The sequence below is a fragment of the Amnibacterium endophyticum genome (assembly GCF_042680685.1).
GTDB classification, from domain to species: Bacteria; Actinomycetota; Actinomycetes; order Actinomycetales; family Microbacteriaceae; genus Amnibacterium; species Amnibacterium endophyticum.
In genome coordinates this window covers 1-56,085 of record NZ_JBHUEA010000001.1, presented here as the reverse complement: position 1 = coordinate 56,085, position 56,085 = coordinate 1, and the positions used below count along the sequence as shown (strand labels likewise).

At 74.1% G+C, this 56,085-nt stretch carries 54 protein-coding genes (1 of these 54 only partly in view); 24 read left to right on the top strand and 30 right to left on the bottom strand.

The window, feature by feature from the left end:
• A protein-coding gene (locus ACFSBI_RS00270) for a response regulator (protein ID WP_377931178.1) crosses the window boundary here: on the top strand, positions 1-529 show its 3' portion. It extends 146 nt beyond the left edge of the window; 529 of the gene's 675 nt are visible here — the last part of the coding sequence; its start codon lies off the left edge, out of view; its stop codon occupies positions 527-529.
• 28 nt (positions 530-557) lie between these two features.
• Here the strand turns inward: ACFSBI_RS00270 and ACFSBI_RS00265 are convergent, their stop codons facing one another.
• Entirely contained in the window at positions 558-1,463 is a 906-nt protein-coding gene (locus ACFSBI_RS00265) for a LysR substrate-binding domain-containing protein (protein WP_377931177.1), read from the bottom strand.
• A gap of 70 nt (positions 1,464-1,533) precedes the next feature.
• On the opposite strand from ACFSBI_RS00265, the gene ACFSBI_RS00260 reads away from it, so the two are divergent.
• Positions 1,534-2,718 (top strand): TDT family transporter, encoded by a 1,185-nt coding sequence (locus ACFSBI_RS00260; RefSeq protein WP_377931176.1) that lies wholly within the window; start codon positions 1,534-1,536, stop codon positions 2,716-2,718.
• 33 nt (positions 2,719-2,751) lie between these two features.
• Here ACFSBI_RS00260 and ACFSBI_RS00255 read toward each other — a convergent pair whose 3' ends face one another.
• Together ACFSBI_RS00255 and ACFSBI_RS00250 are read right to left on the bottom strand one after the other, a co-directional pair.
• Positions 2,752-3,939, bottom strand: coding sequence for an AI-2E family transporter (locus ACFSBI_RS00255; RefSeq protein WP_377931175.1), 1,188 nt, complete (start codon positions 3,937-3,939; stop codon positions 2,752-2,754).
• Positions 3,940-4,028: 89 nt separating this feature from the next.
• Positions 4,029-4,709, bottom strand: coding sequence for an SDR family NAD(P)-dependent oxidoreductase (locus tag ACFSBI_RS00250; protein WP_377931174.1), 681 nt, complete (start codon positions 4,707-4,709; stop codon positions 4,029-4,031).
• Positions 4,710-4,795: 86 nt separating this feature from the next.
• Between ACFSBI_RS00250 and ACFSBI_RS00245 the strand changes: the two genes are divergently transcribed.
• Together ACFSBI_RS00245 and ACFSBI_RS00240 are read left to right on the top strand one after the other, a co-directional pair.
• Positions 4,796-5,626 carry a helix-turn-helix domain-containing protein gene (locus ACFSBI_RS00245; protein WP_377931173.1) on the top strand — a complete coding sequence of 277 codons (831 nt, stop codon included), beginning with the start codon at positions 4,796-4,798 and terminating at the stop codon, positions 5,624-5,626.
• A 93-nt stretch (positions 5,627-5,719) separates the two neighbouring features.
• The gene (locus ACFSBI_RS00240) at positions 5,720-5,902 is read left to right on the top strand and encodes a hypothetical protein (protein ID WP_377931172.1); all 183 of its coding nucleotides are present in this window, start codon (positions 5,720-5,722) and stop codon (positions 5,900-5,902) included.
• Positions 5,903-5,946: 44 nt separating this feature from the next.
• Here the strand turns inward: ACFSBI_RS00240 and ACFSBI_RS00235 are convergent, their stop codons facing one another.
• From ACFSBI_RS00235 to ACFSBI_RS00215, 5 genes are all read right to left on the bottom strand, one after another.
• Positions 5,947-6,969 (bottom strand): LacI family DNA-binding transcriptional regulator, encoded by a 1,023-nt coding sequence (locus ACFSBI_RS00235; protein WP_377931171.1) that lies wholly within the window; start codon positions 6,967-6,969, stop codon positions 5,947-5,949.
• A 51-nt stretch (positions 6,970-7,020) separates the two neighbouring features.
• Positions 7,021-8,043: a formylglycine-generating enzyme family protein gene (locus ACFSBI_RS00230; protein WP_377931170.1), complete on the bottom strand. Its 1,023-nt coding sequence runs from the start codon at positions 8,041-8,043 to the stop codon at positions 7,021-7,023.
• On the bottom strand, positions 8,040-9,410 hold the full coding sequence (locus ACFSBI_RS00225; RefSeq protein WP_377931169.1) for a sugar porter family MFS transporter: 1,371 nt from the start codon (positions 9,408-9,410) through the stop codon (positions 8,040-8,042). Before ACFSBI_RS00225 ends, ACFSBI_RS00230 begins: the two co-directional genes overlap by 4 nt.
• A 42-nt stretch (positions 9,411-9,452) precedes the next feature.
• A complete protein-coding gene (locus ACFSBI_RS00220; RefSeq protein ID WP_377931168.1) occupies positions 9,453-10,901 on the bottom strand; it encodes a sulfatase family protein in 1,449 nt (482 codons plus the stop codon).
• A 68-nt stretch (positions 10,902-10,969) separates the two neighbouring features.
• On the bottom strand, positions 10,970-12,955 hold the full coding sequence (locus ACFSBI_RS00215; protein WP_377931167.1) for a glycoside hydrolase family 2 protein: 1,986 nt from the start codon (positions 12,953-12,955) through the stop codon (positions 10,970-10,972).
• Positions 12,956-13,120: 165 nt separating this feature from the next.
• Here ACFSBI_RS00215 and ACFSBI_RS00210 point away from each other — a divergent pair, with 165 nt between their 5' ends.
• Positions 13,121-14,305 (top strand): mandelate racemase/muconate lactonizing enzyme family protein, encoded by a 1,185-nt coding sequence (locus ACFSBI_RS00210; protein WP_377931166.1) that lies wholly within the window; start codon positions 13,121-13,123, stop codon positions 14,303-14,305.
• A gap of 339 nt (positions 14,306-14,644) precedes the next feature.
• On the opposite strand, the gene lgt is transcribed toward ACFSBI_RS00210, so the two are convergent.
• The gene (gene lgt, locus ACFSBI_RS00205) at positions 14,645-15,547 is read right to left on the bottom strand and encodes a prolipoprotein diacylglyceryl transferase (protein WP_377931165.1); all 903 of its coding nucleotides are present in this window, start codon (positions 15,545-15,547) and stop codon (positions 14,645-14,647) included.
• Between the two features lie 186 nt (positions 15,548-15,733).
• On the opposite strand from lgt, the gene ACFSBI_RS00200 reads away from it, so the two are divergent.
• From ACFSBI_RS00200 to ACFSBI_RS00185, 4 genes are all read left to right on the top strand, one after another.
• On the top strand, positions 15,734-16,162 hold the full coding sequence (locus ACFSBI_RS00200; protein WP_377931164.1) for a DUF6069 family protein: 429 nt from the start codon (positions 15,734-15,736) through the stop codon (positions 16,160-16,162).
• Between the two features lie 210 nt (positions 16,163-16,372).
• Positions 16,373-16,636, top strand: coding sequence for a hypothetical protein (locus tag ACFSBI_RS00195; protein WP_377931163.1), 264 nt, complete (start codon positions 16,373-16,375; stop codon positions 16,634-16,636).
• Positions 16,637-16,841: 205 nt separating this feature from the next.
• Positions 16,842-18,446, top strand: coding sequence for an alkaline phosphatase family protein (locus ACFSBI_RS00190; RefSeq protein ID WP_377931162.1), 1,605 nt, complete (start codon positions 16,842-16,844; stop codon positions 18,444-18,446).
• On the top strand, positions 18,446-18,994 hold the full coding sequence (locus ACFSBI_RS00185; protein WP_377931161.1) for a hypothetical protein: 549 nt from the start codon (positions 18,446-18,448) through the stop codon (positions 18,992-18,994). Before ACFSBI_RS00190 ends, ACFSBI_RS00185 begins: the two co-directional genes overlap by 1 nt.
• A gap of 81 nt (positions 18,995-19,075) precedes the next feature.
• On the opposite strand, the gene ACFSBI_RS00180 is transcribed toward ACFSBI_RS00185, so the two are convergent.
• Positions 19,076-21,127, bottom strand: a complete 2,052-nt coding sequence (locus ACFSBI_RS00180) for a potassium transporter Kup (RefSeq protein WP_377931160.1) — start codon at positions 21,125-21,127, stop codon at positions 19,076-19,078.
• A gap of 108 nt (positions 21,128-21,235) precedes the next feature.
• On the bottom strand, positions 21,236-22,546 hold the full coding sequence (locus ACFSBI_RS00175) for an ABC transporter substrate-binding protein (protein WP_377931159.1): 1,311 nt from the start codon (positions 22,544-22,546) through the stop codon (positions 21,236-21,238).
• A gap of 171 nt (positions 22,547-22,717) precedes the next feature.
• Here ACFSBI_RS00175 and ACFSBI_RS00170 point away from each other — a divergent pair, with 171 nt between their 5' ends.
• A complete protein-coding gene (locus ACFSBI_RS00170) occupies positions 22,718-23,725 on the top strand; it encodes a LacI family DNA-binding transcriptional regulator (RefSeq protein ID WP_377931158.1) in 1,008 nt (335 codons plus the stop codon).
• Positions 23,726-23,740: 15 nt separating this feature from the next.
• Here the strand turns inward: ACFSBI_RS00170 and ACFSBI_RS00165 are convergent, their stop codons facing one another.
• Complete coding sequence (locus ACFSBI_RS00165; RefSeq protein WP_377931157.1) at positions 23,741-24,145, bottom strand: MerR family transcriptional regulator; 405 nt, start codon at positions 24,143-24,145, stop codon at positions 23,741-23,743.
• Positions 24,146-24,310: 165 nt separating this feature from the next.
• Between ACFSBI_RS00165 and ACFSBI_RS00160 the strand changes: the two genes are divergently transcribed.
• Positions 24,311-25,804, top strand: a complete 1,494-nt coding sequence (locus ACFSBI_RS00160; RefSeq protein ID WP_377931392.1) for a SulP family inorganic anion transporter — start codon at positions 24,311-24,313, stop codon at positions 25,802-25,804.
• A gap of 34 nt (positions 25,805-25,838) precedes the next feature.
• A complete protein-coding gene (locus ACFSBI_RS00155; RefSeq protein WP_377931156.1) occupies positions 25,839-26,918 on the top strand; it encodes a glycerate kinase in 1,080 nt (359 codons plus the stop codon).
• 124 nt (positions 26,919-27,042) lie between these two features.
• Here ACFSBI_RS00155 and ACFSBI_RS00150 read toward each other — a convergent pair whose 3' ends face one another.
• Both ACFSBI_RS00150 and ACFSBI_RS00145 read right to left on the bottom strand, forming a co-directional pair.
• Positions 27,043-27,600 carry a uridine kinase family protein gene (locus tag ACFSBI_RS00150; protein WP_377931155.1) on the bottom strand — a complete coding sequence of 186 codons (558 nt, stop codon included), beginning with the start codon at positions 27,598-27,600 and terminating at the stop codon, positions 27,043-27,045.
• 45 nt (positions 27,601-27,645) lie between these two features.
• Complete coding sequence (locus ACFSBI_RS00145) at positions 27,646-27,807, bottom strand: hypothetical protein (RefSeq protein WP_377931154.1); 162 nt, start codon at positions 27,805-27,807, stop codon at positions 27,646-27,648.
• Positions 27,808-27,957: 150 nt separating this feature from the next.
• On the opposite strand from ACFSBI_RS00145, the gene ACFSBI_RS00140 reads away from it, so the two are divergent.
• Entirely contained in the window at positions 27,958-28,503 is a 546-nt protein-coding gene (locus ACFSBI_RS00140) for a GNAT family N-acetyltransferase (RefSeq protein ID WP_377931153.1), read from the top strand.
• Between the two features lie 116 nt (positions 28,504-28,619).
• Here ACFSBI_RS00140 and ACFSBI_RS00135 read toward each other — a convergent pair whose 3' ends face one another.
• On the bottom strand, positions 28,620-29,657 hold the full coding sequence (locus ACFSBI_RS00135; RefSeq protein WP_377931391.1) for a methionine synthase: 1,038 nt from the start codon (positions 29,655-29,657) through the stop codon (positions 28,620-28,622).
• Positions 29,658-29,674: 17 nt separating this feature from the next.
• Entirely contained in the window at positions 29,675-30,667 is a 993-nt protein-coding gene (locus ACFSBI_RS00130) for a putative oxygenase MesX (RefSeq protein ID WP_377931152.1), read from the bottom strand.
• A 120-nt stretch (positions 30,668-30,787) separates the two neighbouring features.
• Between ACFSBI_RS00130 and ACFSBI_RS00125 the strand changes: the two genes are divergently transcribed.
• Complete coding sequence (locus ACFSBI_RS00125) at positions 30,788-31,729, top strand: LysR family transcriptional regulator (RefSeq protein WP_377931151.1); 942 nt, start codon at positions 30,788-30,790, stop codon at positions 31,727-31,729.
• A 3-nt stretch (positions 31,730-31,732) separates the two neighbouring features.
• Here ACFSBI_RS00125 and ACFSBI_RS00120 read toward each other — a convergent pair whose 3' ends face one another.
• Complete coding sequence (locus tag ACFSBI_RS00120) at positions 31,733-32,275, bottom strand: GIY-YIG nuclease family protein (protein ID WP_377931150.1); 543 nt, start codon at positions 32,273-32,275, stop codon at positions 31,733-31,735.
• Between the two features lie 131 nt (positions 32,276-32,406).
• Here ACFSBI_RS00120 and treS point away from each other — a divergent pair, with 131 nt between their 5' ends.
• On the top strand, positions 32,407-34,683 hold the full coding sequence (treS, locus tag ACFSBI_RS00115) for a maltose alpha-D-glucosyltransferase (RefSeq protein ID WP_377931149.1): 2,277 nt from the start codon (positions 32,407-32,409) through the stop codon (positions 34,681-34,683).
• 71 nt (positions 34,684-34,754) lie between these two features.
• Here the strand turns inward: treS and gndA are convergent, their stop codons facing one another.
• Positions 34,755-36,209: an NADP-dependent phosphogluconate dehydrogenase gene (gene gndA, locus ACFSBI_RS00110; RefSeq protein ID WP_377931148.1), complete on the bottom strand. Its 1,455-nt coding sequence runs from the start codon at positions 36,207-36,209 to the stop codon at positions 34,755-34,757.
• Between the two features lie 110 nt (positions 36,210-36,319).
• Between gndA and ACFSBI_RS00105 the strand changes: the two genes are divergently transcribed.
• Both ACFSBI_RS00105 and ACFSBI_RS00100 read left to right on the top strand, forming a co-directional pair.
• Positions 36,320-36,637 (top strand): putative quinol monooxygenase, encoded by a 318-nt coding sequence (locus tag ACFSBI_RS00105; protein ID WP_377931147.1) that lies wholly within the window; start codon positions 36,320-36,322, stop codon positions 36,635-36,637.
• Positions 36,634-37,689, top strand: a complete 1,056-nt coding sequence (locus tag ACFSBI_RS00100) for a D-2-hydroxyacid dehydrogenase (RefSeq protein WP_377931146.1) — start codon at positions 36,634-36,636, stop codon at positions 37,687-37,689. The genes ACFSBI_RS00105 and ACFSBI_RS00100 overlap by 4 nt, the downstream gene beginning before the upstream one ends.
• 33 nt (positions 37,690-37,722) lie before the next feature.
• Here ACFSBI_RS00100 and ACFSBI_RS00095 read toward each other — a convergent pair whose 3' ends face one another.
• From ACFSBI_RS00095 to ACFSBI_RS00050, 10 genes are all read right to left on the bottom strand, one after another.
• On the bottom strand, positions 37,723-38,556 hold the full coding sequence (locus tag ACFSBI_RS00095; protein WP_377931145.1) for a type II secretion system F family protein: 834 nt from the start codon (positions 38,554-38,556) through the stop codon (positions 37,723-37,725).
• Positions 38,556-39,503, bottom strand: a complete 948-nt coding sequence (locus ACFSBI_RS00090; protein ID WP_377931144.1) for a type II secretion system F family protein — start codon at positions 39,501-39,503, stop codon at positions 38,556-38,558. Before ACFSBI_RS00090 ends, ACFSBI_RS00095 begins: the two co-directional genes overlap by 1 nt.
• Entirely contained in the window at positions 39,500-40,915 is a 1,416-nt protein-coding gene (locus ACFSBI_RS00085; RefSeq protein WP_377931143.1) for a CpaF family protein, read from the bottom strand. The genes ACFSBI_RS00090 and ACFSBI_RS00085 overlap by 4 nt, the downstream gene beginning before the upstream one ends.
• The gene (locus tag ACFSBI_RS00080) at positions 40,912-41,730 is read right to left on the bottom strand and encodes an AAA family ATPase (protein WP_377931142.1); all 819 of its coding nucleotides are present in this window, start codon (positions 41,728-41,730) and stop codon (positions 40,912-40,914) included. Before ACFSBI_RS00080 ends, ACFSBI_RS00085 begins: the two co-directional genes overlap by 4 nt.
• Complete coding sequence (gene cpaB / locus ACFSBI_RS00075; protein WP_377931141.1) at positions 41,727-42,464, bottom strand: Flp pilus assembly protein CpaB; 738 nt, start codon at positions 42,462-42,464, stop codon at positions 41,727-41,729. The genes ACFSBI_RS00080 and cpaB overlap by 4 nt, the downstream gene beginning before the upstream one ends.
• Before the next feature lie 7 nt (positions 42,465-42,471).
• The gene (locus ACFSBI_RS00070; protein ID WP_377931140.1) at positions 42,472-43,518 is read right to left on the bottom strand and encodes a TadE/TadG family type IV pilus assembly protein; all 1,047 of its coding nucleotides are present in this window, start codon (positions 43,516-43,518) and stop codon (positions 42,472-42,474) included.
• On the bottom strand, positions 43,506-43,892 hold the full coding sequence (locus ACFSBI_RS00065) for a TadE/TadG family type IV pilus assembly protein (RefSeq protein ID WP_377931139.1): 387 nt from the start codon (positions 43,890-43,892) through the stop codon (positions 43,506-43,508). Before ACFSBI_RS00065 ends, ACFSBI_RS00070 begins: the two co-directional genes overlap by 13 nt.
• A 61-nt stretch (positions 43,893-43,953) precedes the next feature.
• Positions 43,954-44,136, bottom strand: coding sequence for a Flp family type IVb pilin (locus ACFSBI_RS00060; protein ID WP_377931138.1), 183 nt, complete (start codon positions 44,134-44,136; stop codon positions 43,954-43,956).
• A 336-nt stretch (positions 44,137-44,472) separates the two neighbouring features.
• Entirely contained in the window at positions 44,473-45,132 is a 660-nt protein-coding gene (locus ACFSBI_RS00055; RefSeq protein ID WP_377931137.1) for a response regulator, read from the bottom strand.
• Positions 45,129-46,535, bottom strand: coding sequence for a sensor histidine kinase (locus ACFSBI_RS00050; protein WP_377931136.1), 1,407 nt, complete (start codon positions 46,533-46,535; stop codon positions 45,129-45,131). The genes ACFSBI_RS00055 and ACFSBI_RS00050 overlap by 4 nt, the downstream gene beginning before the upstream one ends.
• 151 nt (positions 46,536-46,686) lie before the next feature.
• On the opposite strand from ACFSBI_RS00050, the gene ACFSBI_RS00045 reads away from it, so the two are divergent.
• From ACFSBI_RS00045 to pth, 3 genes are all read left to right on the top strand, one after another.
• A complete protein-coding gene (locus ACFSBI_RS00045) occupies positions 46,687-47,199 on the top strand; it encodes a gluconokinase (RefSeq protein ID WP_377931135.1) in 513 nt (170 codons plus the stop codon).
• Between the two features lie 184 nt (positions 47,200-47,383).
• Complete coding sequence (locus tag ACFSBI_RS00040) at positions 47,384-48,007, top strand: 50S ribosomal protein L25/general stress protein Ctc (protein WP_377931134.1); 624 nt, start codon at positions 47,384-47,386, stop codon at positions 48,005-48,007.
• A gap of 6 nt (positions 48,008-48,013) precedes the next feature.
• Positions 48,014-48,607 carry an aminoacyl-tRNA hydrolase gene (gene pth / locus ACFSBI_RS00035; RefSeq protein ID WP_377931133.1) on the top strand — a complete coding sequence of 198 codons (594 nt, stop codon included), beginning with the start codon at positions 48,014-48,016 and terminating at the stop codon, positions 48,605-48,607.
• A 292-nt stretch (positions 48,608-48,899) separates the two neighbouring features.
• Here pth and ACFSBI_RS00030 read toward each other — a convergent pair whose 3' ends face one another.
• Positions 48,900-50,030, bottom strand: a complete 1,131-nt coding sequence (locus ACFSBI_RS00030; protein WP_377931132.1) for a peptidoglycan DD-metalloendopeptidase family protein — start codon at positions 50,028-50,030, stop codon at positions 48,900-48,902.
• A gap of 219 nt (positions 50,031-50,249) precedes the next feature.
• Between ACFSBI_RS00030 and ACFSBI_RS00025 the strand changes: the two genes are divergently transcribed.
• Positions 50,250-50,990, top strand: coding sequence for a class I SAM-dependent methyltransferase (locus tag ACFSBI_RS00025; protein ID WP_377931131.1), 741 nt, complete (start codon positions 50,250-50,252; stop codon positions 50,988-50,990).
• Positions 50,991-51,159: 169 nt separating this feature from the next.
• Positions 51,160-52,191, top strand: coding sequence for an isopenicillin N synthase family dioxygenase (locus ACFSBI_RS00020; RefSeq protein ID WP_377931130.1), 1,032 nt, complete (start codon positions 51,160-51,162; stop codon positions 52,189-52,191).
• 340 nt (positions 52,192-52,531) lie between these two features.
• On the opposite strand, the gene ACFSBI_RS00015 is transcribed toward ACFSBI_RS00020, so the two are convergent.
• On the bottom strand, positions 52,532-54,616 hold the full coding sequence (locus ACFSBI_RS00015) for a S53 family peptidase (RefSeq protein ID WP_377931129.1): 2,085 nt from the start codon (positions 54,614-54,616) through the stop codon (positions 52,532-52,534).
• A gap of 273 nt (positions 54,617-54,889) precedes the next feature.
• Here ACFSBI_RS00015 and ACFSBI_RS00010 point away from each other — a divergent pair, with 273 nt between their 5' ends.
• Positions 54,890-55,669 carry an alpha/beta hydrolase gene (locus ACFSBI_RS00010; RefSeq protein WP_377931128.1) on the top strand — a complete coding sequence of 260 codons (780 nt, stop codon included), beginning with the start codon at positions 54,890-54,892 and terminating at the stop codon, positions 55,667-55,669.
• A 142-nt stretch (positions 55,670-55,811) separates the two neighbouring features.
• Positions 55,812-56,085: putative immunity protein (locus ACFSBI_RS00005; RefSeq protein ID WP_377931127.1), on the top strand; the 274-nt coding region annotated here is incomplete at its 3' end.

The following is a 56,085-nucleotide window of genomic DNA, read 5'->3' as shown; positions in this document are numbered from 1 at the left end:
GCTGCGCCCGGACGTCGTCCTCATGGACGTCCGCATGCCCGGGACGGACGGCATCGAGGCGACGCGGGCCATCACGGCCGCGTCCGACAGCGTGCACGTCGTGCTGCTCACGACCTTCGACCTCGACGAGTACGCGTTCGGCGGGCTGAACGCCGGCGCGAGCGGCTTCCTGCTGAAGGACGTCGCGGGGGACGAGCTCGTCCGCGCCGTGCGCACGGTCGCCGCGGGCGACGCGATCATCTCCCCGCGCGTCACCCGCCGCGTGATCGAGGCGACCCGCGGCAGCCTGCCGGCCGCCCCGAGCGGCGACGACGGGACGGCGTCGCTGACGGAGCGCGAGCGCGAGGTGCTGCGCGCGATCGCGGCGGGGGCGTCGAACCAGGAGATCGCCGAGCAGCTGTTCCTGTCCGAGTCGACCGTGAAGACCCACGTCGGGCGGGTGCTCGCGAAGCTGCAGCTGCGCGATCGGGTGCACGCCGTGATCTACGCGTACGAGCACGGCCTCGCGCGCCCGACCGGCCGGGCCTGAGCCGGTCGGCCGCGTCACGTCCCCGCCGTCACCTCGTCCGGCCGACGACCTCGAGGAAGGCGTTCGCCGACGGCTGCGGCCGGCCGACCCAGACCGCCCGGAGCGGGCGGACGAGCGGCGGCCCCGACAGCGCCACCCGCACCAGGGCGCCGGCGGCGAGGTCCGCCTCGACGGTCCTGATGCTCATGACGGCGGGCGCGATGCCGGCGCGCGCGTTCGCGCGCACGATGCCGGTCGTCTCGAGCACCGCGGCGGGTGCGAGCGGCCTGAGCCCGGCGTCCTCGAGCCACTGCTCCACCGTCGCCCGGGTGCCGGAGCCCTCCTCGCGCATCAGGAGCGCCGTGCCCGCGAGCGCTGCGGCGTCGACCGTCCCCGCCCGCGCCCACGGGTGGGAGGGTGCGACGACGACGGCCAGCTCGTCCTCGTCCAGGACGGCGGAGGACAGGTCCGGCAGCGCCGCCGGCGTCTCGATGAAGCCGAGGTCCGCGTCGCCGGCGCGGACCTGGTCGACGACCGCGGCGGAGTTGCCGGCGACGAGCCGGACCGGCACGGCGGGGGAGCGCGTGCGGAACGCGAGCAGCCAGGCCGGCACCAGCAGCTCCGCGATCGTCTGCGAGGCGGCGACGACGAGGGAGCCGGTCGGCTGCCGCAGCGCCGCGAGCCCCGCCTCGAGCCGACGCGACGCCTCGAGGACCGGGCCGCCGAGCCCGAGGAGGAGCCGGCCGGTCTCCGTCATCGCCGAGCCCGCGGCCGAGCGGCGCACGAGCGGCTGGCCGACCGCGCGCTCGGCCGCCCGGACCCGCGCGGATACCGCCTGCTGCGTGACGCCGAGTGAGTCGGCTGCCCGCGAGAGCGAGCCGGTCTCCGCGACGCGCTGCAGCACCTCGAGCGTGTCAAGGTCGAGGCTGCGGTCCGTCAGGCGGCGCGTGGTCACAAGCGCACATTGTGCCCCGACAGGAGGATCGCCGTAGCGGCGGCGTCGAGCGAGGTCGACGGTGGAGGTCGTGACCAGCGCTCCGACCGCCCCTCCTGCACGCAGCACCCCTCCCGCTCCCGCGTCCGAGAGCGGGCCGGCGCCGGCCCGCCGGCTGCTGCTCCGCGACCTCGAGCGGCCCGGGCTGGTCGTGTCGAACCTGACGCCGAACTGGTTCGCCTCGGTGATGGGGACCGGCATCGTCGCCGTCGCGGCGGCCTCGCTGCCGGTGTCGTTCCCGGGTCTGCGTGCGGCGGCGACCGTCGTCTGGGCGCTCGCCGCCCTGCTGCTCGTCGTGCTCACGATCGCGACCGGGCTGCACTGGGCCCGCTTCCGCAGCACCGCGGCGCAGCACCACCTGCACCCGGTGATGGCCCACTTCTACGGCGCCCCGCCGATGGCGTTCCTCACCGTCGGCGCCGGTGCGCTGCTGCTCGGCCGGGACTGGATCGGGCTGCCCGCTGCCGTGACCGCCGACTGGATCCTCTGGGCGCTCGGGACCGCCGGCGGGCTCGCGTCGGCGGTCGTGGTGCCCTGCCTCGTCTTCACGCGGCACCGGAACGCGCCGGACGCCGCGTTCGGCGGCTGGCTGATGCCGATCGTGCCGCCCATGGTGTCCGCCTCGACCGGTGCCCTGCTCGTGCCGTACGTCCCTGCGGGGCAGGCGAGGCAGACGCTGCTCTGGGCCTGCTACGGCTTCTTCGGGCTCAGCCTCATCGCCTCGCTGGTCGTCATCACCCTGATCTGGGGCCGGCTCGCGCAGCACCGCATCGGCCCGGCCGCGATGGTGCCGACGCTGTGGATCGTCCTCGGCCCGGTCGGACAGTCGATCACCGCCGTGAACCTGCTCGCCGGCAACGCGGAGGTCGCTGTCGGCGCGGGCACGGCGCACGCGCTGCTGGTCGTGGCGCTGGTCTTCGGCTTCGCGATGCTCGGCTTCGCGCTGCTCTGGACCGCGATCGCGCTCGCCGTCACGGTGTCGACCGCGCGGCGGCACCTGCCCTTCAGCCTGACCTGGTGGTCGTTCACGTTCCCCGTCGGCACCTGCGTCACCGGCCTGAACGGCCTCGCGCTGCACTCCGGCCTCGACGCCGTCGCCGCGCTCGCGGTCCTCTACTACGTCGGGCTCGTCGCGGCATGGGCCCTGGTCGCGATCCGCACCTTCCACGGAGCCGTCGTCCGCGGCACGCTGCTGGCGCCCCCGAGGACGGCCTGACTCCGACCCGTCGGCGCGGACCGCGCCGCGGGCTCAGCCCGCCGCGACCGGACCGGCCCGCTCGCCTCCCGCCGGCAGGTCCCAGAGCTTCATCGCGTCCCAGATGACCGACGTGACCGGCACCGCCACGATCGCGCCGACGATGCCGGCGGTGATGCTGCCGACGATCAGCGCCAGCAGGATGACGAGCGGGTAGAGGCGGACGGACCGGCCCATGATCAGCGGCTGCAGCACGTGGGCCTCGAGCTGGTTCACGACGAGGATGATCACGCCGATCGTGATCGCGGTGCCGAGCCCGTTCGTGACGAGCGCCACGACGCCCGCGAGGACCCCGGCGATCGTCGCGCCGACCACGGGGACGAACGCGCCGATGAAGACGACCACCCCGAGGGTGAGGGCGAGCGGGACCCCGAGGACGAAGAGGCTGCCGCCGATCAGGACGGCGTCGACGAGCGCGATCAGCGCGGTGCCGCGCACGTAGCCGCCGAGGGAGTGCAGGGCGGCGTTCCCGACCCGGTACGCGCGGTCGGTCCGATCCCCGCTGAGCGGCTTCACGAGGAACGCGGCGATCCGGTCGCCGTCCTTCAGGAAGAAGAACAGCGTGATCAGCAGCACGAGCGTTCCGGTGACGAGCTGGGCGAGCGTCATGAGCCCCGCCAGGGCGCTGCCGCCGAAGCGCGGGCTCGTGAGGTAGTTCGCGACGTCCTGCCGGTACTCGCTGATCTGGGACTCGTCGATCGGGAAGGCGCCGTTCTGCAGCGCCTGCTGGATCTGCCCCACCCCGCTGTTCGTGGCGGCGACCAGCGACGGCCAGTCGGACTCGACGCGGATGACGACGAGCACCACCACCGCGGCGATCGCGCCGCCGCCGAGCAGCAGCGCCGTCAGTGCGGCGAGCACGCGGGGGAAGCGCAGCCGCCGCAGCAGGCGCACCATCGGCTGGAACGCCGCGGTCAGCAGCACGGCGAGCACGACGGGGACCACGACGAGCCGCAGCCGGCCGACGAGCCACAGCCCGGCCGCCGCGATGGCGACGAGCAGCGCGACCTGCAGGCAGCGCATGGTGAAGCGCCCGAACCGGTCGCCCCAGGTCGCGAGGATGCGGCCCACCACGCGGCGCAGCTCGTCCTCGCCGCCCACGGGCACGGGCACGGGCACGGGCGGCTCGGGTGCGGGAGCCGCCTCCGTGCTGGCGGCCGAGCCGCGGCGGACGAGGAACACCCGCGCACTCTGCTCCCGCTCGCATCGGGACTCCCTGAGCCCGGTCGCCTCCCGCAGCCGAGGCGACCGGGCCGGTCGAGCGGACGCGCTCAGTACTCGATGCGTCCCCTCCGGTCGTGGAACTCGCCCGTCGGGCCGTCCTGCGCGAGCGTCGCGAGCGCCACGGTCGCGTCCGTCCCCTCCGTCACGGTCTGGTACCCGCTGTGCCCGTTGAAGTCGGTCGAGGTGTAGCCGGGGTCGGAGGCGTTCACCCGCATGCCCGGCAGGTTCTTCGCGTACTGGACGGTCAGCGCCACCACCGCGGCCTTCGACGCCGCGTAGGGGATCGTCGGGACGCCGAACTCGTCGTGGCCCGGGGTGGTGAGCCAGCGCGGCCAGCCGACGCCCGAGGCGACGTTGACGACGACGGGGTTCCCGGAGCGGCGCAGCAGCGGGAGCGCGGCCTGCGTCACGCGCACGATGCCGAGCACGTTGACGTCGAGCACCGACGACATCGCGTCGGCGTCGAGGTCGTCGACGCCGTGCGAGGTGCCGAGGATCCCGGCGTTGTTCACGAGCACGTCGAGCTCGGGCAGGGCGGCGATCGCGGCGTCGACCGACGCCTGGTCGGTGACGTCGAGCGGCAGGACGTGGGCGCCGAGCGCGCGGGCGGCGTCGCCGGCGTCGGGGTCGCGCATCCCGGCGTGGACGGTGTGGCCGGCGTCGATCAGGCGCCGGACGGTCTCGAGCCCGAGGCTCCGGTTGGCTCCGGTGATGAGTGTCGTGGTCATGCGTCGAGCCTGCGGCGGCTGCGGCCGGCGACCGTAGGCACTGCCGGTACCACCACCGGAGGCGCGGTCGGGGGGAGCATGGGGGCATGGACGAGTTCGCGACCGTGCTGCGCGCCTGGCGCGACCGCATGCGCCCGGAGGAGGCGGGGCTGCCCGCGGGACCGGGGCGGCGGGCGCCCGGGCTGCGGCGGGAGGAGCTCGCCGCGCTCGCCGGGGTGAGCGTCGAGTACGTGGTCCGCCTCGAGCAGGGGCGGGCGCGGCACCCCTCGCCGCAGCTGCTCGGCGCGCTCGCGCGGGCGCTGCGGCTGACGGAGGCGGAGCGGGACCACCTGTTCCGGGTCGGCGGTGCCGCCGTGCCCGGCCGGCGGGAGGTGCCGCGGCACGTGACGGCCGGCGTGCAGCGGGTGATGGACCGGCTCGGCGACGTGCCGATGGCCGTCATGTCCGCCTCGTGGGACGTGCTGCGGTGGAACCCCCTCTGGGCCGCGATCGGCGGCGACCCCGCGACCGTGCCGCCGGCGGAGCGCAACGTCGTCTGGAAGCACTTCACCGAGGGGCACCGTCGGATGCGGTTCGACGAGGTGCACGAGGAGGAGTTCGCGCGCGACCTCGTCGCGGACCTCCGCGAGGCCGTCGGCCGCTACCCGGACGACCGGCCCCTCGCCGCCTTGATCGCCCGGCTGCGCGCCGTGTCGCCGGACTTCGCCGCGCGGTGGGGCGAGGCGCACGTCGCGCAGCACCGGTCGAGCCGGAAGACGGCGACGGACACCCCGGTCGGCGAGATCGAGCTGGACTGCGACGTGCTGACCGCCCCGGGCAGCGACCTGCGGATCGTCGTCTACACCGCGGTGCCCGGCTCGGAGGCCGCGTCGAAGCTCGACCTGCTGCGCGTGACCGCGGGCCCGGCGCTCGTCTGACCGCCGGCGCACTCAGGTTCCGTTCGGGCACCTTGGTGCAGCGACCCGGGTGCCGCACGGGCGGCGTCCGGGTGACGAGTTCAGACTGACAGCGTGAGCACGGGGAGCATCGCGGAGGAGCGGGCCGTGCACGTCCGCTCCCGCGGCCTCCGTCTGCTGCTCGGCGAGGACGGCGACCCGGTCTGGGTCCGCCCCTCGCTGCTGGCGCTGCTCACGGGCTCGGGAGTGCTCTACGGCGTGATCTTCGCCGACGCCCTGGTCGGCGCCACGCACTGATCGCACCCTCGAGGCGCTGCCGTTCCGCAGCCGCGCTCCGGCCGTCACCCCGCCGGAGCGACGGTCGACGCGCGAGGCACCACTCGGTGGTCGACGAGGATCTGACGGGCCTCGGCGAGCGGGGCGTCCCGGCGGCGTTCGAGCGCGTCGATGCTCCGGCTCGCGATGCCGGCCATGTCGTAGGCGACGGAGGTGAGGGTCGGGGTCGTCCAGCTCGCGTCGGGGGTGTCGTCCCACCCCAGGACCGCCACGTCGTCCGGCACCGCGACCCCGGCGGCGTGCAGCTCGCGGAGCGCTCCGATCGCGAGCAGGTCGGAGGAGCAGACGATGCCGTCGACCTCGGCGATGCGGGGGAGCAGGCGTCGCAGGGCCTCGGCGCCCTCGTCGCGGCTCGACTCCCGCACGTGCAGAACGGTCGCCGCACCGGGCGTCAGGCCGGCCGCGACCCTCGCGTCCTCGAAGCCGAGCTCGCGGAGCCGCCCGGGACCCGTGCCGAGGCCGATGAAGGCGAGCCGGGAGCGGCCGAGCGCGAGCAGGTGCGCGGTCGCCTCACGAGCGGAGCGTCGGCTGTCGATGGCGACGTGGTCGAACCGGTCGGAGCGCACGTGCTCGCCGAGCAGCACCATCGGGGTCGCGCTCCGGTGGCTGTCGAGCTCCGCCGGGTCGATCGCGACGGGCAGGAAGACGACGCCGGACAGGCCGAGCTCCGGGTAGCCGCGCGCCGCGTGACGCTCCTGATCGAGCCGTCCGTCGGTCTCGTCGATCAGCAGCGTGATCCCGCGACGACGCGCCTCGGCCATGAAGGCGTGCGCGAGGCCGGCGAAGTAGGGCGAGGTGATGTCGGGCACGACCAGCGCGACGGCGTCCAGGCCGCCGCGGCGCAGCTGCCGGCTCGCGAACGAGGGGACGTAGCCGAGCTCGTCGATCGCGGCCAGGACCCGGGCCCGCTTCTCGGGCCGTACGTTCGGGTGGTCGTGCAGCACGTTCGACACGGTGCTCGGCGCCACCTCGGCAGCTCGAGCGACGTCGGCCACGGTCGGCCGGCTCCGTCGCCCGCCGGTGCTCATGCCCCCATTCTCGGCCGCCGGCGCCGCGCGGGCGGCACAGGAGCGGTCGGATCAGGCCGCACGGTCCACGGCGACCGTCCGGAACCCGACGTTCCCGGCCGATGAGTCGGGGGTGTTCGAGGTGCGGGCGGAGTTGCGGTACCGGTTGCAGTACGAGTCGTGGCAGAGGTAGGAGCCGCCGCGCAGCACGCGGGACGCGCCGGGCGCTGCGACCGGCCCGGTCGGGTCTTGGACCGCGCCGAGCGCCGCGTCGCGGGCGTAGGTCCGGGCGTCCCACCCGTCGGCGCACCACTCCCAGACGTTGCCGACGGTCTGCCTCAACCCGTACGCATTCGGGGCGAACGCGTCGGCGGGGGCGGTGGTGAGGTAGCCGTCCTCCAGGGTGTTCGCATCAGGGAACGCGCCCTGCCAGATGTTGAGGGGCCAGTCCTCACCTGCCGCGGGTCGCAGCTCGTCGCCCCACGGGTACCGCAGCCCCTCCTCGCCGCCGCGCGACGCCGCCTCCCACTGCGCCTCGGTCGGCAGCGCCCGGCCGGCCCAGGCGCAGTACGCCTCCGCGTCGTACCAGGAGACGTGGACCACGGGATGGTCCGCCAGGTCCGCGATCGTCGAGCCCCGGCCGGCGGGGCGGCGCCAGTCCGCGCCGAGCACGCCGAGCCACCACGGGGTCCCGGGCGGCACGCCGATCACGTCCGCGTCGTCGCCGTCGAAGGCCAGGTGGAACACCGCGGAGAACCCGGCGCGCTCGGCGTCGGTGCGATGACCGGTCTCGTCCACGAACCGGGCGAACTGCGCGTTGGTCACCGTGGTGACGTCGATGGAGCAGGCGCTCAGCTCGACCGGATGCACCGGGCTCTCGCCGTCGCCTCGTCGTCCGTCACCGCAGGCGTCGCCCATCAGGAAGCGCTGCGCCGGCACCCGCGCCTGCTCGATCCGGTGCCGCGCCGCCGAGGGCGAGGGGTGCTCCGCCGCCGGATGAGCGCTCGCGGGCGCGGTGGTGATGCCGGCTCGGGACATGGTCGGGGCGCAGCAGCCCCCGCCGTGCGCCCCGAGGCCGACGACCGCGTCGGTCATCGTCGGGTCACCAGGTCCGCCTCGATCTGCTCGAGCGACCGGTTCCGCGTCTCGGGCACCATCAGCAGCGCCCAGAGGAAGGCGATCACGCCCATCACCGCGAACCCGAAGAACACGGTGGAGGCGCCGGTCGCCAGCAGCGACGGGAAGACCAGGCTGATCACGACGCTCGTCAGCTCGGTGAGGAAGGTGGCGATGCCGACGGCGGCGCCGCGCACCGCGAGGGGGAACATCTCGCCGAAGACGATCCAGACGATGCCGCCCCAGCTGAGCGCGAACGCGATCTGGAAGACGGCCAGCCCGGCGACGGCGAGCACCCCGGCGCCGCCCGTGACGGCGCCGTCCCGTGCCCCGAGGAACACGATGCCGAGCACCGCCATGCTCAGCGCCATCAGCAGCGCGCCGAACATCAGCGGCTTCTTGCGGCCGAGCCGGTCGACGACGAAGTACGCCATGACCAGGGTGAAGATCAACCCGAGCGTGGAGAGGCCGACGTTGGCGGTGATCGCGGCGGCGTCGCTGAACCCGATGCCGGTCAGCACGGTCGGGGCGTAGTAGGTGATCGCGTTGATGCCGATCAGCTGCTGCAGGATCCCGAGGCCCGAGCCGATCACGAGGAGGCGCAGGAGCAGCCGGGACCGCAGCAGGGTGCGCCGGGCACCGGAGTGCTCCTCGGCGTTCACCGACCGGATCGACTCGATCTCGGCTTCGACGTCCCCCGGGCTCCTCGTCCCGGCGAGGATCGCGCGGGCCTCGTCCACGCGTCCCCGGCGCACGAGCCACCGGGGGCTCTCGGGCAGCCGCAGCGAGCCCACGAGCATCGCGAGGGCGGGCAGCGCGCCGAGCCCGAACATCCAGCGCCACCCGCCGGTGGGGGTGAAGGCGAGGCTGATCAGGCTCGCCACCAGCACGCCGACGGTGATCATGACCTGGAACAGGCCGCTCGCCGAGCCGCGCCGCACCGCCGGTGCGATCTCGCTCAGGTAGACCGGGATCATCGCGGTCGCGATGCCGACCGCGAGCCCGAGGACGATGCGGGCGATGACCAGCACGGCCGCCGTCGGCGCGAACGCCGCCGCGAGGATGCCGACGATGTAGAGGACGGCGCCGCCGGTCAGCATGGTGCGGCGCCCGAACCGGTCCGCGAGCGGACCGACGCCGAGGGCGCCGACGAGTGAGCCGATCAGGGCCGCGCTCACGACGAGTCCGGTGACGCCCGGGCTGAGGCCCAGCGCCGGTCCGGCGAACAGCAGGGCGCCGGACACCACGCCCAGCTCGTAGCCGCGGATGCCGCCGCCGAGCGCGCCGATCGCGTAGCTGCCGCGGCCGATCACCCTGCGCGGGGTCGCGGAGGAGGTCGTCGTCATGAAGTGCCTTTCGGATCACGGCGCCCTCGGGCGCCGCAGGAGTCAGAAGTTGGCCGTGCGGGCGGGCAGCGGGTCTGCGGTGAAGGCCATCCGCTCCGCCAGGCGGGTGAGCAGGTCCGCCTTCACGGCGACGTGCTCGGGAGATCGCCAGAGGTTGCGGTGCTCGCCGGGATCCGCCTCGAGGTCGTAGAGCTCGCCGGCGTCGATGCCGTGGAAGGCGACGAGCTTGTGCCGGGTCGTGCGGATCATGGTGGCCTGGGGCTTCGGATCCGGGTGCCACGGCATCGCGTTGTAGTACTCGGAGTAGACGCTCTCGCGCGGGGCGGTCGCCGCCGCGTCCTGGCCCGTCAGGTCCGCCCAGATCGAGCGGCCCTGCATGCCCTCGTGCCGGGGGAGGCCCACGGCCTCGAGCAGCGTGGGGGCGAGGTCGACGAGCTCGACCAGGTCCTCGATGCGGCGCCCGCCGGGGACGGTGCCGGGCTGGGACACGATCAGCGGCACCCGCACGGCCGGCTCGTAGAAGTACGGGCCCTTCAAGTAGATGCCGTGGTCGCCGAGCATCTCGCCGTGATCGGTGGAGAACACCACGATCGTGTCCTCGAGTTGCCCCGTCTCCTCGAGCGACCGCAGCATGCGACCGACCTGGACGTCGATCAGGTCGCACATCGCCCAGTACGCCGCGCGGACGAGCCGGTGCTCCCGGTCGGACATCCCGTCGTAGTGGTACGGCTCCTCACCGCCGTAGGCGTTCTCGTGGTCGATGCGCTGGAAGACCGGCTTGTCGGCCAGCTCGCCCTCGACGTAGTCGGGCAGCGGGATCTCGTCCAGCCGGTCGAGGTAGCGCTGCAGGTAGGAGGCGGGCGGGTCGAACGGGTGGTGCGGGTCGAAGATGTTGACCGAGAAGAACCACGGCGTCCGGGCGTCCCGGCCGGCTTCGATGAAGTCGATCGCCGTCTCGGCGCACCAGGTGGTCTGATGGGCCTCCTCGGGCATGCCGACCAGGACGTGGTCGGAGCCCTCCAGGGGCGGTGTCGAGTAGGTGACGCCCTTGCGGTGCAGCCAGTGGTGGTACTCGTTGCTCTGCCACTCCGGGCGCGGGTCGTGGGACCAGTGGAACTCCGAGTAGCCGTCGTCGATGCGGGGCTCGGTCCCCGGGGAGACGCTCCAGTGCGATGCGGCGACGTGCAGCTTCCCCGACAGGCCGCACACGTAGCCGGCGTCGGCGAGCAGGCGCGGCAGCAGCACCTCGCCCTCGGGGATCGACTGCCCGTTCTGCCGTGCCCCGGTGGTGCGCGGGTACCGCCCGGTGAGGAAGCTGGCGCGAGAAGGCGTGCAGACGGGGCTCTGCGCGTAGGCGGCGTCGAGGATCGTCCCGCCGGCCGCGAGCGCGTCGAGGTTCGGCGTGCGCGTCCACCCGTTGCCGTAGGCGCCGAGGGTGTCCCAGCGCTGCTGGTCGGTGCAGATCCAGAGGATGTTCGGTCGATCGGTCATGCGTCGTCCTTCCGTCGTGGGTGCGGGGGAGCGGGGCTCGGGCGCCGGGCGGCCCGCGCCCGCTGGGGTCATGAGGCGGGCTCGGCGTCGGCGACGCCGCGCGTCGCCGCGGTGAGGCGTGCGCGGTCGCCCTTGAGCACCCGTCGGTCGTACGTGTAGAGGCCGTTCACCTGGAGCTCCGCGTCCTCGAACAGGTTGTAGTTGGCGGCGCTCAGGCCGTGGTCGCGGACGAACCCCGCGACCTGGTGCAGCGCCTGCTCGTAGGCGCTCGTCAGGCCCTCGGCGCCGGCGACGACCTGGTTCGGGCGGCTGTGGCCCGGGTACCACTCGTGGCCCTCGACCGCGTAGCCGAACGCCCCGAACTCGCCGATCACCGCGGCGCGCCCGTCGCTCGTCGGCGGGACGGGCCCGGGGTCGTGCGACCCGAGGTTGTGCCAGTCGAGCACGTCGCCGCCGCCCTCGTCGTAGTCGGCGGTGGTCGTGCCGCTCATGTCGTCGATGAGGCGGGTGGGGTCGATCGCGTGGACCGACTCGCCGACACGCGCGAGGTCGTACGCGCCCCAGCCCTCGTTGAAGGGGATCCACATCACGATGCAGGGGAACGCGCGGAGCCGGCGGACCACGGCCGCGAGCTCGCGCTCGAACTCGACCTTCCCCTTCGCCGGCGGCTGCGCGGGCGTCGCCTGCTTCGGAGGCTGGCGCCCGGTGGCGGTGGCGGGCATGTCCTGCCACACGAGCACCCCGAGGCGGTCGGCCCAGTGGTACCACCGGTCGGACTCGGTCTTCTGGTGCTTGCGGATCGTCGTGAAGCCGAGCCGCTTCGCCTGCTCCACGTCGAAGCGGAGCGCCTCGTCCGTGGCGGCCGTGTACAGGCCGTCGGGCCAGTACCCCTGCTGCAGGCAGCTGATCTGGGACCGGAACCGGCCGTTCAGCACGATGCGAGGCGTGCCGTCCACCTGCTGGACCTCGACCGAGCGCATGGCGAAGTAGCCCGTGACGCGGTCGCGGCCGGCGGCCATCACCTCGACGTCGACGTCGTAGAGGTGCGGGTGCTCGGGCGACCAGGCGGTGAAGCCGGGGAGGTGCACCTGCGCAGACCGGCCTCCGGAGCCCGCGACCCGCGCGACCGTCCGGCCGCCGGAGCGCACGGTGAGGCGGACCGGGTGCGACGCCCCGTCCGAGAGGTGCACCGCGATCCCGGCGCGCTCGTGCGGCAGTTCGGGCGTCACGACGATCTCGGTCACGTGCACCGTGTCGACGGGCTCGAGCCACACCGTGCCCCAGACGCCCGACACCGGTGCGTAGTAGAGCTCGCTGTGCGGCGTCGCGGGGTCGAAGGCGGTCGTCCGCTGCTTGCCGAGCGGCTGCACGCCGTCCTCGGTGGGGTCCTCAACGGCGACGACCACCTCCTGGTCGCCGCTGGGCCGGTGGTGACGGTCGAGGTGGAGCGCGTCCGTCACATCGAAGGAGAACCGGTCGTACGCGCCGCGGTGCGTTCCGACCTGCTTCCCGTTGACCAGCACCCGGGCGGACCAGTCGACCGCGTCGAAGTGCATCAGGAGACGCCTGCCCGCGCCGATGCGCCACGAGGTCGGCACCCGGAACCGTCGGCGGTAGTGCATCGCCGCCTCGTGCCGCATGATCCCCGACAGCGCGGACTCGACGGGGAACGGCACCAGGATGCGCTCCGCCAGATCGGCGCCCGGACGGATCGTCGCGCCGGAGGAGACGGCGGCGAACTGCCAGACGCCGTTGAGGCTGCGCCACTGCTGACGCACGAGCTGCGGACGGGGGTACTCCGGGAGGGCGTGGGAGGCGGAGACCTCGTGGGTCCACGGCGTGGTCAGCCGAGGCCGCTTCGGTCGCCACCCGGTCTCGACCGGCTGATCCTGGGGGAGACGGCTCGGAGACGGGCGGAGGTCCTCCGCGTCGGCGCTCGTCCCGCCGGCGGCCACGAGGGCGCCCGCGGCGCCCGCGGCGACGGCTCCGTGCACCACCGCCGCTCGGGTCGGGCCGGACGGGCGGCGCTCCTCCGGGATGTCGGGGTGCTGCATGCGGACTCCTTCGTCGCTCCGGGCAGGTCCTGTGGACGGTAGCCCTTAATTTGCAACGCTACAAGTATCGGACGAGGGGTTGACCTCACAGGCGCCGAGCAGGCTCTCGGATCGCCGGCTTCACGGGCGCCCTCTGCTAGACCGGAGGCGGTCGAGGGGGAGCGGATGCGACGCAGCGAGGTCACCGGGTTCGAGGTGCTGCACGCCGATCTCGGCTGGCGGTCGGTCTCGTTCCTGAAGCTCACCGCCGGCGGGATGACGGGCTGGGCCGAGTTCAACGAGGCGTTCGGCGCGCCGGGACTCGGTCGCGTGGTCGAGCTGCTGCGACCGCGCGTGCTCGGCGCGGACCCGATGCGGGTGAACGCCGTCGTCGGCGAGCTCACCGCGTACCTGGCGCCCGCGGCGAGCGGGATGAACCGGATGGCGATCGGTGCGGTCGAGAACGCGCTGCTCGACCTGAAGGCCCGGCTGCTCGACGTGTCGGTCGCGGACCTGCTCGGCGGCGCCGTGCGCTCGCGCCTCCCGGTCTACTTCTCGCACTGCGGCTCCTACCGCTTCGGCACCACCGCGGAGCTCGTCGGGAAGGCGCCCCTGCGCACCTGGGACGACGTCGTGGCGCTCGGCACCGAGGTGCGCGACGCGGGCTGGCGGGCGCTGAAGACGAACGTGCTCGCGCTCGACGACGAGGAGGTGCGGGGCCGCGCCTTCGGCTGGGCGCGCTCGCCCGGCGTCGGCGGCTCGGACTGGGACGACCGGATGATCGAGCAGACCGTGCGGACCGTCGCGGCGCTGCGGGAGGGCGCCGGCGACGACGTCGCGATCCTCGTCGACGTCAACTTCCTGCTGCGCACCGACGGGTACCGGCGGCTCGTCGACGGGCTCGCCGGGCAGCGGCTCGGCTGGCTCGAGCTGGACGGCGTCGCCCCGCGCGCGCTCGCCTCGCTGCGCGACCGCGCCGGCTTCCCGGTCGCCTCCGGCGAGTCCCTGTTCGGGATGGCGGAGTACCGCCCGTACCTCGAGGCCGAGGCGCTCGACACCGCGATCGTCGACGTGGTCTGGAACGGCGTCGGCGAGGCGACCCGTATCGCGGCGATGGCGGACGCGTTCGGCGCGACGGTCGCGCCGCACAACTTCTACGGCCCGCTCGCCACCGCGATGTCGGCGCAGTTCAGCGCGGTCGTGCCGAACCTCGCGCGCACGGAGGTCGACGGGGACGGCGTGCCGTGGCGGGACGAGCTGCTGGTCGAGCCGCTGGTCGTCGAGGACGGCTTCCTCGACGTCCCGGACGGCCCGGGCTGGGGCGTCGAGCCGGACGAGGACGCGATCCGGCGCCACCCGGTGGCGGGCTGACGATCGCAGCGGCCCTCCTCGCGGACGGCGGTCTCGGGACGGCGGTGCGCGCTCAGCGGGACCGGCGCAGTACCAGGTGCCGCCGCGAGTGCGCGGGGTTGTCCGGGTCGAGATCGGCCGTGGCGAGGTCGTCGGACGTCAGCGGCCGGAGGCGCAGGTCCACGGCGATGCACCCCTCCCCGGCCCGGTCCGTCCCGGTGCCTCCACCGTCCTCCGCGCCGATGCGGCCGGCAAGCCCTCCTCAGAAGCGGGCCTCGAAGATCCGCCAGACCTGCTGCGCGACGAGGTCCGGCGAGACGGTCCCGTGACGACGCATCGCCCGCGCCCGCGGCAGGGTCCTCAGCGCCGGGCCGTCTCGACCTCCGGCTCGGTCGCCTCCTCAGGCACGACGGGCTCGCGCCCGGGCAGCCAGGGGGAGGGCTCGGCGCCGGAGTGCCGCAGCCCCTGCACGACGAGGATCGCGACGCCGATCGCGACCGCGCCGAACGACGCCCAGTCGTTCGCCGGGATGCCGAGGAACGCGTCGCTCGTCGGATCGATGCGGATCGCCTCCAGCCAGCTGCGGCCGAGCCCGTACCAGACGAGGTAGACGCCGATCGCGCGGCCCCAGTGCAGGCTGACGCGCCGCTCGAGCAGCAGGATGATGCCGATCCCGATCAGGTTCCAGACGATCTCGTAGAGGAACAGGGGGTGGAAGAGCGTCCCCGCCGGGTAGCCCGGCGGCAGGTGCGGATCGTCCGCCGGGATCTGGAGCCCCCACGGCAGCGTCGTCGGCAGCCCGAACAGCTCGTGGTTGAACCAGTTGCCCAGCCGGCCGATGGCCTGCGCGAGCAGCATGCCGGGCGCCATCGCGTCGACGAAGGCGGTGAACCGGACGCCCGCGCGGCGGCAGGCGATCCAGATGCCGAGCGCGCCGCCGAGCATCGAGCCGTAGATCGCGTTGCCGCCGTCCCAGATCGCGAAGACGTTCCAGAGGTTCGCGCCGGGGTAGAAGTAGTCGCCGGTGTGGGTGAGCACGTGCCAGATCCGGGCGACCACGATGCCGAGCGGCACGACCCAGATCGCGGCGTCGACCACCATCGAGCTCGGCACGCCGCGGCGGCCGAGGCGTCGCTGCGTGACGAGGATCGCCGCCGCGATGCCGGCGAGGATGCACACCGCGTAGGTGTGCACGGTCAGCGGGCCGAGGTGGAACTCGGCCCAGGCCGACGGCGGGCTCGGGATGGCGGCGAGGACGGGCACGGTCCTCATTGTGCGCGCCGACCGCCGCGTCGGCGCGCCACGGCGGGGGCCGCGCCGCCCGGGGAGGCGCCCCGACCTACTCCCGACGCAGCAGCGCGGGATGCTCCGCCGGTCGGACGACAGCGATGAGCGGCTGCGCGAGCGTGGTCCCGCGCCCGCCCGGGGCGCATCCAGAAGGAGGAATCGATGACCTCGACCGCGCTGCCCACCACCGCCGCCCCGATCAGCCGCATCGCGGGCGCTGCCGCCCTCGCCGCCCTGCTCACCGCCGTCGTGAACGTCGGCATCGCCTCGGCGGCGCTCGCGCTCGGCGCCGCGCAGACGCCGGCGCTCACCCCGCCCGCCGACATCACGCTGTCCGTCGTCGCGGGCGTCGTCGGCGCCATCGGGTGGGCGCTCGTCCGCCGCCGGGCGGCCGACCCCCGCCGCGTGCTCGTCCGGCTCGTGCCGGCGGTCCTGCTCGTCTCCTTCGTCCCCGACGTCGTGCTCGCGGTGCTGACGGCCGGGCAGACGGGGCTCGCGCCGATCCTCGCGCTCGTCGTCATGCACGTCGCGACGATCACGATCGCCGTCGCGGTCTACGCCCGGCTGCTGCCGGTGCACGGCTCCCGCTGAGCCGTCGCCGGGCGGGCACGCTCCGCAGCGAGGCTCCGGCGCCGCAGGCACCTCGTCGAGTGCACTCCCACGCGGTGCAGGGGCGAGTGAGCGCGCACGCACACGTGCTTCCCGGGTGGGGCGGGCGACACTCGTCCGGCCCTCCCGATCGGCGAGGGTCCCGCCGGCCCGCCCGCGGCCGGAGGCACGAGCGCGTAAGGGGCACGACCCGTGAACATCGCCGACCTGGTGGTCGCCCACCCGCCGGAGCGCCGCGACGTCGGCATCCGGTACGACAACCGGCTGCACCTCGTCGAGGACGCCAAGAAGATCTACCTCGAGCTCGGGGTCCCGTGCGAGCTGCACGAGCGCTCCATCAGCTACGCCGTGTCGAAGCACGCCGCCGGCTGGTACGCGGGCGCCTTCGAGCGACTCACGGGTCACCCGGCCTTCAACGAGTGGGACGAGCCCGCCGGGAGCCGCGCCGCCGGCTGAGTCGGGGCACCGGGCGTTCTCGCGTCGCGACGCGGCACGGCCCGAGGGGTTCGGACCGTGCCGCGTCGCGACGCGAGCGGCCGACCGGAGCCGAACGATCGAGTCCTCGCACGAACGGCGTCCGGAACTGGTCGTGCGCCGTGAGCGGCGCGGTGTTCATCCGCCGTCCATCCGCGCCGGCCTCGAGCGGTGCTGTGCTCGGCGCATGAGATCGATGAGAGGTCCGCTGCGGCGGACGGCCGCGGTGCTGGCGGTCGCAGCGCTCGCGGTGCTGCCGACGGCGACCCTGACCGGCGCCGGACTGAGCGGCGCGACGGCTGCGTCCGCCGTGTCGCAGGGGCGGTACACGCCGCCGAAGATCAAGCACGTGTGGCTGATCATCCTCGAGAACAAGTCCTACGAGGCGTCGTTCACCGGGCTGAACCAGAACTCCTACCTCTGGAACACGCTGCCCACGTACGGAGCGCTGCTGCGCCAGTACTACGGCACCGGGCACTTCAGCCAGGACAACTACCTGTCGATGGTGAGCGGCCAGGCGCCGTCCCCGGGGCCGCAGGCCGACTGCCCGCTCTACAACCCCACCGGGCCGCTGCGGCAGGTCGCCGACGGGCAGTACGAGATCCTTCAGGACACGAAGAAGGCCGACGGCACCTACTTCGACGGCTCGACCCAGCCGGGGTGCGTGTTCCCGGCGCGGGTGAAGACCCTCTTCGACCAGTTCGACGCGGCCCACGTGTCCTGGAAGGGGTACATGCAGGACATGGGGAACGACCCGTCGCGCGAGCAGACGACCTGCGGCGCACCGGTCGGCGGCGTCGGTGCGGCCACGCCCGACCCCGGCTCCGCCGAAGGGCCCTACGCCTCCCCGGCGTCCCCGCAGAACCCGTCGAAGACGATCGACGACCAGTACGTGCCGAAGCACAACCCGTTCCCCTGGTTCCAGTCGCTGACCGACGACGGCACCTGCGCGAAGCGGGTCGTGCCGCTGGCGAAGAACCTGGTCCACGACCTCGCCAAGGAGCGGACCACGCCGTCCTTCTCCTGGATCTCGCCGAACAACTGCAGCGACGCGCACGACGCCACCTGCAAGGGCGACAACCTGTCGGGCGGCAGCGACGCGCTGACGGGCGAGAAGCGGACGCCCGCGAACACGCAGGGCGGGCTGTACGCGGCGGACCTGTTCCTGAAGCAGGTGATCCCGGCGATCATGAAGTCGAAGGCGTACCAGGACGGCGGCCTGATCGACGTGACGTTCGACGAGGGCTTCCCGCCGTACAGGTCCTACGGCAACTCGATCGCCGACAAGGACTACCAGCCCGACGCCGGCCTCGGCACGATCACCGGAGCGAAGAACCCCGCCCTGAACGGCACGAGCGTCGAGGCCCAGGCGAACACCGCGCAGTCGGTCGTCGCCTGCTGCGGCGAGCTGCCCGGACCGAACACGACGCAGCCCGGCGACCAGGCGTTCAACCAGGACACCACGCCCGGCGGCGGCATCGTCGGCTCGGTGCTGCTGAGCCCGTACATCACGCCCGGATCGGTGTCGGACCAGCCGTACAACCACTACAGCTGGCTGCGGTCGATGGAGGACCTGTTCGGCGTGCGCCACGGCGGCACGGACGGCCACGGCCACCTCGCCTACGCCGCCGCGGACGGCCTGCGGCCCTTCGGACCGGACGTCTACAACAACCCGAAGGGCCGCGTGCTGCAGCCGAGACCGTCGGGCACCGGCGGCCTCTACACCGCCGTCGCGACCCTGACCCGGACCGAACGGCCGATCTCCTACGCCTCGATCGGCAGCGGAGGATGATGCGGCCGCCCCTCGCGGCGGCCGGGATCGCGGCGGTGCTGGCCCTCGTGGGCTGCACCGCCGCCCCCGCGCCCCGGGCAGGCGTCGCAGCCCACAGCGGGGCGTACCCGGTCGCCGCGGCGTCCGCTGCCCCGACGACCGTGCCGACCGTGCGGCCCGGGGGCTACGCCCTGGTCGCGGCCGGCGACCCCGTCGACGTGCACCTGCCGCACGCGGACCTGCGGCTGACGGTCGCGGGACCCGACGTCGACGTGCCCACGCCGCCGCCGGGGCAGCCGATCAGCGGCACGAGCGCGCCGGGCGTGCTGACCGTGACCGCCGTCGCCGTACGCGGCAGCACCGCGATCTCGAGCGCGCAGTTCCTCGGGCTGGACGAGGACCAGGACCGCTTCGCGCTCCGCACGGACCGCCGCAGCGGCACGGCGAGCCCGGGGCACCCGGTGACGCTGCACCTGCGGTCCCGCTTCGCGACCGGCCACACGACGCTCAGCTGGCGGCCTGCGGGCCGCCCGCTCGTCACGTGGGACTTCACGATCGAGATCGACTGACTCCGAGCGCTTCCACGTCGCGACGCGGCACAGTCCGAAGGGTTCGGACCGTGCCGCGTCGCGACTCGAGCGGCGGCGCGGTCAGATCTCGACGTCGGTGCCCATCGTGACCGTGCGGGTCGAGGGCAGGTTGAACCGGCTGGCGGGGTCGGCCGCGTTGTGGGCGAGCGTCACGAACAGCCCCTTCCGCCAGCGCGCCATGCCCGTCGGGCGGGTGCGCCGGATCGCGCCGCGCGAGACGAAGTACGACGCGCGGTCCATCTCGTCCGGGTCGCAGCCGAGCACGCCGCGCTCGCACACCGCGCGCAGCGCGGCGGGCACGTCGGGCTCCTGCGAGAACCCGAACTCGATCGAGACGTGGTCGATGCCGTCGTCGTAGCCGAGGTCGTCCGTGCGGTACGCCTGCTCCGGCGGGACGACCGGCACCCCGACCACCCGGATCGACACGATGACGACCCGCTCGTGCAGCACGTGGTTCGCCTTCACGTTGGCGCGGAGCGCGAGCGGCACCGACTGCGCGTTCGGGTGGGGGAAGATCGCGACGCCCGGCACCCGCGGCAGCCCGGCGGCGCGCAGCTGCTCGATGAAGTCGGCGAGCGACCCCTCCTTCTCCTTCCGGTCCTCCTGCACGAGGAAGCGCCCCCGCCGCCAGGTGGTCATCACCGTGATGACGGCGAGCGCGATGAGCAGCGGCACCCAGCCGCCCAGCAGCACCTTCGACAGGTTCCCGGCGAGGAAGACCAGCTCGAGGCCGCCGAATGCGATCGCCGCGAGCACGACCTTCCAGGGGCGCCAGCGCCAGAGCACCGGCGCGACGATCAGCAGCAGCACGGTGTCCACCACCAGCGCGCCGGTGACCGAGACGCCGTAGGCGGTCGCGAGCCGCTCCGACGACTCGAAGGCGAGGATCATCACGAGCACCCCGACGAAGAGGATCCCGTTCACGACCGGCAGGTAGATCTGCCCGCCCTCCTTCTCCGACGTCTGCCGCACCGTGATCGGCGGCAGCACGCCGAGCTGCACCGCCTGGCGGGACAGCGAGAAGGCGCCGGAGATCACGGCCTGGCTCGCGATCACCGTCGCGACGGTCGAGAGCACGACCACGGGCAGCTGCAGCCAGCCGGGGAAGAGCAGCAGGAAGGGGTTCTCCTTCGCGCCCGGCACGTGCAGCACGAGCGCGGCCTGGCCCAGGTAGTTCAGCGTCAGCGCGGGCAGCACGACGAAGAACCAGGCCCGGCGGATCGGGGAGCGGCCGAAGTGGCCCATGTCGGCGTACAGCGCCTCCGCCCCCGTGATGACGAGCACGACCGCGCCCATCGCGACGAACGCGATGCCCGGGTGAGCGAAGACGAACGCGACGGCCCAGGTGGGGGAGAGGCCCTGCAGCACGTTCGGGTAGCGGATCGTCGCGACGAGGCCCGCCGCGGCGAGGGTGCCGAACCAGAGCACCATGACCGGCCCGAACAGGTTGCCGACCCGGCCGGTGCCGAAGCGCTGCACGAGGAAGAGCCCGACGAGGATCACGACGGCGATCGGCACGACGAGCTCGGCGATGCCGGGCGTCGCGACCTCCACCCCCTCGACCGCGGACAGGATGCTGATCGCCGGCGTGATGACGGAGTCGCCGTAGAACAGCGCGACGCCGACGATCCCGATCACGAGCAGCGCGCCGACCCGTCGGCCGCGGTCGGCGTACAGGCGCTGGGCCAGCGACGCGAGCGCCATCACGCCGCCCTCGCCGTCGTTGTCCGCCCGCATCAGCACCGCGAGGTACTTGATCGACACGATGATCGTGACGCTCCAGAACATCAGCGACACGACGCCGTACACGTCGTCGGGGGTGGCGCGCACCGCGCCGTCGTCGATCGTGAAGACGGTGCGGAGCGCGTACAGCGGGCTCGTGCCGATGTCGCCGAAGACGACCCCGAGCGCGGCGAGGGCCGCGCCCGCGACGCCCTTGCGCACGAGATCGTGGCCGGGCCGCGGGTCGTGCTGCTCGGTGACGGGCGTCTCGACGTGCTCCGGCCGCTGCTCGTGCTCGGGCTCGACGTCGGGCTCGTCGGGCCGGTCCTGCTCCTGGTGCTCGAGGCCGGTCCCCGAGGCGGTGCCCCGGGGCTCGCTGGCGTCGCTCATCCGCTCCTCCTCGCGCCCCGCCGTCGGGACGCCAGGCTGCAGTGTGCTCCCTCCTGCCGGGGGATGCGGTGCACCCGCCGGCAGGAGGTCGCGCGAGGCGGCCGGCGGTCAGTCCTTGAGGCTGGACATGAGCGTCGTCTGCAGCGTGCTCAGCGCCTCCTTCGGCCCGAGCTGCAGCGAGATCACGTTCTGGCCGAAGGTCGTCATGGGCGGGGTGCTGTCGACAATGGTCACGTTCGAGAACAGGGCCGCGCCGCCCGGTGCCGCCCACGTCTTGCAGATCGGCTGCCAGACCTCGATCATCTTCGCCGCGTTGGGGTCGGACTGGAACTCGGGCGTCGCCGCGATCGACTTCAGCACCGGCAGGCCGATGCCCGTCTTCTCGGTCCACAACGGCTTCATTTTGCGGATGTAGTAGGTCAGGAACGCCTCGGAGCCCTTCTGGCTTGGGGTGTTCGTGTACATCATGATGTTGTTCGGGAAGGACAGGGCGCCCTTCTGGCCCGACGGACTGGTCAGCGGGTCGCCGACGACGACGTCGGTGAGGAACTTCCCGCCGAGCTGGGCGGGCAGGCCGGGTGCCTCGACCTGCATGCCGAACTTGCCCGCCTTCCACTGCGCCTGGGTGTTGGTGGTCGAGTAGCCGTTGCTCCTCGGGTCCGCGTAGCCCTTGCGGATCAGCTCCTGCACGTACTCGAGCGCCTCGATGTTCGCCGGCGTGACCAGGTTCGGCTTCTGCTCCTCGTCGAAGATCCCGCCGCCGTTGTTGATCATCCAGCCGACGATCGCCTGGAACGCGTTGCCCTGCGCGCCGCCGCTCAGCCCGAAGCCGTAGACGCCGATCCGCTTCAGCGCGGCGCAGGCGTCCTTGTGCGACTGCCAGTCCGTCGGCGGCTGCACACCGGCCTTCTGCAGCAGCGACCTGCTGTACCAGAGCACGCGCATGTCGAGGTTGTACGGCACCGCGACGTAGCCCTTCTCGGTCTTCATCGCGTCGAACACGCCCGGCAGGAAGTCGTCGTAGAGGCCGTTCGACTTCCACGACTCGATCAGGTCGTCGGCGTAGGCGATCTTGCCCTCCTTCGCGAACTGGAACGCCTGCGTGCCGCTGCCGCTGCTCACCGCCGGGCCGGTGTTCGCCGCGATCGCGGTGGAGAACGCCTGGGTGAAGGACTGCCAGGCGATCGACTGGTAGGCCGCGGGAGGCAGCCCGTCCTTCGGCTCGTACGCGGTCGTGATCTCGCGGTCCTTCGCGATGAAGGCCGTCGAGCCCCACTGCATGTTCCAGAACTTGATCGGGCCGCTCCCGCCCCCGCTGCTGCTACCGCCGCCCGTGCTGCAGCCCGCCAGCGCCAGGGCGGCGAGCGCGCCGCCCGATGCGCCGAGGAAGCCCCGACGAGAGATCCGCGTGGTGGTCATGTCGAACCGCCTCTCCGCCGGCGCCTCTGCCGGCGATCACCCAGTGCCCGCACGGACGGCCGTGTCCGTGCTGCTGCGTCCCTTCCATGATCGGCACGGAGGCAGGAGGCGGGCAAGCGAAACAGAAACTCTTCTTTGCGCAAACTCCTCGGCGCCCCTAGCCTGCGGAGCATGGCGGGCGGCGGGCGACGGCAGACCCTCCGCGACGTCGCGACGCGGGCCGGCACCAGCGTGCCGACGGTGTCGAAGGTCCTGCGCGGCGGCACCGACGTCTCGGAGCGCACGCGGGACCAGGTGATGGAGGCGGCGCGCTCGCTCGGGTACGTGGCGCGCGCGACCCGGCAGGGCCGCTCCAGCGCGCTGTCGCTGATCGACTTCGTGGTCAGCGACATGCACGGCACCTGGGCGCACGAGGCGCTCAGCGGCGTGGAGGAGGCCGCGACGGAGGCGGACCACGACGTGGTCCTGACCATCTCCCGGCGCGAGGGCGGGTGGGCGCATCGCGTCCTGCGGCGGCGCTCCGCCGGTGTCGTGATCGCCCTCGTGGACGCGACGACGGAGCAGCTCGACCTGCTGCGCGCCGCCGGGCGCCCCTTCGTGCTGATCGATCCGATGAGCCGGCCGCCCGCCTACGCGGCGAGCGTCGGCGTGACGAACTGGGACGGCGGCCGCGCGGCGGCGGAGCACCTGCTCGCGCTCGGCCACCGCCGCTTCGTCGCGATCGGCGGCACGCGCACCCACCTCTACAGCCAGGCGCGGCTCGACGGGTTCCGCAGCGCGGTCGAGGCGCAGCCGGGCGCCGAGCTCGTCGGGACGGGCTGGGCCGACTGGCTGCGCGAGCCTGCGGGGGAGGTCGCCTCGGACCTGCTGCGGCGGCACCGCCCGACCGCCGTGTTCTGCTGCAACGACCTCATGGCCGTCGGGGTCTGCGACGCGGCGGCGTCCCTCGGGCTGCGCGTCCCGCAGGACCTCAGCGTCGTCGGCTTCGACGACGTGCCCGAGGCGGCCTGGCTGACGCCGCAGCTGACCACGGTCCGGCAGCCCACGGCGGAGCTGGGCGCCGCCGCCGTGCGGATGCTGCTGCGCATGTCGGGCGACGGCAGCGGCCCGCCCCCGCACATCGACCTGGCGACCCGTCTCGTGGAGCGGGCCTCGACGGCCGCGGCGCCCGTCGCCTGACCGCGCAGGTCGCCCTCAGGGCGCCGGCGTGCCCGGGTCGGGCAGGGCGGCGAGCCGGCCGAGGAACTCGTCCGCCATCGCGAGGCGCTCCGCGAGGCGCGCCCGTCGGTCCTGCGCCTCCGCGACGAACGCGGCCACGCGCTCCTGCAGCGGGCCGGTGTCGTCGGGGTGCTCCAGCCGGTCGACCAGGTCGAGCAGGTCCGCCATCTCGTCCAGGGAGTAGCCGAGCGGCTTCATCCGCGCGATGAGCAGCAGCCGCTCGACGTCGCGGGCCGTGTACAGGCGGAAGCCGCCCTCGGAGCGGCCGGCGGGCCGCACCAGCCCCAGCTCGTCGTAGTGCCGGACGGTGCGGTGGGAGAGGCCGGTGCGCACCACGACGTCGCCGATGCGGAAGGTCGGCCCCGCGTGCGCGTCGGTCACCCCGCCTCCAACTCTCCGGTAACGTGAGGGTCACCGCGCACGCGGCGACCGGATCGGCCGCACCATCATGGGGCACCGGAGTCGCCGGGCGCGGCGCGCGCCGTCGCGCCCCCGCCGTCCCGCGCGGGCCGCGCGCCCGCCACCCGCCCCCACGAGGAGCCCCTCATCACCGCCGTGCCCGTGCGCCCGCACCGCTCGCCCACCGTCGTCGAGGCGATCCGCTCGCCGCGCCTGCTCACCCGGGAGGTGCTGGCCGGGCTCGTCGTCGCCCTCGCGCTGATCCCCGAGGCGATCTCGTTCTCGATCATCGCCGGCGTCGACCCGCGCGTCGGCCTCTTCTCCGCCTTCGTGATGGCGGTGGTCACCTCCATCGTCGGCGGGCGGCCCGCGATGATCAGCGGCGCGACCGGCGCGATCGCCCTCGTCGTCGCGCCGCTCATGCGCGACCACGGCTACGCCTACCTTGTGACCGCGGTGCTGCTCGGCGGGGCGCTCCAGATCGTCCTCGGAGCGGTCGGCGCCGCCCGCCTGATGCGGTTCGTGCCGCGCAGCGTGATGGTCGGCTTCGTCAACGCGCTCGCGATCCTCATCTTCGTCGCGCAGCTGCCGCACCTGATCGGCGTGCCCTGGGCCGTCTACCCGCTCGTCGCGGCCGGCATCGCCGTCATGGTGCTGCTGCCCCGCTTCACGACCGCGATCCCGGCGCCGCTCGTCGCGATCGTGCTGCTCAGCGCCGTCGTGCTGCTCACGGCGATCCCGGTGCCGACCGTCGGCGACGAGGGCGCGCTGCCCGACAGCCTGCCGACCCTCTTCGTGCCGGTCGTCCCGCTCACGCTCGAGACCCTCACGATCGTCGGCCCCTTCGCCGTCGCGGTCGCCGTCGTCGGCCTGCTCGAGTCGCTGATGACCGCGAAGCTCGTCGACGAGATCACCGACACCGGCTCCAGCAAGGGCCGGGAGGCGATCGGGCAGGGCGTCGCGAACATCGCCTCCGGCTTCGCGGGCGGCATGGGCGGCTGCGCGATGATCGGCCAGACGATGATCAACGTGAAGGCGTCCGGCGCGCGCACCCGCGTCTCGTCGTTCAGCGCCGGGGTGCTGCTGCTCGTGCTCGTCGTGGGGCTCGGCCCGATCGTCGGGCTGATCCCCATGGCCGCGCTCGTCGCTGTGATGGTCATGGTGTCGGTCGGCACCTTCGACTGGCACAGCGTGCGGCCCTCGACCCTGAAGCGGATGCCGATCGGGGAGACCGTCGTGATGGTCGCGACCGTGGCGGTCACGGTCGCGACGGGCAACCTCGCGAGCGGCGTGGTGGTCGGCGTGCTCATCGCGATGACGGTCTTCGCGCGCCGCGTCGCGCACTTCGCGACGGTCGAGCGGACCGTGACGGACGAGGGCGTCGCCCGCTACCGGGTCGACGGCGAGCTGTTCTTCGCCTCGAGCAACGACCTGACGACGCGCTTCGACTACGCCGGGGACCCCGACCGCGTCGTCGTGGACCTGAGCGGCTCCCACGTGTGGGACGCGTCCACCGTCGCCGCGCTCGACGCGGTCACCACGAAGTACGCCCAGCACGGCAAGTCGGTCGAGATCCACGGCATGAACGACGCGAGCGCCGCGATGCACGGGCGGCTCGCCGGGACGCTGCCCGGCCACTGACCGGAGGCCGGGCCCGGTGCGGGAGGCTGCTGCCGTGCGCATCGTGATCGCCCCGGACTCGTTCAAGGGATCGATCCGGGCGGGCGCCGCGGCCGCCGCGATCGCCGCGGGCTGGCACGCCGAGCGCCCGGGCGACGAGGTGCGGCTGCTGCCGCAGGCCGACGGCGGCGAGGGCACCCTCGACGCGCTGGTCGCCGCGGTCTCGGGCGCCGAGCGCCGCCCCGCGGGGGTCGTCACCGGCCCGGACGGGCGGCGCCGCCCAGGGGAGTGGGTGCTGCTGCCGGACGGCACCGGCGTCGTCGAGCTGGCCGCGGTCTCGGGCATCGAGCTGATGGCGGCCCTCGACCCGCTCGGCGCGACGACCCGCGGCCTCGGGGAGGCGATCGGCGCCGCGCTCGATGCCGGCGTCGCCCGGCTCTGGATCGCGCTCGGCGGCTCCGCCTCGACCGACGGCGGCACGGGTGCGCTGGCGGCGCTCGGGGCGCGCCTCCTCGACGCCGCCGGCCGGGCGCTGTCGGACGGGGGCGGCGCCCTGACCGCGCTCGCCGCGGTCGACCTCGCGGGGCTGCGGAAGGCGCCCGAGGGCGGGGTGCGGCTGCTCGCCGACGTGACGGCGCCGCTCACCGGGCCGACCGGTGCCGCGGCCGTCTTCGGGCCCCAGAAGGGCGCGACGCCGGACCAGGTCGCGGACCTCGACGCCGGGCTCGCGCGGCTCGCGGAGCGGCTCGGGCCGGGCGCGGACCGCGCCGGGGCCGGCGCGGCCGGCGGCACGGCCTACGGGTTCATCGCGGCGTGGGGCGCCGAGGTGGTGAGCGGTGCGGCGCTCGTCGCCGAGGCGACCCGGCTCGCCGCCGACGTCGGCGCCGCGGACCTCGTGATCACGGGGGAGGGGCGCTTCGACGCGACCTCGCGGCAGGGGAAGGCCGTCGGCGCGGTGCTCGGGCTCGCGGAGCGCGCGGGCGTGCCCGCGGTGGTGATCGCCGGCAGCGCGGAGGCCCGTGGGGCGATCGAGCTCGCCGCGCTCGCCGGCGGCGCGGCCGCGGCGATGGCGGAGCCGGCCCGCTGGCTCGAGGCGGCGGGCGCCGAGGCGGCGCGCCGCTCCACGCGCCGCTGAGCGGGCCGAGGAGCCCGGCCCTGCGGCAGGACATCCGCCCTGGAGCAGGAGGAGCGCCCGGCGGATGTCCTGCCGGCGGGCGGATGTCCTGCCGACGGGCTCGGGCTCGACCGCGGCGGCGCGCTCAAATGGTGGTGTCGACGATCAGGTCGGCGCGGGCGCGGGTGCCGTCCGCGGCGAAGAACGCGGCCTCCTCGCGCATCCAGCGATCCCAGAGCGCGCGGTGCGACTCCCCGTCGCGCCGCAGCCCGCGGAGCAGCCGCAGGTCCGGGGGCGCCTCGACCCACAGTCGGCACGCGAGGCGATCGGCGACGGCGGCGCGGGTCGAGGTGACGCCCTCGACGACGACCACGGGCGCCCACGGCACGGTCCGCCACTCGGCGAGCCCGTCGCCGAACTCGTCGCCCGCCCAGTCGCGCGCCTGGTAGCGCGCGTCGCGCCCGGCGAGCAGCGGCGCGACCACCTGCTCCTCGAAGCGCGGCCACCAGGCGCCGAAGTGCTGCCAGGTGACGAAGTCGTCCACCTTCACCACGGGTGCGTCGAGACGGCCCGCGATCGCCCTGGCGAGGGTGCTCTTGCCGGAGCCGGACGGCCCGTCGACGCCGATGAGCCTCGCCGTCGCGCTCGGCGCGGCGAGCCGCGCGTCGACCACCCGCATCACCTGCGCGAGGTCCGGCTGCACGCGCCTCATCCTCCTCCACGGGCACGCTGACGGGTCTGACGCTCCTCAGGGCTGCTCGGCCAGCCGCAGCCGCAGCCGCTCCCAGTCGTCGAGCGCGCCCGCGCTCGTGCGCCGGGCCAGGAGGAGGAACTCGGAGCAGTCGGCACCGTCCGCCGTGCTCGAGCACGGCGGCATCGGCAGCGTGGAGAGGGCGTCCGGGTCAGACACCTGCCGGACGGTACCGACGCCCCGCACGATCGGCCCCACCCGCAGGGGTGTGATCCGCCCGAGCCGGGCAGCAGATGCGGGCGGTGCCGACCGCGTCGGCGGAGGCCCCACTGCTTCCCTGCGGGGCCGTGCGGCGGTACGGTCCGCCGGGTGTGCGGGAGGCGCGAGCAGGACGACGGAGCGTGGCGCGGCGTGCGGCTCCGGGACGCGGATCGGCGCGACGAGGCCGCGGTGGTCCGGATGCTTGCGGCGGCGGAACGGTGGGCGCACGCGAGCACCGGCGCGCCGGCCGGACCCGGGGACTTCCAGAGCCTGGCCTACGCGCTGCCCGAGGGCGCGACCGCGGACCAGAAGCGGCTGCTCGTCGTCTGCGACGGGGACGAGGTCGTCGGCGTCGTCGACGCCGTCGTCGACTGGCCGGAGCCGGGCACGGTCGCGATCGGCGTGTTCCTCGTCGACCCGGTGCTCCATCGCCGAGGGATCGGATCCGCCGCGCTCGAGGTGGGGTGCCGCGCGGCCCGCAGAGCCGGGGCGCGTCGCATCCGAGCGAGCTGTCCCGCGGGCTGGGCGGAGGGCGAGGGGTTCCTCCGCCGCAGCGGGTTCCGGCGACTCGACCCCGCTCCCGTCGTGATGAATCGCGTGGTGCACCCGCACGAGGATGAGCGCCGCATCGATCCGTGGCTGCTCGAGATCTGAAGGCTCGCGCCCGCGGGCGACGACCGACGCGGGCGCGATCGGCGGATCCGGGCGGGTTCGACCGTCCGATCCCGCCCGGATGCGCCGATGCCGCCCGGATCGCGGTGCGGCGCGCGTCAGGCGGTCGCGCTCGACAGCTCCTCGCGGACGATCGCCGCGCCCGCGGCCAGCGCGGACAGCTTCTCCTGCGCGACCCGTCGCGGCAGCGGCGCCATCCCGCAGTTCGTGCTGGGGACGAGCTTCTCGGCGTCGACGAAGCGGAGCGCGTCCCGCAGCACCGCCGCGACCTCCTCCGGCGTCTCGACCTGCTCCGTCGCCACGTCGATCGCCCCGAGCATGACCCGCTTGCCGCGGATCAGCTCGACGAGGTCGACCGGCACGTGGGAGTGCTGCGCCTCGAGCGAGACCGTGTCGATCGACGACTGCTGTAGGAGCGGGAAGAACTGCTCGTACTGCCGCCACTCGGACCCGAGGCTCGCCTTCCAGTCCGTGTTCGCCTTGATCCCGTAGCCGTAGCAGATGTGCACGACGGTCTCGGCGCGCAGCCCCTCGGCGGCGCGCTCGAGCGCGGCGACGCCCCAGTCCCGCACCTCGTCGAAGAAGACGTTGAAGGCCGGCTCGTCGAACTGGATCACGTCGACGCCCGCCGCCTCCAGCTCGCGCGCCTCCTGGTTCAGGATGCCCGCGAACTCCCACGCCAGCTTCTCGCGGCTGCCGTAGTGGCGGTCGGCGAGGGTGTCGACCATAGTCATCGGCCCGGGCAGCGCCCACTTGATCGGCTGGTCCGTGAGGGTGCGGAGGAACGCCGCGTCGTCGACGAAGACGGGGTGGTCGCGCCGCACGTCGCCGACGACCGTGGGCACGTCGGCGTCGTAGCGGTCGCGGATGCGGACGGTCTCGCGGTGCTCGAAGTCCACCCCGCTCAGGTGCTCGATGAACGTCGTCACGAAGTGCTGCCGGGTCTGCTCGCCGTCGCTCAGGACGTCGATGCCGCGGCGCCGCTGCTCCTGCACGACGGCGCGCAGCGCGTCCTGCTTGCCCTCGACGAGCGTCTCGCCCTCGAGCTTCCAGGGCGACCACAGCCGCTCCGGCTCCGCCAGCCAGGACGGCTTCGGCAGGCTGCCGACGATGGCGGTGGGCAGCAGCGCGGGCACGGAGGCCTCCCGCCCGCTCATCGGGCGAGCACCGGGCGCTCGGCGGCCCACTGCGCGAGCGCATCGCCGTGAGGCCCCATCAGGTGCTCCGCCGTGTAGCGGCCCTGGGTGACGGCGAGGCGGCTGCGCTCCTCCCGGTCGTAGCCGATCTCGGTGCGGGACCAGTCGTCGTGCTCGAGGCTCGGCCGGAACACCTTGCCGGCCGCGGTGCCCGCGTTGTAGATCTCCGGGCGGTAGATGCGCTGGAACGTCTCCATGACCCCGATCGTGCCCGCCAGCTGCAGGTCGGAGTAGTCGGCCAGCAGGTCGCCCCGGAAGTAGAGGGCGAGCGGGGCGACGCCGCCGGGCGGCATGAAGTTGCGGACCCGCAGCCCCATCCTCCCGAAGTAGTCGTCGGTGGCCGAGAGGGCGTCCTGCTCGTACTCGACCCCGAGCACGGGGTGGGTCGTGCCGGTGCGGCGGTAGGTCCTGCTCGTCGAGACGCTGATGCAGACGACCGGCGGCTGCGCGAACCGCTCCCGGTACGCCGCCGACTCGAGGAAGCGCTCGAAGAGCCGGCCGTGCAGCTCGCCGAAGTCGTCGGGGATCGTCGGGGCGCCCGCGGCCTCCTTCGCCGCCGGCAGCACGACGCTGAAGTCGTAGTCGCGGACGTAGGAGGAGAAGTTGTTGCCGACGATGCCGGCGTGCCGCTCGCCCGTCCGGCGGTCGACGATCGTGACGTCGAGCACCTCGATCAGCGGGAATTCGCGGTCCGCGCCGCCGCCCGACAGCAGCAGCTCGGCCGAGACGATCTCGAGCTCGACCCCGTAGCGGTCGCCGTTGGCGTCGTGCCCGCCCGCGAGGTCGTTCACCCGGCGCTCGATCATGTCCAGGGCGTTGCGGAGGTTCTGGCGGCGGTGCTCGCCCCGCGCGAGGTTCGCGAAGTTCGTCGTCAGCCGCGAGGCCTCCGACGGCGAGTAGTCCTCGTCGAAGCGGGTCGTGTCGATGCGAAACGCGAAGTCGTGCGCCACGGGCTGCCAATCGCTGGAGAAGAGCCCCGGACGCGGCCGAGCGGGGACGGCTCAATCCTGCCGGGCTCTCGGCGCCATCGGGTAACTCGCCGCTCCTATGGCACGGCATAGTTTGCGGCTATGGTTCAGCGACCCGCCTCGATCACGCTGCAGCAGCTGCAGTACTACGTGGAGGTCGCCGCGGAGGGATCGATCTCGGCCGCCGCGGACCTGCTGCACGTCTCCCAGCCGACCCTGTCCGCCGCCATGAAGGACCTCGAGGCGCGGGTGGGCCGCACCCTGCTGACCCGCTCGGCCCGCGGCGTCTCGCTCACGGTCGACGGCGTCGAGTTCCTCGGCTACGCCCGGCAGGTCGTCGAGCAGGCGTCGCTGCTCGAGCAGCACTACCTCGGTCGCCCGCCGTCGCGGCGGCTGCTCGGGGTGTCCGCGCAGCACTACTCGTTCGCGGTCGACGCGTTCGTCCGCATGGTGCGCGCGAGCGGCGCGGCCGAATACGAGTTCTCGCTGCGCGAGACCCGCACCTGGGACATCATCGAGGACGTCCGGACGCTGCGCAGCGAGATCGGGATCCTGTACCGGAACGACTTCAACGAGCGGGTCCTCGACAAGCTGCTGGGGGACTCCGGGCTCGCGTTCCATCCGGTGTTCGTCGCCGAGCCCCACATCTTCGTGTCGCGGACGAACCCGCTGGTCGGGCGGGAGCGCGTGACGCTCGCGGACCTCGTCGACCTGCCGCGGCTCGCGTTCGACCAGGGCGCGAACAACTCCTTCTACTTCTCCGAGGAGATCCTCTCGACCGTCTCGAGCCGGCGGGAGATCCGCGTCTCGGACCGGGCGACGATCTTCAACCTGATGATCGGGCTCGACGGCTACACGATCTCGACCGGCATCGTCAGCGACGACCTCGACCCCGCCATCGTCGCGATCCCGCTCGACGTGGACGAGCGGATCGAGATCGGCTGGATCGGCCGGCCGGGCGTGCGGCTGACCGACCAGGCGCAGCGGTACCTGGACGAGGTGCGGGCCGTGGTGGGGGAGTTCGGGGTCGAGCTGCTCGGGTAGCGCTCAGCGCGTCGCGGTGGCTTCGGCGACCCAGCGCGCCCAGCGGTCCCACGGGTCGACGCCGCCCGCGAGCACGTCGACGTGGGCGCGGAGGCGCTCGCTCGTGTCGAACCACTCGCGCCAGGTGCGCTCGGCGGCGAACTCCCGGTGCCGCCGCTGCTCCAGCGCCCGGTCGCCCCGCTCGAGTGCGAGCAGCCGGTCGTGCCGGATCGCCGCGAACCGCTGCCGCGGGTTCGCCGTCGTGCCGATCTTGATCCGGTCCCGCCAGCCCAGGTAGTAGACGACGTCGACCCGGGGCGGCGGCAGCTCGCCGTCCGGCGCCTCCCCGTGCGGCCACTCGCAGACCCCGCACGCCCAGCCGGCGGGCAGGCGGAGCCCGAGCCGCGACCCGCACAGGCGGCACGGCGCCGGCAGCAGGTCCGTCCTGCCGTGGCGTTCGCCGTCCGCCTCGCCGGCCTCCGCGAGGTGCTCCTCGCACAGCGCGACGGGCTCGGGCGCGACCGCCGGCGCGGGACAGGCGGGCACGAGGCAGGCGACGGGGTCCACGGCGCTCGCACCGTACGGGCGGGCTCCAACGCCGCCCCCGGGGCCGGGCACCCGGCGCTGAGTGATCGCTGAGCGGCAGCGCGACGGCCTCGCCCAGACTGGTGGTCGTCAGCGAGGCGGGGAGCACTGGAATGGACGAAGCCGACGGCGAGCCCGAGGTCAGCGAGATCACCTACGACGAGCAGCGGTTCGCCGCGCGCCCGGCCCGGCTCCGCCCCCGCGCCACCCTGCGGGGCGGCAGCGGCGGCCGGCGCGCGCTCAGCGACCCCCGCGCGGCCGACGCCTCCAACCCCAGCTACATCGGCTGGCTCGCGGGTCAGTCGATGCTGTCGGACGCCGATGTGCTCGGCCGCCAGCTGTCCGGGCAGCCGTCGATGTGGCGCAACGCCTACGCCCGCCCGAACCCGCGCAAGGCGATCGAGACGACCGACGTCTGGTTCACGGCCTACCCGATCTCGCTGATCACGACGCAGGGCACCTCGTTCCTGTCGGCGCTCGCGAGCAACCGCCTCTGGTCCGCGTTCGAGAAGATCGGCATCAACGGCATCCACACCGGCCCGGTGAAGCGCGCGGGCGGCATCGTCGGCTGGCAGGCCACTGCGAGCGTCGACGGCCACTTCGACCGCATCTCCACGCAGATCGACCCGGTCTTCGGCGACGACGACGAGTTCCGCCGGCTGACGGAGACGGCGGAGCGCTACGGCGGCAGCATCGTCGACGACATCGTGCCGGGGCACACGGGCAAGGGCGCGGACTTCCGGCTGGCCGAGATGGCCTACGAGGACTACCCCGGGATCTACCACATGGTCGAGATCCCGGAGGAGGACTGGGGCCTGCTGCCGGAGGTGCCGCAGGGCAAGGACGCGGTGAACCTCGACCGCGCGACCGAGTCCGCCCTGACCGAGCGCGGCTACATCATCGGCGAGCTGCAGCGGGTGATCTTCTACCAGCCGGGCGTCAAGGAGACGAACTGGTCCGCCACCGGGCCGATCCTCGGCGTCGACGGGCTGACCCGCCGCTGGGTGTACCTGCACTACTTCAAGGAGGGACAGCCCTCCATCAACTGGCTGGACCCGTCGTTCGCCGGCATGCGGCTCGTGATCGGGGACGCGCTGCACTCGCTCGGCGACCTCGGCTCGTCGGCGCTGCGCCTCGACGCGAACGGCTTCCTCGGCGTCGAGAAGAGCGCGGAGGGCACCCCCGCGTGGTCGGAGGGGCACCCGCTGTCGGAGGCGGCGAACCACTTCATCGCCGGCATGGTGCGCAAGGTCGGGGGCTTCACGTTCCAGGAGCTGAACCTGACGATGGAGGACATCCGCAACACCGGCCGGGTGGGCGCGGACCTCTCCTACGACTTCATCAACCGGCCTGCGTACCAGCACGCGCTCGTGACCGGCGACACCGAGTTCCTGCGGCTGACGCTGCGCACCAGCCTCGAGACCGGGGTCGAGCCGGTCTCGCTCGTGCACGCGCTGCAGAACCACGACGAGCTGACGTACGAGCTGGTCCACTGGGCGACGCTGCACGCGAACGACGTCTTCGACTTCCGCGGGCGCGAGCTGACGGGCCTCGAGCTGGCGGAGACGATCCGTGCCGACCTGATCCGCGGCATCACGGCGCCGGCGGCGGACTACAACCTCGTGTTCACGCAGAACGGGATCGCCTGCACGACGGCCTCGGTCATCGCCGCGGCCCGGGGGCACCGCACGCTGGCCGACATCCCGGACGAGGACGTGCCCGCGATCCGCGACGCGCACCTCGTCATGGCGATGTTCAACGCCTGGCAGCCCGGCGTCTTCGCGCTGTCGGGCTGGGACCTCACCGGCTCGCTGCCGGTGTCGCAGGACGACGTGCGCGGCCTGATCGGCGAGGGCGACACCCGCTGGATCGAGCGCGGCGCGCACGACCTGCTCGGCCTCGTGCCCGGGGACGCCCCGAGCGCCGCGGGCATGCCGCGGGCGCGCTCCCTGTACGGCTCGCTGCCGGAGCAGCTGGAGGACCCGGAGTCGTTCGGCAGCGGGCTGCGCGACGTGCTGCGGGTGCGCTCCGAGACCGGCATCGCGGTCGGCACGCAGATCGACATCCCGTCGGTGTCGCACCCGTCGATGCTCGTGATGGTGCACCGCCTCGACGGCGGCGACGCGACCGACGAGGACGCGCAGCTGCAGGTGACGGTGCTGAACTTCAGCGGCCAGCCGATCGAGGGCACGGTCCACTCGGACGCGCTGACGCCCCGCCGCCGCGTGACCTGCGCCGCGAGCGGGCGGGACTGCGGGCAGGTCGACGACCTGCACTCGTTCCGGATCGAGCTGCCCGCGTACGGCGGCATGTTCCTCATGGTCGGCCGCGAGGAGGTCCCGGTCGAGACCGGCCTGATCACCCTCCCGCTGCTCGAGCAGCTCCAGTAGCCCCTTTCATCTTGTAGGCAGTTCTCCCGCGATCGCGGGAGAACTGCCTACAAGATGAAGAGCAGCGGTGCTCAGTGGGAGTGGGCGCGCTGCTCGACCTCGCGGCGGTCGGCGTCGCCCCACATCGTGTGGAACGTGCCCTCCTTGTCGACGCGGGCGTAGGTGTGCGCGCCGAAGAAGTCGCGCTGGCCCTGGATCAGCGCCGCCGGCAGTCGGTCCGAGGACAGCGCGTCGTAGTACGACAGCGCCGACGAGAAGCCCGGCGCAGGCACGCCCGACAGCGCGGCCGTCGACACGACGCGGCGCCACGCGGCCTCGCCGTCGGCGACGATCTTCGCGAAGTACTCGTCGGCGAGCAGGGTCGGCAGCTCGGGGTCGCGGTCGTAGGCCTCGACGATGCGGTCGAGGAACTTCGCCCGGATGATGCAGCCCGCGCGCCAGATCTTCGCGATGTCGCCCAGGCTGAGGTCCCAGGAGTACTCCTTGGCGCCCGCGATCATGATGTCGAAGCCCTGCGCGTACGCGACGACCTTCGAGGCGTAGAGGGCGGCGCGCACGTCGTCCTCGAACCCGTCCGGGGTCTCGACCGGGGTCGGCCGCCCCTTCTCGAGCGCCTGCACGGCCTTGCGCTGCTCGGGCTTGGAGGACACCGCGCGGGCGAAGACGGCCTCGCCGATGCCGGAGACCGGGATGCCGAGGCCGACCGCGTTCTGCACGGTCCACACGCCGGTGCCCTTGGACCCGGCCTGGTCCACGACAACGTCGACGAACGGCTTGCCGGTCTCGGCGTCGGTCTGCTTCAGCACCTCGGCGGTGATCTCGATCAGGTACGAGGAGAGGTCGCCCTCGTTCCACTCCTCGAACACCTTCGCGAGCGCGGCCGGGTCGTGGCCGCCGACGCGGCGGAGCAGGTCGTACGCCTCGGCGATCAGCTGCATGTCGGCGTACTCGATGCCGTTGTGCACCATCTTCACGAAGTGCCCGGCGCCGTCGGTGCCGATGTGGGTGACGCAGGGCTCGCCCTCGGCCTCCGCGGCGATCGACTCGAGGATCGGGCCGAGCGTCTCGTACGCCTCCGCGGAGCCGCCCGGCATGATCGAGGGCCCGTTCAGCGCGCCCTCCTCGCCGCCGGAGATGCCGGTGCCGACGAAGTTCAGGCCCCGCTCGCGCAGGTCGTGCTCGCGGCGGATCGTGTCGTGGAAGTTGGCGTTGCCGCCGTCCACGATGATGTCGCCCTCCTCGAACCGCTCCGCCAGCTCGTCGATCACCGCGTCCGTGCCGCGGCCGGCCTGGACCATGATGATCGCCGTCCGCGGCTTCTTCAGGCTCGCGACGAAGTCGTCGATCTCGTGGCTCGGCACGAAGTCGCCGTCGCCGCCGTGGTCGCGCATCACGTCGTCTGTCTTCGCGTTCGTGCGGTTGTAGATCGCGACCGTGTGCCCGTTCCTGGCCAGGTTCCGGGCCAGGTTCGAGCCCATCACCGCCATCCCGACCACGCCGATGTCCGCCCTCGCCTGCTCGGCCATTCGTGCCTCCCTGTGCTGCTGCAACGCTGCGTCCGACCCTAGCGACGCAGCCCGTCCGGGCGCCGTGGAGGCGGGAGGGCCAGACTTCCGCGGGACGGACGGAGGCCGGGATGGCGCAGCAGGTGGTGGTGGTCGCGGTCGCGACGCCGGCGGACGGGCAGGCGGACGCGGTGCGGGAGGCGCTGTCGAGCGCCGTGCCGAAGGTGCACGGCGAGCCGGGCTGCGAGCTGTACGCGTTGCACGAGCGCGAGGACGGCGCCTTCGTGATGATCGAGCGCTGGGCGTCGGGCGACGCGCTGGCCGTGCACGCCGGCGGCGCGCACCTCGCGGAGCTGAACGCGGCGCTCGAGGGCCGGCTCGCCCGCCCGCTCGACGTCACGACGATGCGGGCGCTGCCCGCGGGCGACGCCGAGAAGGGCGCCCTGTGAGCGATCGCCGCCTGCGCGCGGTCGTCGCGACCCCGCTGCCGGACGCGCTGGTGCAGCGCATCCGGGACGCGGAGCCCCGCCTCGACCTCGTCGTCGAGCAGGACCTGCTGCCGCCGATGCGGCTGCCCGGCGACCACGGCGGCGACCCGGCGTTCCGGCGGTCGGAGGCCGACGAGCGGCGCTACCGCGAGCTCGTCGACTCGGCCGAGGTGCTGTACGGGATGCCCGACGAGCGCTCCGACCAGCTGGCGCGGACGATCCGCGCGAACCCGCGGCTCGCCTGGGTGCAGCTGATGGCGGCGGGCGGCGGCGCCCAGGTGCGCAAGGCGGAGCTGACGGGCGAGGAGCTGGCGCGCATCCGCTTCACGACCACGGCGGGCGTGCACGCGGTGCCGCTGGCGGAGTGGTGCGAGTTCGGGCTGCTCGCCGGGTTCAAGTCGCTGCCGCGGCTGCAGCAGCAGCAGCGGGACCGGTCGTGGCCCGAGACCCGGTGGCTGATGCGGCGGCTCGAGGGCAGCCGGGTGCTGATCGTGGGGCTCGGCGCCATCGGGCGCGAGCTCGCCAAGCGCCTCGCCGAGCGCGGCGTGCACGTGGCGGGGACGAGCCGGCACGCGGGGCACGTCGACCACGTGCACGAGGTGATCCACCCGCGGGACCTCGCGGCGGAGGTCGGCGGGTACCACGGCGTCGTCGTGACGCTGCCCGGCACCGACGAGACGCGGCACCTCGTCTCCGCCGAGGTGATCGCCGCGATGCGGGACGACGCGGTCGTGGTCAACGTCGGCCGCGGCACGGTGATCGACCAGGACGCGCTGATCGAGCGCCTCGCCGCGGGCCGGCTCGGATTCGCCGCGCTCGACGTCACGGACCCGGAGCCGCTGCCGGCCGACTCGCCGCTGTGGGGCCTGCCGAACGTGCTCATCAGCCCGCACACCGCGGCGCTCAGCGACGCGGAGGACGAGCTGATCGCGGAGCTGTTCGCGCGCAACGCGACCCGCTGGCTGGACGGGGAGCCGCTCATCAACGTCGTCAACACGCACGAGTTCTACTGACGCAGGCGGCGGGCGCGCCCGCCGCCTGCGGGCTCAGAGCAGGGTGTGCATGGCCGTGATGAGGCCGGGCGCGAGGATGATGATGAAGAGCACCGGCAGGATGCAGAACATCAGCGGGAACAGCACCTTCACCGGCACCTTCATCGCCTGCTCCTCGGCGCGCTGACGCCGCTTCAGGCGCATCTCGGACGCCTGCACCCGCAGCACGTCGCCGATCGCGATGCCGTAGACGTCCGCCTGGATCACCGCGCGGACGAAGCGCCGCAGGTCGGGGGAGGGGGCGCGCTCGGCCAGCGCCCCGTACGCGTCCTGCCGCGAGCGGCCGATGCTCAGGTCCTGCAGCGTCCGCGTCAGCTCGGCGGCGAGCGGGCCGGAGCCGTTCGCCGCGGCCTTCGCCATCGCGGCCTCGAAGCCGAGGCCCGCCTCGACCGCGATCGTCATCTGGTCGAGGGTGTCCGGCAGCTCGGCGCCGACGCGCTGCTGCCGCTCGACACCGCGGCTGTGGAGCAGCAGGTCCGGCGTCCAGAAGGCGAGCGTCACGGCGAAGAGCGCGACCGCGATGCGGAGCGGCACCGGGTCCGCGGCGAGCCAGAGCAGGGCGGGCAGCCCGAACGCGGCCGTGAGCAGCGGCTTGCCGACGAGCACGTTCCGGGGGGTCCAGAGCGCGGGGCGGCCGGCGAGGACGTGGCGGCGGGCGAGCCAGCCCAGGTAGCCGCGGCGGGGCCCCGACGTCCGCGCCGGCCGGGCCGCCGACTGCGGTCGCTCCCGGACCGGTCGGGCTCGCAGGGCGCGGGGCAGGCCGGCGAGCAGCGCGACGAGCAGCACGGCGGCGGTGCTGGTCACGGCGGCGAGCACGACGGCGATCATCAGAACTTGACCTTGATCGCGACCCGCATCCACAGGCCGCCGACGAGGAAGAGCAGCCCGGAGGCCGCGAGCGCCAGCCACCCGAGCGGCTCGCTGAAGAGCGGGGCGAGGTAGCCCGGGCGGATCACCAGGAGCACGAGCAGCACGCCGATCGGCAGCGCCAGCAGGATGAGCGCCGAGAAGCGGCCCTCGGCGCTCAGCGCCTTGACCTGCCGCCGGATCTGACCGCGCTCGCGGATCGTGGTCGCCACCTGGGCGAGCACCTCGGAGATGTTCCCGCCGGCCTCCTGGTTCACGGCGACGGCCTGCGCGATCCAGCGCATGTCCTCGCTGCGCATCCGATCCGCGGTCATCACGAGCGCCGATGCGAGGTCTCGGCCCAGGCGGGTCTCGTTCACGACCCGCGTGAGCTCCTCGCGCGTCGGCGACTCGGACTCGTCCGCGGCGCCGTCGATGGCCCGCAGCAGGCTGTGGCCCGCGCGCAGCGAGCCGGTAAGCAGCACGAGGGTGTCGTCGAGCTGGTCGACGAAGGCGGCGTCCCGCCGGTCCCGCCGGACCACGAGCACGATCCGTGCGGCGACGGGAGCGACCGCCGCCCCGACCGGGACCAGCACGAGCGAGAGCGGGCCGACGCCGCCGACGGCGAGCCCGAGCGCGCCGCCCACGACGGCGGCGCAGAGCACCGTCGCGACGAACGCGGGCGGCGTGAGCCGGACCCCGGCCAGCTCGAGCGCCGTCGCGAGCGGCGACTCGCCCGATCTCGCGCCCATCCGGCGCCCGATCAGCCCGGTCAGCGACTCCGCCGCCCTCGTGAGCCACGGACGCGGCGCGGACCCGGGCGGCCGGCGCCGGGCGGCCCGGATCCGCGGCCCGGCGGGAGCGGCGACCAGCAGGGTCGCGACGAGCAGGGCGGCGGAGCAGAGCGCGATCCCGAGCACCGCCGTCATCGCGCCGCGTCCAGCCCGAAGACGTGCGCGGGCACCGAGATGCCCGCGTCGGCGAAGCGCTCGACGAACCGCGGCCGCACCCCGGTCGGCATCGCGAGCCCGAGCACGCGGCCGCTCGCGTCGACGCCGGCACGGTGGTCGAAGACGAAGGCGTCCTGCAGGGTGACGACGTCGGTCTCCATCCCCTGCACCTCGGTGATGCGCGTGATGCGCCGGGTGCCGTCCCGCAGCCTGCTGACCTGCACGATCAGGTCGACCGCGGAGGCGATCTGCTCCCGGATCGCGCGGAGCGGCAGGTCCATGCCCGCCATCAGCACGAGCGTCTCGAGGCGCGCGATCGCGTCCCGCGGCGAGTTCGCGTGCACCGTCGAGATCGAGCCCTCGTGGCCTGTGTTCATCGCCTGCAGCATGTCGAGCGTCTCGCCGCCGCGGCACTCGCCGACGACGATGCGGTCGGGCCGCATCCGCAGCGCGTTCCGCACGAGGTCGCGGATCGTCACCTCGCCGCGACCCTCGATGTTCGGCGGCCGCGACTCGAGCCGGACGACGTGCTCCTGCTGCAGCTGCAGCTCGACCGCGTCCTCGATCGTGACGATCCGCTCGGTCTCCGGGATGTACGAGCTGAGCACGTTCAGCAGGGTCGTCTTGCCGGTGCCGGTGCCCCCGGAGACGATGACGTTCAGCCGCGCGGCGACGCAGGCGTCGAGCAGCATCGCCATGTCCTCGCTCATCGTGCCGAGCCGGATCAGGTCCTGCACCGTGAGCGGCTGCGCGGCGAACTTGCGGATGGTCAGGCAGGACCCGCCGACCGCGAGCGGCGGGATGACCGCGTTCACGCGGGACCCGTCCGCGAGCCGCGCGTCCACCAGGGGCGAGGACTCGTCGATGCGGCGGCCGACGCGGGAGACTATGCGCTCGATCACGCGGCGCAGCTGCCGCTCGCCGGTGAACGACGCGGGCTCGAGCTGGAGCCGGCCCGACCGCTCGACGTAGATGCGGTCGGGGCCGTTCACCATGATCTCGCTCACGTCGACGTCGTCGAGCAGGCGCTCGAGGGGGCCGAGCCCGAGCACGTCCGCGGCGATCTCGTCGAGCAGCACCGCGCGCTCTGCGGGCGTGAGCGGCACCTGCTCGTCCTCGACGATCCGCACCAGCTCGTCGCGGGCGATCGCGTGCAGCTGCTGCTCCGAGAGCCCCGCATCGTTCATCCGGGCGCCGATGCGCTCGAAGAGCTGCTGCGCCGCGCGCTCCTTGAACTCCGCGAGCGGGTCGACCGGGCGGACGGCGACGGGGCCCGCCTCGGGCTCGATCCTGCGGACGGGCCGCGGCGCGCGCGGCGGGGCGGCCGGCGCGGCGGGACGCTCGGGCCGGTGCCCGCCGAGGCGGTCGGTGAGGCGGTCGGTGAGGCTCATGCCCGGCTCCCGCCCGCGGTCCGGCGCGTCGCCGCCCCGTCCAGGTGCTTCACGAGGCGGGCGATCGCCCGGGAGGCCCGGTCGCGCGGTCGCTCGACGACCACGGGCACGCCCCGGTTCGTCGCGACGGCGACGGCGCGCGAGTGCGGGACGACGGCGTCGATCCGCCGCTCGAGGATGCGGGCCGCGTCCGCCTCGGTCAGCCCGGCCGCCGGGCCGACCTGGTTCAGCACGCAGGTCAGGGTCCGCGGCCGGAACCCGATGCGGGTGAGCACCGCCAGCTCGGTGCGGAGCGCCCGCAGCCCGGGCACGCTCAGCGACGAGACGGCGAGCGCGTCGCTCGCACGGTCGAGGACGGCCAGCGTGTGCTCGCCGAGGGCCGGCGTCGTGTCGACCACGACCCAGCGGAAGCCGCGCCGCAGCCCGCTGAGCAGGGCGCCGAGCTGCTCCGGCGAGACCCGGTCGCCCTCCTCCGGCGAGCGCGCGCCGCAGACGACGAACGGCCCGCTCGCGTGCTGCTCGAGGAGGGTCTTCAGGATGAGGTCGTCATGCCCGATCGGCCCCGCCACGAGGTCCGGCAGCGTCCGCTCCGGCTCCATGTCGAGCACCGCGGCGACGTCGCCGAACTGCAGGTCCGCGTCCACGAGCACGACGCCGCCCGGGTGGTCGGCGGCGAGCGCGGCGGCGACCGAGGCGGCCAGCGTCGTCTTGCCGACGCCGCCCTTCGGCGACAGCACCGCGAGCAGGCGGCCCTCCGTCGGCTCCTCCACCGGCGGCTCGAGTGCGGCGGGCGCCGCGGGCAGGACCGCGGTCACCGGTGCACCGCCTCGCACCGCGAGGTGCAGGTGCCGCGCCGCACGCCGGCGGTGCCGTCCTCGGACTCGTCGGTCTCACGGCTGAGCCACACGGTGCCCCACTTCTGACCCCACACCAGGGTCGTCACGTCCTGGCCGTCGAGCGCCAGGGTGATCAGCTGCACGTCGGCCGGCTGCTGGTCGGCCGGCTTCCCGCCGGACGGCGCGACCTCGGCGCCCGCCTGGACGGCGAGCACGGGGACGTCGTGCAGCCGCTGCTGGGCGACCGCGTCCGCGAGCGCCTCGCCGTCGGTGATCACGACCCCGACCCGGTCGCCTGCCTTGAGGGTCCCGCCGACGGCCTGCTCGATCGGCAGCTTCACGGTCACCGCCTGCGTCCCCTTCGGCAGCTGCTCGGCCTTCGCCTTCGCGGCGGCCGGGTCGCTGAAGCGGGCCTGCAGCACCTGCTCGCCCGCCTCGATGCGGCTGTTGGTCACGAGCCCGTCGAGCCGTGCCAGGTCCGTCACCCGGCCCTCGACGGCGGCCGCGGCGGGGATCTCCCGCACCTCGAGGAAGGCGCGGACGGCCGCGCCCTCGGTGCCCTTCGGCACGGCGCGCGCGGCGACGTAGGCGCGGACGGGCTCTGCGCCCGCGAGGGCGCGCGCGTCGGCGCCGCGCACCCAGCCGGTCAGCGCGAGGGCGCCACCGAGCGCGAGCACCGCGGTGAGCACGATGCCGATGATCCGGGTCCTCATGGGGTCCTCACTCGCTCAGGCGGACGACGGACGCGCCGAGGTCCGGGCCGGGGATGGCGGGGGAGGGGTCGGTGAAGCTCCAGCGGATGAAGGTGCCCTGCAGGCCGCGGCAGTTGCCGGTGCAGCGCAGCGCGCCGAGGAAGGAGGGGTCGGTGGCGCTGTCGGAGCCGGACAGGCGGTGTCCGGTGACGCGGAAGGCGGCGAAGCCGTAGATGCGGTAGCGGTCGCTGCTCTGCGTGCCGGTGTGCTGGCCGATCACGGAGAGGCAGGTGCCGTCGGCGGCGGCGGCGCAGTCGAAGACCGGCACCTGCACGACGCGGCCGATGAGCGAGTGGGGGCTCAGCAGCCCGCTGCAGACGCTGGGCAGGTCGTTGCCCTGGTCGCTCGCGACGAGGTCGCCCGCCTTGATCGTCGCCCTGCAGGTGCCGTTGGTCGCGAGCCAGCCGAAGCCGCCGGCGATGGGGTGGCCGTCGGCCGCGAGGCAGGCCGGCGTCCCGTTGTTCTGGTCGGAGCGCAGCAGCATCTTCGTGCCGCCGAGCAGCGCGCTCTGCACGCCGCAGAGTGAGAAGGCGAGCGGCAGGACGCCGTCCGCGGCGCCGGGGGAGGACCAGCTCGCGGTCGCGGTGGCTCTCAGCGAGGTCGCGGGCCGGTCGGGCGTGCCGAGCATCGCGTTCATCGCGGTCAGGAACGGGTGGGCGATGCCGGCGCCGTCGGCGGTGCGCGTCCCGGTCGTCACCCGCACGGACCTCGCGGTCGGGCGGGTGACCGAGACGATGGACTGCAGCCCGTCCACGGGGTCGTTCGCGTTCGCGACGGCCGTGACGTCGGAGCCGTACGCGGTGGTGCTGCAGGTGGGCAGGCCCTTCGCGCAGCGCGCGGCGATCGCGACCGCGGCGGCGTCGGCGCCGTTCTGCAGGCCGGCCTTCTCCGCGTAGAGCGCCCCGGCGTCGATCGCGAGCGCGGCGATGCCGAGCACCGGGATCATGAGGATCGCCATCACCACGGCGGCGGCGCCCTCGTCGTCCTCGAGGCGGCGCCTGGTCAGCTGTTGCACAGCATCGCTCCTGTTCCTCGGGGGCTGGTCGCGGGGAAGAGGCCGGTGAGGGACGGCAGGGCGTAGGTGACGGTGACGGTGCGGGTGGGCGTCGTCCCGTCGGTCGGGCAGGGCACGAGGCCGGCGACGGAGATCGCCGCCGGGTTCGGAAGGCCGACCGCGGCCGTGACGGCGGCGAGTCGGGCCTGCGTCGCGCTGCCGGTGACGACGAGCGAGCGGGCGGCGACCCGGGCCGCGTTGGTCACCGTCAGCTGTGCGGCGTAGGCACGGCCGTACTCGAGGACGCCGACGGTGAGCGGGGCGAGGATCAGCGAGAAGATCAGCGCGAACTCGACGGCGGCGGCGCCGCGGTCGTCGTGCAGCCGGTCTCGCATGGCTCTGCCTCCAGGGTCCGGGGCCGGCGGCGGACCGCCGCCGGCCCCCGGGGCGGTGCGATCAGAGCGACGTGGAGACGTCGGTGAACAGGCCGTTCAGCGCGACGCCCACCGCGGTGACCGCGCCGATGATGAAGATGGCGATGAGCGACACGATCAGGCCGTACTCGACGGCCGTCGCGCCCTCGTCATCGGTTCGCAGGCTGTTCAGCAGGGCCTGCAGGGCGACCAGGTGCTTCGTCATGGCGGGACTTCCTCTTCCTCGTGGAGCGGGTTCGCCCGCTTCCGGACGGATCGGGCGAGAGCCACGCTAGGAGCGCGGAGGGCGGCGAGGACGGTCGCGTTCAGAGGTTTGAACGCGGAACGGGCAATCCGATCTTGCGAGGAGAAATCGTTGCTGCTATGCGGACAGAACCCCTGTTCTGTCCGCATTCAAAAATGGTTTGCGCGGCAGTGGGGAGGTCATCCCTGCCGGCGTCGCGGCGCACGCGTGCGTGCTCGTCCGAGCGCCGCGGCGGCGTCGACGAGCCGCGTCGGGCGCCCTGGTGCGCCCGGGCGGGTGAGCCTCGACGAGGCCGGATCAGCCGGCGCGGCGGGCCGGCGCCTGCCGCAGCAGCGCGAAGGCGCTCTCGCGGTCCTTGACCTGCAGCTTCTTCAGCACGGACGACACGTGCACCCGCACCGTCGTCGGCGAGAGGAACAGGGCTGCGGCGACCTCGTCGGTGCTGCGGCCGTCGGCGAGCATCGTCATCACGTCCCACTCGCGCGCGCTCAGGCGGGCCGCGGCGGCGGAGCCGCGCGCGAAGAGGCGCTGGCGCGGGTTCCGGAACTCGTCGAGGACCCGGGCGACGAGGCGCGGCGTCATCGCCGCCTCGCCCGCGATGGCGCGGCGGAGCGCGCCCGGCAGCGCGGCGGGGTCGACGTTCTTCAGGACGTAGCCGGCCGCGCCCGCCCGGATCGAGTCGAACAGGTCGTCGTCGTCGTCGGACTGGGTGAGCATCACCACCGCCACGTCGGGCGCCTCGGCGGCGATGCGGCGTGCCGCACGGATCCCGCCGCCCGGCATGTGGACGTCGAGCAGCACCGCGTCGGGGGCGCTCGCGATCGTGAGGGCGTGCGCGTCGCCGGCGTCGCCGGCCTCGCCGACCACGTCGATCCCCGCGTCGACGAGCGCGTCGCGCACCCGGTCGCGGAAGGGGACGTGGTCGTCCGCGACGACGACCCGCAGCGCGGCGGTCACCAGACGACCCGCACGGTCGTGCCCCGGCCGGGAGCCGAGTCGACGTCGCAGCGGCCCCCGAGCGCCCGGGCGCGCTCCGCCATGCTGCGCAGCCCGTAGCCCGAGGTCGGTGCCGCGGGATCGAACCCGCAGCCGTCGTCCCGCATCTCGAGCAGGCGCTCCGCGCCGCCCCGCAGCACGACGTGGACGGTGCGCGCGCCTCCGCGGCGGACGGCGTTGCCGGCGGCCTCGCGGGCGATGCGCAGCACGGCGTGCCGTTCGTCGTCGCACGCGGCGGGCAGGGCGTCCGCGTCCAGCGCGAGCCGGAAGCCGTGCCGCGTCGCCATCTCGGCGAGCGCGAGCCGCACCGCCTCGTCGAGGCGGTCGTCGCCCCGGGCGCCGAGCGCGTGCACCGCGCCGCGGGACTCGTCGAGCGCGCGGTCCGCCGCGTGCACGATGCGGTCCGCGCTCGCGCCGGGCAGCGCGGCGGCCTCGGCGCGCACGAAGGCGAGCTCCTGCAGCACGCCGTCGTGCAGCTCCCGCGCGATCCGGCGACGGTCCTCGACCACCGACAGCTCGACCCGGTGGGACCAGTAGGCGCGCGACTCGCGCGACGCGGCGACGAGTACCAGCGCGAACGCCGCCGTCTGCAGCACCTGGGCCGCCGAGACGAGGTCGGCGCGCTGCTCCGGGAACAGCAGGAGGTCGAAGCGGGCCGCGGCCCCGAGCACGAAGGCGGCGCCGAGGAGCTGCAGGAAGGGGTCGCGCTCCCGCGCTCCGCGCAGCCGGAACCCGGTCGCGGCCACCACGAGCAGGACGCCCAGCACGGCGTCCACGGGGCGCAGCCAGTCGAGCCCGGGGACGACGAGCTCGAGCGGGGCGCCGTCGCCGTCCGGGTCGAGCGGGGCGACGAGCGCCGCTGCGACCGCGGGCACCAGCGCGAGCGCCGGCAGGGCGAGCAGCACGGCCCGGGGGCTCGCGCGGCGCGATCGCAGCGCGGTCGGCGCGCAGCCGGCGATGGCGATGCAGGCGGCGGCGACGATGCAGAGGACGGCGGCCGCGAGCAGCAGCACGAGGGCGAAGACCCGCAGCAGCGCGTCCGCGAGGGCGGCGACGGCGACCAGTCGCAGCCCGACGGACAGCGCCGCGTCCTGCAGGCGCCGCTCGCGGACGAACCGCCGGTGCGCCTTCATCCCGGCGAAGCCCGCAATGCAGCCGTCCAGCGCGCTCGTGACGAGCAGCAGGCGGCTGCTGCGCAGCTCCGGCAGCACGGTCTGCGCGACGACAGCGAGGGCCAGCACGGCGAGGCCGGCGCCGAGCGCCGACGACGCGGCGATCGCGGGCGCCGGGGCGACGGATGCGCGCAGGGTCCTCCCGCGGACGGCGCTCGCCGATCCGCTGCTCGTCTCGATCGCGAGGACCATGGGTGCCGTTCAGCCGCGGTGCGTCCGGGTGGGTGCCCGAACGGATGACCGACGCTAGGAGTCCCTCCGTGCGGGCCGCGACCCCACTTCAGGCCGCGCACCGCCCCGATCGCGGCGAGCGCGCCCAGGCCGGCTCGCTAGCGTCGAGGCCATGCCGATGCCGCCGCTCGTGATCATGGGGGTCTCCGGATCGGGGAAGTCGACCGTCGCGGAGCACCTGGCGGCCCGGATCGACGGCGGCGAGTACATCGACGGGGACGACCTGCACCCCGAGTCCAACGTGGCGAAGATGTCGGCAGGCGTCCCGCTCGACGACGTCGACCGCGCGCCCTGGCTGACCGCCGTCGGCCGCGCGATGGCGGCCTCGCACGCCGAGGGCCGCACGCCGGTGATGGCGTGCTCTGCGCTGAAGCGGATGTACCGGCAGCGGATCCTCGCGGAGGAGCCGGAGGCGTTCTTCGTCCTGCTCGACGTCGCCCGCGACGAGCTGGTGCGGCGGATGCACTCGCGGCGCGGCCACTTCATGCCCGAGTCGCTGCTCGAGTCGCAGCTGGCGACGCTCGAGCCGCTGCTCGGCAGCGAGCCCGGTGTCACCGTCCCGGTGCAGGGCCCCGCGCCGGACGTGGTCGAGCGGGTCGTCGCGCTCGTCGTCGCCGCCCGCTGACCTCCCGGATCCGCGAGCGTCGGACGGCACCCCGAGCCTCCGGTACACTCGTCCGCTGGACTTCGGCGAGGGACGCGCGCATGCGCGCCGTCCGTGATCGACGCGGCGCACCGGCGTGCCCGCGTCGGGCGCCGACCTGATCGACGGGGCCGGCACTCGGCCCGCTACAGCTGAGGAGACCGGCATGGCCGACAAGATCAACGCCGAGGAGCGCACCGCGTTCGGCAAGGGCGCTGCCCGCAAGCTCCGCGCCGCGGGGCGCATCCCGGCCGTGGTGTACGGCCACGGCACCGACCCGGTGCACATCAGCCTGCCGGGCCACGAGCTGTCGCTGATCGTCCGCCGCGCGAACGCGGTGCTCGACCTCGACCTGCCGTCGGGCGGCCAGCTCGCGCTGGTCAAGGACGTGCAGAAGGACCCGGTGCGCCAGATCATCGAGCACGTCGACCTGCTGGTCGTCCGCTCGGGCGAGCGCGTCGAGGTCGAGGTGCCGGTGGTCCTCACCGGTGAGACCCTCGGCGGCACCGTCGCGACGCTCGACTCCGCGTCGCTGCTGCTCTCCGTCGAGGCGACGAGCATCCCGCAGCACCTGACGGTCGACATCGAGGGCGCGGAGGACGGCTTCCAGCTGACCGCCGGCCAGGTCGAGCTGCCGCGCGGCGCGAAGCTCGCGGGCGACCCGGAGGCGCTCGTCGTCGGCGTGGCGAACGCGCCGTCCGAGACGGCGCTCGAGAACGAGGCCGAGGGCGAGTCCGCCGAGGGCGACCTGGTCGCCGAGGACGCGGAGCCGGCTGCCGCCGAGGCCTGATCACCCGTGGCGGAGGACGCCTGGCTGGTCGTCGGGCTCGGCAACCCGGGCACGCAGTACGCGGGCAACCGGCACAACGTGGGCCGGATGGTCGTCGACGGCCTGGCGTCCCGCTTCGGTGTCCGCTTCTCGCGTCACAAGACGGGCGCCGGCGTCGCCGAGGGCCGCGACCGGCCGGGCGGCACCCGCTTCGTGCTGGCCGCGCCGCAGACGTACATGAACGAGTCGGGGCGGCCCGTCGGCGCGCTCGTCCGCTTCTACTCGCTGCCGCCGGAGCGGGTCGTGGTCGTCCACGACGAGCTCGACATCCCGTTCGGCGACCTCCGGCTGAAGACCGGGGGAGGCCACGGCGGCCACAACGGCGTGCGGGACATCGCCGCCGTTCTCGGCACGCCCGAGTTCCCGCGGGTGCGCGTCGGTATCGGCCGCCCGCCGGGCCGGCAGCCGGCTGCCGACTTCGTGCTCCGCGACTTCACGCCGACGGAGCGCAAGGAGCTGCCGCTCGTCCTCGGCGACGCGGAGGACGCTGTGATCGACCTCGCGACGCTGGGCCTCGACCCCGCGCAGCAGCGCTGGAACGCGCCCCGCGCCGCCCGCTGACCCGCGAGCCCGTTCGCAGCGCGAGCCCGTCGGCAGGAACGAGGGAGCGCTTCAGCAGGAACGAGGAGCATCAGCAGGAACCGGGCGGTGCTCCATTCCTGCCGATCGTCCTGCTTCCTGCTGAAGCGCTCGCCGGTTCCTGCTGACGGACTCCGGCCGGGTCGCTTCCTGCTGACGGGCACCCGGACGGCTGATGCGGCCCTCGACGGACGACGCCCCGCCCGACGGGCCTGGGGAGTGCCCGCGGTCCGCGCGGTCGCGCTGCGGAGCCGGAAGCGCTCCGCCACAGGACTCAGCTCCCGAGCGGGATGCCCTTCGCGCGGAAGAACGGCACCGGGTTCACCGCGACGCCGTTGATGTGCACCTCGAGGTGCAGGTGGCAGCCGGTGGAGGCGCCCGTGTTGCCCTCGTAGCCGATCACCTGGCCGACCTTCACCTGCTGCCCGGGGTGGACGATGATGCGCGCCTGGTGCGCGTAGCCGGTCTCGATGCCGTTGCCGTGGTCGATCAGCGTCCAGTTGCCGTAGGTGCCCCACCAGCCGGTGGTCTCCACCCGCCCCGCGGCCGCGGCGTGGATCGCGGCGCCGCAGCCGCCGCCGATGTCCTGGCCGCGGTGGAAGAGGCTGACGCCCGCCACCGGCTGCTGGAGGCGCGGGCCGAACCCGTCGCGCAGCTCGCCGTGCAGCGGCACGACCCATGACGGCGCGACGACGGGCATGTCCCCGCTGACCCCGTCGGCGGTGACGCCGGACGCGTCGACGTCGCCGACGGAGAACTGCTGCACGTCGCCGTCCTGCTGGATGCCCGCGACCGGCGGCGCCTCGGCGGCGGCGAGCGACGGCAGCGCGTGGATCGCGACCAGCCCGAGCGCCGCCAGCACGGCGAAGACGTCCCGCATGGGGTGGCGCCCGCGGGCGGTCGGCGCCTCGGGCGCCGGCGGGGGAGAGCGGACGACGACCGGGCGCCGGGCGGGGCGGGGCGACGCGGTGGGCGCCTCGCGGAGGCGGCTGCGCTCCGGGGCCTGCCCCCGCACCGGCAGGTCGGGCCGGATCACCGGCAGCTGCTCGGTGCGCACGGGGCCGGCGGGCACGACGCGCGTGCGAGCGACCGGGATCTGCCCCGTCGTCAGCGGGCGCGGCCGCCCCGGGACGACCCGCGGTCCCGCGCCCTGCGGCGCGCTGCTGCGCGGCTGGGGCTGGCGGGGCTGCGTCGCCGCGCGCGGCGCGGGGCGGTGCTGCTCGGTGCGGACCGGGGAGCGCGTCGGCTCGGGGCGCAGGACGGTGCGCATCGGGTCCGTGCGTGCGGGCGCGGCGGTCGGCTCGGCGCGCGGGACGGTGCGGACGGGCTCGGAGCGCGGTGCGGTGCGGACGGGCTCGGAGCGCGGTGCGGTGCGGCGGCGCAGCTCGGCGGCCTCGGCGGCCATCTGCCGCATCTCCTCGGTCGGCAGACCCGGGCTGCGGCGAGGGGTCGCGTCGTGCGGCGACTCCTCGTTGCGGTGCAGCGCAGTCCCCTTCCGCCCCCGAGGGGTCCTCGCGCGGGCCCCGACTCGCAGGACCGTAGACACCCCCCGCACGGGTGCCATGGATTTCGATGGCGTGTCCGGCATGTCCCGTTCCGATCGCCCGGGCGTAGCGTCGAGCGCGTGGAGCTGCTCGAGTGGGACGCGTCCGCCTACGACGCGCTGCCCCTGCCGCACGTGCGGTGGGGCCGGGGCGTGATCGACCGGCTCGGGCTCGCGGGCGACGAGACCGTCGTCGACCTCGGCTGCGGCACCGGCCGCGACGCCGAGGGCGTGCTCGAGCGGCTGCCCCGCGGCCGGGTGGTCGCGGTCGACGGCTCCCGGAACATGCTCGAGCAGGCGCGGCGGCGCCTCGCCGGCTGCGACCGGGTCGAGCTCGTGCACGCCGACCTGACCCGGCCGCTGCCGCCGGAGGTCCGCGGCGACGCCGTGATGAGCGTCGCCACCTTCCACTGGGTGCCCGACCACGCCGGCCTCTTCGGGCGGGTCGCGGCGACCCTGCCGGCCGGCGCCCGCTTCGAGGCGGAGTTCGGCGGACGCGGCAACATCGCGGGCTTCCAGGCGGCGCTGCAGCGCGCGGGCGGACCGGCGGAGGGGTCGAGCTGGACGTTCGACGACGAGGGAGCGACCGCGGCCGCGCTCGAGGCGGCCGGCTTCCACGACGTCGACGTGCGCCTGGTCCCGGATCCCGTCCGGCTGCAGCGGGGCGGCCCGCTGGAGGCGTTCCTCGCCACCGTCGTGATGCCCGCGATCCTCCGCGACCTGCCGGCTGACGAGGGCCGGGCGCTCGTGCTCCGCACCGCGGAGGAGCTGCCCGAGCCGGTCGTCGACTACGTCCGGATGCAGCTGACCGCGACCCGCTGAGACGGCTGCTCGCGGCGGGCGGGATCCGGCCTCACGGTCCGCGGTAACACCGCTGCAACACCGCCGCCGTAGCCTCGACGGGCCGAGTTCAACGGACAGCGGGGCCTGACGGGCCGGGAAAGCGGACACCTCCGGCGAGCAGATCCACTCGATCCGAAGGAGTCCTCCCGTGTTCCAGATCCCCGTCGTCGACCTCGCGCCCTACGTGCGGGGCGGCACCCCCGCGCAGCGCGCCGAGACCGCCGCGGCGCTCGACGCCGCCTGCCGCACCGTCGGGTTCCTGCAGGTCGTCGGCCACGGCGTCCCCGACGCCGCCGCAGACGGGCTCGCCGCCGCGCTCGACGACCTGTTCGGCCTGCCGCTTCCGACCAAGCGCCGCTGGATGCGGCCCGCGGGCGAGAACCGCGGCTACACGCCGCCGAAGTCCGAGTCCCTCGCCCTCAGCCTCGGCGTGCAGTCCGAGACGCGGATGAAGGACTTCTTCGAGGCGTTCAACGTCGGCACCGCGGCCTCCGAGCTGCCCGGCGAGGCGCTGATGGCGGAGCACTACGCCGAGAACACGTGGCCCGAGGTGGAGCGCTTCCAGGAGCGGATCGACGTCTGGCGCGGGGAGGCGGGCCGCGTCGCCCGCACGCTCTGCCGCGTCTTCGAGGACGCCCTCGGCCTCGACGCCGGCTTCTTCGCCCGGCTCGCCCGGCATCCGATGGAGGTGCTGCGCACGAACCACTACGCCCTGCCCGAGGGGACCCGGGTCGAGCTCGACGAGGACATGATCGGCATGGGCGAGCACACCGACTTCGGCATCGTCACCGTGCTCTGGGCGGATCGGGTGAAGGGGCTGCAGCTCCTGCACGAGGGCCGCTGGCACGACGTGCAGCCCGCGGAGGGCGCGCTGCTCGTGAACCTCGGCGACCTCACGACCCGGCTGACCAACGAGCGCTGGCTGTCGACCGTGCACCGGGTGAAGCCTCCGATCGTCGACGGCACGATCCAGCGGCGCCGGTCCGCGGCGTACTTCTTCGACGGCGACCCCGAGGCGGTCTACGGCCCGCTCGAGCGCTTCGTCGACGCCGAGCACCCCGCGCTCTACGCGCCGGTGACGGGCGACGAGCACGTGCGCGCGAAGCTCGCGGGCTCCCGCGCCGGGGTGCTGAACCCGGCCGCGGAGCGCGAGGGCCGCCGGGTCATCGCCGCCGCCTGACCGCCCGCCGCTCCACGATCGCGCTCGTGCGGTCCTCAGGTGCAGTTGCGGTCGCACGTGCGACCGCAACTGCACCTGCGAGCCGCACAAGGGCGAAGCCCGTCGTGCGTCCTCCACGCCGCGACCGGTCGCTCGTCCCGCCTTCCTGCGGCGCGCAGGTGCAGATGCGCTGCCACGTGCGAGCGCATCTGCACCTGGCGACCGCACGCAGCGCCGGACGGAGCCCGCGGCGGGTACCGGCGCCGGGTCGCTCGTCCCTGCAGCGGCTCCGCCCCGAGCGCGTCCGGGAACGGCGAAGGCCCGCCCGGACGGGTCGTCCGAGCGGGCCTCCGCGCACGCGCTACTTCGTCTGCGCCCGCACGAGGCCGTCGAAGAACGCGCCACCGTTCGGGGTGCCGACCCCGGTGGCGTCGTCGTAGCCCTTGACGCTGTGCAGCGACTGGTCCGGCTCCTCGAGCGTCCGCAGGCTCGCGGTCAGCCCGCCCTTCGCGTTCTCGCTGTTCGCGTAGTTGATCCGCACGACGCTCGGCAGCGGGTCGCTCGTGGTCCTCCCGAACAGGTCCGCCTGGTCGACGTCGTAGTACGCCGTCGATCCGGAGGCCGAGTAGGCCGCGTAGATCGTCGGGTTCAGGAACCCGAGCGCCTTCCCGCCGTTGTGCTGGTTCAGCACCGCGGCCATGCCCGCCATCAGCGGGGCCGCGAGCGACGTGCCGCCGATCCGGTACTCGTCGTAGTACGTGCCGTCCGTGAACTGCTGCGTCTGCCCCACGAGGAAGCCGGTGTTCGGGTCGGCCAGCGCGCTGATGTCCGGAACCGCGCGACCGCCTCGGGCGCCGATCGCCGGCGTCTGGTACGACGGCTCGGCGAAGATCGTGCTGACGCCGCCGCCACCGCCGCCGTAGAACTCACCGGGCAGCGGCTCCTCGAGCTTCCCGTTCAGCACGTACGGCGCGCTCGACAGGTGGTCGGTCGACGTGGAGGAGATCGGGTCGAGCCCGGTCTGCCAGCCCACCTCGAAGTCCCGCTGCCAGCCGGGCTGGTTGAGCGCGGACTTCGGGTCCTTCGCCGAGCCGTAGTCGAGGCCGGCCGGTGCCGTGCCGCTCGGCACGATCGCCGCCGAGGTGCCGCCGACCGCGGTCACGAACGGGCTGTCCGCGTAGAAGTCGACCTGCGGGCTGCCGAACGTCGACGCCTCGTCACCGTTGTCGCCGCTCGAGACGTAGACGCCGATGCCGGTGGCCGCCGCCTCCATGAACGTGTTGTTGAGGCTGTTGACGTACCCCTGGGGCACGTTCTCGCCGCTGAACCCGTAGCTGATCGAGATGATCGACGCGAGGCGCTTGGTCACGATGCGCTTCACGCTGCGGTCGAAGTCCTGGTAGGCGTTCGACGAGGCGACGTAGAGCAGCTTGGCGCCCGGCGCGGTGGTGTGGATCGCCTCGGCGTCCAGCGTCTCCTCGCCGTAGTAGTCGCCGGGCACCTGCTGCGGGGTGTCCGGGTGCTTGTAGACGCCCGGCGGCACCTGCTCCGTGATGCTCGGCGCCGGCAGGTTGTGGTTCCTGCTGTACGTCGCGACGTCGTCCACCAGCGTGGGGCTCGCGTTCGCGCCGACGAAGGCGACGGTCTGCCCCGCGCCGGTGTCCGTGGCGCTCAGGCCGTAGAGGCCGCGCACCTGCATCGGCGTGTAGCCGCAGGGCGCGAACGGCTTCGTGGTCGTGCCGTAGGCGGGCGCGTTCGGCGTCGACACCGTCTTCTCGCCCCACCACAGCGAGCAGGGCTCGCCCGCGCGGAAGCCGATGCCGGGAGCGCCGTGGTTCTGCTTCGGCGAGTCCCCGGCGGAGCGGGTCGGCGCGAGCAGCGCCGCACCCTGGTCGAGCCCGACGACGGCCTGCACGGTGGAGCCGAGCGAGGACGGGACGCTGACCGCGGACTCCGGCGCCCGCAGCACGCGGCCGTCGACCGTGTACTCGCCGAGCTTCGTGCTGAAGGCGGACTGCGCCTGCGCCACCGTGCCCTCCGCCGCGACGTACTGGTTGTCGTCGGCGGTCTCGACGACCGAGAAGCCGGCGTGGCGCAGGAACTGCTGCACGGCGACGACGTCCGACTGCGACGGCGCGAACCGCTGCTTGAACTGCGCCGGGGTCAGGAACTTCCCGTGGCTGCTCGACCCCGGGGTGCTGACCGCGAGGGCGGTCGCCGCCGCCTCCGACTGGTTGCGCCAGTTCAGGTAGACGCGGATGTTCACCCAGTCGCTGGACGGCGCTGCCTTCTTCAGGGACGACGATCGCGCCCAGGCGGGGCGACTGCCGTTCAAGGTGGTTCGAGCCGGGGCGGCGCTCGACGGCGCTGCGAAGGCGCCGGCTCCCACCAGCGCGATCGCGGTCATCAGGGCGGAGCCGCCGACCATGCGGGTACGACGGGACATGTGTCCTCCTCCATGCGCGGTCGGGATGGCCGCGCACCCGCAGCCCAGCACGGGCTGTGTTTCTGCGAAGTTTCCGCACAGCGTGGCGTGCGGCGACGGCGGCGAGCACGCAGGATCCGAGCGCGGCTCGCCGCTCCGACGGCGGAGGGCGCGCGTCGCGCGCGACGCGCAGCTCGTGCGGTCCTCAGGTGCAGTTGCGGTCGCACGTGCGACCGCAACTGCACCTGGGAGCCGCACCAGGACGTCACCCGGCAGCGGTGGCAGGCTCGCGGCATGGCCGTCGCGAAGGTGGACTTCTTCTCGGACGTGCTCCAGCTCGGCACCGCGATGACCGTGGTCCTGCCGGAGCCCGCGGAGCACCGCATCGGCGCGGACGGAGCGGAGCGCAGCGGTCCGCCGCCGGTGCTGTACCTGCTGCACGGGCTCAGCGACGACGACGGCATGTGGCTGCGGAACACCTCCATCAGCCGGTATGGCGAGGAGCGCGGCCTCGCCGTCGTGATGCCGCAGGTGCACCGCAGTTTCTACACGGACCTGCCGGGGGAGGCGGGGCGGTACTGGACCTTCCTCTCCGAGGAGCTGCCGGCGGTCGTGCAGCGGTTCTTCCGCGTCTCCGACCGGCGCGAGGACACCTTCGTCGCGGGCCTCTCGATGGGCGGATACGGCGCGCTCAAGTGGGCGCTGCGCCAGCCGCACCGCTTCGCGGCCGCCGCCGGTCTGTCGAGCGTCGCCGACGTCCGCGCCCTCGTCGAGGCGGGCGAGCGCGAGGGCCTGTTCCGGACGGTGTTCGGCGGCGACCCGGTCCCGGACGAGTCCGACCTGCTGCACCTCGCCGGTCGGCTCGATGCTGCAAGCGCGCCGCGCCTCTTCGTCTGCTGCGGCACGGAGGACGCGCTGGTCGACGGCAACCACCGCCTGGTCGAGGCGCTCGAGGCGCGCGGCGTCGACCTGACGACGGACTTCGGCCCGGGCGACCACGAGTGGGGCTACTGGGACGCCCACATCCGCGACGTCCTCGACTGGCTGCCGCTCGAGCGCGCGACCGCCGACTGACCCCGTCCGCGAGGACGCCGCGACCGCGCGGAGGATCCGCGACGGGGTGGAGGACGACCGGCCGCGCTCCGTCCTCCACCCGGTGCCGGGTCCTCCGCTCCAGCAGGCATGCCGGGACTCCGGGAGGCGGCACCATGGGGCGGTGCCCTCCGCGCAGACGCTGAACCTCGACGACCGCCGCCTCGTCGCGGCGTGGGCCGCCGACTGCGCGGAGCGGGTGCTGCCGCTGTTCGAGGCGGAGGCGCCGGAGGACCGCGTGCCGCGCGACGCGATCGAGCGCGCCCGCGGCTTCGCAGCCGGCGAGCTCGACGCCGCGGGTGAGATCCGGCGCCGCTTCGTCGCCGGCCGGGCCGCGCACGCCGTCCGAGCGCCCGCGGTCGCCGCGGCGAGGTCGGCGGCGCAGGCCGCGGGCGTCG

Coding starts and splice junctions, on each gene's coding strand:
- ACFSBI_RS00215 (WP_377931167.1), bottom strand. CDS start 12,955: ATGCAGCACCCCGACATCCCGGAGGAGCGCCGCCCGTCCGGCCCGACC.
- ACFSBI_RS00050 (WP_377931136.1), bottom strand. CDS start 46,535: ATGGTCCTCGCGATCGAGACGAGCAGCGGATCGGCGAGCGCCGTCCGC.
- ACFSBI_RS00045 (WP_377931135.1), top strand. CDS start 46,687: ATGCCGATGCCGCCGCTCGTGATCATGGGGGTCTCCGGATCGGGGAAG.
- ACFSBI_RS00065 (WP_377931139.1), bottom strand. CDS start 43,892: ATGCGAGACCGGCTGCACGACGACCGCGGCGCCGCCGCCGTCGAGTTC.
- gndA (WP_377931148.1), bottom strand. CDS start 36,209: ATGGCCGAGCAGGCGAGGGCGGACATCGGCGTGGTCGGGATGGCGGTG.
- ACFSBI_RS00210 (WP_377931166.1), top strand. CDS start 13,121: ATGCGACGCAGCGAGGTCACCGGGTTCGAGGTGCTGCACGCCGATCTC.
- cpaB (WP_377931141.1), bottom strand. CDS start 42,464: ATGAGGACCCGGATCATCGGCATCGTGCTCACCGCGGTGCTCGCGCTC.
- ACFSBI_RS00230 (WP_377931170.1), bottom strand. CDS start 8,043: ATGACCGACGCGGTCGTCGGCCTCGGGGCGCACGGCGGGGGCTGCTGC.
- ACFSBI_RS00225 (WP_377931169.1), bottom strand. CDS start 9,410: ATGACGACGACCTCCTCCGCGACCCCGCGCAGGGTGATCGGCCGCGGC.
- ACFSBI_RS00235 (WP_377931171.1), bottom strand. CDS start 6,969: ATGAGCACCGGCGGGCGACGGAGCCGGCCGACCGTGGCCGACGTCGCT.
- ACFSBI_RS00170 (WP_377931158.1), top strand. CDS start 22,718: ATGGCGGGCGGCGGGCGACGGCAGACCCTCCGCGACGTCGCGACGCGG.
- ACFSBI_RS00180 (WP_377931160.1), bottom strand. CDS start 21,127: ATGAGCGACGCCAGCGAGCCCCGGGGCACCGCCTCGGGGACCGGCCTC.
- ACFSBI_RS00105 (WP_377931147.1), top strand. CDS start 36,320: ATGGCGCAGCAGGTGGTGGTGGTCGCGGTCGCGACGCCGGCGGACGGG.
- ACFSBI_RS00190 (WP_377931162.1), top strand. CDS start 16,842: ATGAGATCGATGAGAGGTCCGCTGCGGCGGACGGCCGCGGTGCTGGCG.
- ACFSBI_RS00030 (WP_377931132.1), bottom strand. CDS start 50,030: ATGGCCGCCGAGGCCGCCGAGCTGCGCCGCCGCACCGCACCGCGCTCC.
- ACFSBI_RS00125 (WP_377931151.1), top strand. CDS start 30,788: ATGGTTCAGCGACCCGCCTCGATCACGCTGCAGCAGCTGCAGTACTAC.
- treS (WP_377931149.1), top strand. CDS start 32,407: ATGGACGAAGCCGACGGCGAGCCCGAGGTCAGCGAGATCACCTACGAC.
- ACFSBI_RS00185 (WP_377931161.1), top strand. CDS start 18,446: ATGCGGCCGCCCCTCGCGGCGGCCGGGATCGCGGCGGTGCTGGCCCTC.
- ACFSBI_RS00085 (WP_377931143.1), bottom strand. CDS start 40,915: ATGAGCCTCACCGACCGCCTCACCGACCGCCTCGGCGGGCACCGGCCC.
- ACFSBI_RS00220 (WP_377931168.1), bottom strand. CDS start 10,901: ATGACCGATCGACCGAACATCCTCTGGATCTGCACCGACCAGCAGCGC.
- ACFSBI_RS00010 (WP_377931128.1), top strand. CDS start 54,890: ATGGCCGTCGCGAAGGTGGACTTCTTCTCGGACGTGCTCCAGCTCGGC.
- ACFSBI_RS00090 (WP_377931144.1), bottom strand. CDS start 39,503: ATGACGGCGGTGCTCGGGATCGCGCTCTGCTCCGCCGCCCTGCTCGTC.
- ACFSBI_RS00200 (WP_377931164.1), top strand. CDS start 15,734: ATGACCTCGACCGCGCTGCCCACCACCGCCGCCCCGATCAGCCGCATC.
- ACFSBI_RS00250 (WP_377931174.1), bottom strand. CDS start 4,709: ATGACCACGACACTCATCACCGGAGCCAACCGGAGCCTCGGGCTCGAG.
- ACFSBI_RS00175 (WP_377931159.1), bottom strand. CDS start 22,546: ATGACCACCACGCGGATCTCTCGTCGGGGCTTCCTCGGCGCATCGGGC.
- ACFSBI_RS00060 (WP_377931138.1), bottom strand. CDS start 44,136: ATGACGAAGCACCTGGTCGCCCTGCAGGCCCTGCTGAACAGCCTGCGA.
- ACFSBI_RS00040 (WP_377931134.1), top strand. CDS start 47,384: ATGGCCGACAAGATCAACGCCGAGGAGCGCACCGCGTTCGGCAAGGGC.
- ACFSBI_RS00245 (WP_377931173.1), top strand. CDS start 4,796: ATGGACGAGTTCGCGACCGTGCTGCGCGCCTGGCGCGACCGCATGCGC.
- ACFSBI_RS00095 (WP_377931145.1), bottom strand. CDS start 38,556: ATGATCGCCGTCGTGCTCGCCGCCGTGACCAGCACCGCCGCCGTGCTG.
- ACFSBI_RS00015 (WP_377931129.1), bottom strand. CDS start 54,616: ATGTCCCGTCGTACCCGCATGGTCGGCGGCTCCGCCCTGATGACCGCG.